Annotated in this window: 47 protein-coding genes and 2 tRNA genes (2 of these 49 only partly in view); 25 read left to right on the top strand and 24 right to left on the bottom strand. The window is 72.4% G+C overall.

Translation table 11 applies throughout. The annotated features are described in order from the left end of the window. The 5 genes from IE325_RS04805 to zapE all read right to left on the bottom strand — a co-directional run. Window positions 1-369: the 5' portion of a slipin family protein gene (locus IE325_RS04805; RefSeq protein WP_190068370.1), read on the bottom strand. 540 nt of this gene lie to the left of the window's left edge; 369 of the gene's 909 nt are visible here — the first part of the coding sequence; the start codon lies at window positions 367-369; its stop codon lies beyond the left edge, outside the window. A 99-nt stretch (window positions 370-468) separates the two neighbouring features. Then, entirely contained in the window at window positions 469-1,926 is a 1,458-nt protein-coding gene (locus IE325_RS04800) for a SulP family inorganic anion transporter (protein WP_190068369.1), read from the bottom strand. Window positions 1,927-1,931: 5 nt separating this feature from the next. Then, window positions 1,932-2,510: a carbonic anhydrase gene (locus IE325_RS04795; RefSeq protein WP_190068368.1), complete on the bottom strand. Its 579-nt coding sequence runs from the start codon at window positions 2,508-2,510 to the stop codon at window positions 1,932-1,934. 84 nt (window positions 2,511-2,594) lie between these two features. Continuing rightward, entirely contained in the window at window positions 2,595-2,990 is a 396-nt protein-coding gene (locus IE325_RS04790; RefSeq protein ID WP_190068367.1) for a hypothetical protein, read from the bottom strand. A gap of 191 nt (window positions 2,991-3,181) precedes the next feature. Further along, window positions 3,182-4,294: a cell division protein ZapE gene (gene zapE / locus IE325_RS04785; RefSeq protein ID WP_190068366.1), complete on the bottom strand. Its 1,113-nt coding sequence runs from the start codon at window positions 4,292-4,294 to the stop codon at window positions 3,182-3,184. Window positions 4,295-4,331: 37 nt separating this feature from the next. Here zapE and IE325_RS04780 point away from each other — a divergent pair, with 37 nt between their 5' ends. The 5 genes from IE325_RS04780 to IE325_RS04760 all read left to right on the top strand — a co-directional run bounded on the left by IE325_RS04780 (window position 4,332) and on the right by IE325_RS04760 (window position 8,565). Then, complete coding sequence (locus IE325_RS04780) at window positions 4,332-5,126, top strand: pyrimidine reductase family protein (RefSeq protein ID WP_190068365.1); 795 nt, start codon at window positions 4,332-4,334, stop codon at window positions 5,124-5,126. A gap of 145 nt (window positions 5,127-5,271) precedes the next feature. Then, on the top strand, window positions 5,272-5,745 hold the full coding sequence (locus IE325_RS04775; protein WP_190068364.1) for an indole-3-glycerol phosphate synthase: 474 nt from the start codon (window positions 5,272-5,274) through the stop codon (window positions 5,743-5,745). 81 nt (window positions 5,746-5,826) lie between these two features. Further along, a complete protein-coding gene (gene murC / locus IE325_RS04770) occupies window positions 5,827-7,215 on the top strand; it encodes a UDP-N-acetylmuramate--L-alanine ligase (protein WP_190068363.1) in 1,389 nt (462 codons plus the stop codon). 13 nt (window positions 7,216-7,228) lie between these two features. After that, entirely contained in the window at window positions 7,229-7,636 is a 408-nt protein-coding gene (msrB, locus tag IE325_RS04765; RefSeq protein WP_190068362.1) for a peptide-methionine (R)-S-oxide reductase MsrB, read from the top strand. 182 nt (window positions 7,637-7,818) lie between these two features. Next, the gene (locus IE325_RS04760) at window positions 7,819-8,565 is read left to right on the top strand and encodes a PP2C family protein-serine/threonine phosphatase (protein WP_190068361.1); all 747 of its coding nucleotides are present in this window, start codon (window positions 7,819-7,821) and stop codon (window positions 8,563-8,565) included. A gap of 27 nt (window positions 8,566-8,592) precedes the next feature. On the opposite strand, the gene IE325_RS04755 is transcribed toward IE325_RS04760, so the two are convergent. From IE325_RS04755 to IE325_RS04740, 4 genes are all read right to left on the bottom strand, one after another. Next, complete coding sequence (locus IE325_RS04755) at window positions 8,593-9,642, bottom strand: lysylphosphatidylglycerol synthase transmembrane domain-containing protein (RefSeq protein WP_190068360.1); 1,050 nt, start codon at window positions 9,640-9,642, stop codon at window positions 8,593-8,595. Window positions 9,643-9,824: 182 nt separating this feature from the next. Next, the gene (locus IE325_RS04750; RefSeq protein ID WP_190068359.1) at window positions 9,825-12,137 is read right to left on the bottom strand and encodes an amino acid adenylation domain-containing protein; all 2,313 of its coding nucleotides are present in this window, start codon (window positions 12,135-12,137) and stop codon (window positions 9,825-9,827) included. 3 nt (window positions 12,138-12,140) lie between these two features. After that, window positions 12,141-12,212, bottom strand: a tRNA-Pro gene (locus IE325_RS04745). A 3-nt stretch (window positions 12,213-12,215) separates the two neighbouring features. After that, window positions 12,216-12,287: transfer RNA gene (locus IE325_RS04740), tRNA-Cys, on the bottom strand. A gap of 142 nt (window positions 12,288-12,429) precedes the next feature. On the opposite strand from IE325_RS04740, the gene IE325_RS04735 reads away from it, so the two are divergent. Further along, the gene (locus tag IE325_RS04735) at window positions 12,430-13,914 is read left to right on the top strand and encodes a glycoside hydrolase family 3 N-terminal domain-containing protein (RefSeq protein ID WP_190068358.1); all 1,485 of its coding nucleotides are present in this window, start codon (window positions 12,430-12,432) and stop codon (window positions 13,912-13,914) included. Window positions 13,915-13,923: 9 nt separating this feature from the next. Here the strand turns inward: IE325_RS04735 and IE325_RS04730 are convergent, their stop codons facing one another. Continuing rightward, window positions 13,924-15,144, bottom strand: coding sequence for a glycoside hydrolase 5 family protein (locus tag IE325_RS04730; RefSeq protein WP_229911645.1), 1,221 nt, complete (start codon window positions 15,142-15,144; stop codon window positions 13,924-13,926). A 48-nt stretch (window positions 15,145-15,192) separates the two neighbouring features. On the opposite strand from IE325_RS04730, the gene IE325_RS04725 reads away from it, so the two are divergent. Both IE325_RS04725 and IE325_RS04720 read left to right on the top strand, forming a co-directional pair. Continuing rightward, the gene (locus tag IE325_RS04725; RefSeq protein WP_190068356.1) at window positions 15,193-16,185 is read left to right on the top strand and encodes an N-acetylglucosamine kinase; all 993 of its coding nucleotides are present in this window, start codon (window positions 15,193-15,195) and stop codon (window positions 16,183-16,185) included. Then, complete coding sequence (locus IE325_RS04720) at window positions 16,182-18,413, top strand: glycoside hydrolase family 3 N-terminal domain-containing protein (protein ID WP_190068355.1); 2,232 nt, start codon at window positions 16,182-16,184, stop codon at window positions 18,411-18,413. The genes IE325_RS04725 and IE325_RS04720 overlap by 4 nt, the downstream gene beginning before the upstream one ends. On the opposite strand, the gene IE325_RS04715 is transcribed toward IE325_RS04720, so the two are convergent. The 6 genes from IE325_RS04715 to IE325_RS04690 all read right to left on the bottom strand — a co-directional run bounded on the left by IE325_RS04715 (window position 18,377) and on the right by IE325_RS04690 (window position 27,473). Beyond that, window positions 18,377-19,255: a carbohydrate ABC transporter permease gene (locus tag IE325_RS04715; protein ID WP_190068354.1), complete on the bottom strand. Its 879-nt coding sequence runs from the start codon at window positions 19,253-19,255 to the stop codon at window positions 18,377-18,379. The two genes, IE325_RS04720 and IE325_RS04715, sit on opposite strands and share 37 nt — an antisense overlap. Beyond that, complete coding sequence (locus tag IE325_RS04710) at window positions 19,252-20,226, bottom strand: carbohydrate ABC transporter permease (RefSeq protein ID WP_373315085.1); 975 nt, start codon at window positions 20,224-20,226, stop codon at window positions 19,252-19,254. Before IE325_RS04710 ends, IE325_RS04715 begins: the two co-directional genes overlap by 4 nt. After that, the gene (locus IE325_RS04705; protein WP_190068353.1) at window positions 20,223-21,596 is read right to left on the bottom strand and encodes an extracellular solute-binding protein; all 1,374 of its coding nucleotides are present in this window, start codon (window positions 21,594-21,596) and stop codon (window positions 20,223-20,225) included. Before IE325_RS04705 ends, IE325_RS04710 begins: the two co-directional genes overlap by 4 nt. 20 nt (window positions 21,597-21,616) lie before the next feature. Beyond that, window positions 21,617-22,030 (bottom strand): hypothetical protein, encoded by a 414-nt coding sequence (locus IE325_RS46815; protein ID WP_308437618.1) that lies wholly within the window; start codon window positions 22,028-22,030, stop codon window positions 21,617-21,619. A 236-nt stretch (window positions 22,031-22,266) separates the two neighbouring features. Further along, window positions 22,267-26,484, bottom strand: coding sequence for a glycoside hydrolase family 38 N-terminal domain-containing protein (locus tag IE325_RS04695; RefSeq protein WP_190068351.1), 4,218 nt, complete (start codon window positions 26,482-26,484; stop codon window positions 22,267-22,269). A gap of 107 nt (window positions 26,485-26,591) precedes the next feature. After that, window positions 26,592-27,473, bottom strand: a complete 882-nt coding sequence (locus tag IE325_RS04690; protein WP_190068350.1) for a MurR/RpiR family transcriptional regulator — start codon at window positions 27,471-27,473, stop codon at window positions 26,592-26,594. 125 nt (window positions 27,474-27,598) lie between these two features. On the opposite strand from IE325_RS04690, the gene IE325_RS04685 reads away from it, so the two are divergent. Next, entirely contained in the window at window positions 27,599-28,363 is a 765-nt protein-coding gene (locus tag IE325_RS04685) for a sugar isomerase domain-containing protein (protein ID WP_190068349.1), read from the top strand. Here IE325_RS04685 and IE325_RS04680 read toward each other — a convergent pair whose 3' ends face one another. Beyond that, window positions 28,364-31,435 carry a beta-N-acetylglucosaminidase domain-containing protein gene (locus tag IE325_RS04680; RefSeq protein ID WP_229911643.1) on the bottom strand — a complete coding sequence of 1,024 codons (3,072 nt, stop codon included), beginning with the start codon at window positions 31,433-31,435 and terminating at the stop codon, window positions 28,364-28,366. A gap of 192 nt (window positions 31,436-31,627) precedes the next feature. Here IE325_RS04680 and IE325_RS04675 point away from each other — a divergent pair, with 192 nt between their 5' ends. Beyond that, complete coding sequence (locus IE325_RS04675) at window positions 31,628-32,209, top strand: Rv1733c family protein (protein WP_190068347.1); 582 nt, start codon at window positions 31,628-31,630, stop codon at window positions 32,207-32,209. A gap of 30 nt (window positions 32,210-32,239) precedes the next feature. On the opposite strand, the gene IE325_RS04670 is transcribed toward IE325_RS04675, so the two are convergent. From IE325_RS04670 to IE325_RS04660, 3 genes are all read right to left on the bottom strand, one after another. Next, window positions 32,240-32,983: a DUF4142 domain-containing protein gene (locus IE325_RS04670; protein ID WP_190068346.1), complete on the bottom strand. Its 744-nt coding sequence runs from the start codon at window positions 32,981-32,983 to the stop codon at window positions 32,240-32,242. A gap of 104 nt (window positions 32,984-33,087) precedes the next feature. Further along, a complete protein-coding gene (locus IE325_RS04665; RefSeq protein ID WP_190068345.1) occupies window positions 33,088-33,909 on the bottom strand; it encodes an alpha/beta fold hydrolase in 822 nt (273 codons plus the stop codon). Between the two features lie 26 nt (window positions 33,910-33,935). Continuing rightward, the gene (locus tag IE325_RS04660) at window positions 33,936-34,952 is read right to left on the bottom strand and encodes an alpha/beta hydrolase family protein (protein ID WP_190068344.1); all 1,017 of its coding nucleotides are present in this window, start codon (window positions 34,950-34,952) and stop codon (window positions 33,936-33,938) included. Between the two features lie 116 nt (window positions 34,953-35,068). Between IE325_RS04660 and IE325_RS04655 the strand changes: the two genes are divergently transcribed. Next, on the top strand, window positions 35,069-37,804 hold the full coding sequence (locus tag IE325_RS04655) for a SpoIIE family protein phosphatase (RefSeq protein ID WP_350895959.1): 2,736 nt from the start codon (window positions 35,069-35,071) through the stop codon (window positions 37,802-37,804). A 12-nt stretch (window positions 37,805-37,816) separates the two neighbouring features. On the opposite strand, the gene IE325_RS04650 is transcribed toward IE325_RS04655, so the two are convergent. Beyond that, window positions 37,817-39,871 (bottom strand): SpoIIE family protein phosphatase, encoded by a 2,055-nt coding sequence (locus tag IE325_RS04650; RefSeq protein WP_190068522.1) that lies wholly within the window; start codon window positions 39,869-39,871, stop codon window positions 37,817-37,819. A 681-nt stretch (window positions 39,872-40,552) separates the two neighbouring features. Here IE325_RS04650 and IE325_RS46625 point away from each other — a divergent pair. The 3 genes from IE325_RS46625 to IE325_RS04635 are packed head-to-tail and all read left to right on the top strand — an operon-like array spanning window position 40,553 to window position 42,050. After that, window positions 40,553-40,969 (top strand): DUF6313 family protein, encoded by a 417-nt coding sequence (locus IE325_RS46625; protein ID WP_190068342.1) that lies wholly within the window; start codon window positions 40,553-40,555, stop codon window positions 40,967-40,969. Next, window positions 40,966-41,310: a DUF6313 family protein gene (locus IE325_RS46620; protein ID WP_190068341.1), complete on the top strand. Its 345-nt coding sequence runs from the start codon at window positions 40,966-40,968 to the stop codon at window positions 41,308-41,310. Before IE325_RS46625 ends, IE325_RS46620 begins: the two co-directional genes overlap by 4 nt. Next, on the top strand, window positions 41,307-42,050 hold the full coding sequence (locus IE325_RS04635) for a pentapeptide repeat-containing protein (protein WP_190068340.1): 744 nt from the start codon (window positions 41,307-41,309) through the stop codon (window positions 42,048-42,050). The genes IE325_RS46620 and IE325_RS04635 overlap by 4 nt, the downstream gene beginning before the upstream one ends. A 36-nt stretch (window positions 42,051-42,086) precedes the next feature. Here the strand turns inward: IE325_RS04635 and IE325_RS04630 are convergent, their stop codons facing one another. Continuing rightward, window positions 42,087-43,577, bottom strand: coding sequence for an alpha/beta hydrolase (locus IE325_RS04630; RefSeq protein WP_190068339.1), 1,491 nt, complete (start codon window positions 43,575-43,577; stop codon window positions 42,087-42,089). A 158-nt stretch (window positions 43,578-43,735) separates the two neighbouring features. On the opposite strand from IE325_RS04630, the gene IE325_RS04625 reads away from it, so the two are divergent. From IE325_RS04625 to IE325_RS04580, 10 genes are read left to right on the top strand one after another with little or no spacing between them, the layout of a single operon-like run. Beyond that, entirely contained in the window at window positions 43,736-44,992 is a 1,257-nt protein-coding gene (locus tag IE325_RS04625; RefSeq protein WP_190068338.1) for an ATP-grasp domain-containing protein, read from the top strand. Then, complete coding sequence (locus tag IE325_RS04620; RefSeq protein ID WP_190068337.1) at window positions 44,989-45,819, top strand: Rossmann-like domain-containing protein; 831 nt, start codon at window positions 44,989-44,991, stop codon at window positions 45,817-45,819. The genes IE325_RS04625 and IE325_RS04620 overlap by 4 nt, the downstream gene beginning before the upstream one ends. Next, a complete protein-coding gene (locus IE325_RS04615; protein WP_190068336.1) occupies window positions 45,816-46,886 on the top strand; it encodes a PLP-dependent cysteine synthase family protein in 1,071 nt (356 codons plus the stop codon). Before IE325_RS04620 ends, IE325_RS04615 begins: the two co-directional genes overlap by 4 nt. Continuing rightward, window positions 46,883-47,920 carry a dipeptide epimerase gene (locus IE325_RS04610; protein ID WP_190068335.1) on the top strand — a complete coding sequence of 346 codons (1,038 nt, stop codon included), beginning with the start codon at window positions 46,883-46,885 and terminating at the stop codon, window positions 47,918-47,920. The genes IE325_RS04615 and IE325_RS04610 overlap by 4 nt, the downstream gene beginning before the upstream one ends. Beyond that, entirely contained in the window at window positions 47,904-49,106 is a 1,203-nt protein-coding gene (locus IE325_RS04605) for an MFS transporter (protein ID WP_190068334.1), read from the top strand. The genes IE325_RS04610 and IE325_RS04605 overlap by 17 nt, the downstream gene beginning before the upstream one ends. Further along, window positions 49,103-49,888: a class I SAM-dependent DNA methyltransferase gene (locus IE325_RS04600; RefSeq protein WP_190068333.1), complete on the top strand. Its 786-nt coding sequence runs from the start codon at window positions 49,103-49,105 to the stop codon at window positions 49,886-49,888. Before IE325_RS04605 ends, IE325_RS04600 begins: the two co-directional genes overlap by 4 nt. A gap of 25 nt (window positions 49,889-49,913) precedes the next feature. After that, a complete protein-coding gene (locus IE325_RS04595) occupies window positions 49,914-51,473 on the top strand; it encodes an ABC transporter substrate-binding protein (RefSeq protein ID WP_190068332.1) in 1,560 nt (519 codons plus the stop codon). After that, window positions 51,461-52,414 (top strand): ABC transporter permease, encoded by a 954-nt coding sequence (locus IE325_RS04590; RefSeq protein ID WP_190068331.1) that lies wholly within the window; start codon window positions 51,461-51,463, stop codon window positions 52,412-52,414. The genes IE325_RS04595 and IE325_RS04590 overlap by 13 nt, the downstream gene beginning before the upstream one ends. Beyond that, a complete protein-coding gene (locus tag IE325_RS04585; protein WP_229911642.1) occupies window positions 52,411-53,322 on the top strand; it encodes an ABC transporter permease in 912 nt (303 codons plus the stop codon). Before IE325_RS04590 ends, IE325_RS04585 begins: the two co-directional genes overlap by 4 nt. Before the next feature lie 34 nt (window positions 53,323-53,356). Further along, window positions 53,357-54,916, top strand: a complete 1,560-nt coding sequence (locus IE325_RS04580; RefSeq protein WP_190068330.1) for an ABC transporter ATP-binding protein — start codon at window positions 53,357-53,359, stop codon at window positions 54,914-54,916. Between the two features lie 86 nt (window positions 54,917-55,002). On the opposite strand, the gene IE325_RS04575 is transcribed toward IE325_RS04580, so the two are convergent. Continuing rightward, window positions 55,003-55,710, bottom strand: coding sequence for a DUF2470 domain-containing protein (locus IE325_RS04575; RefSeq protein ID WP_190068329.1), 708 nt, complete (start codon window positions 55,708-55,710; stop codon window positions 55,003-55,005). A 67-nt stretch (window positions 55,711-55,777) separates the two neighbouring features. After that, the gene (locus tag IE325_RS04570) at window positions 55,778-57,115 is read right to left on the bottom strand and encodes a hypothetical protein (RefSeq protein ID WP_229911641.1); all 1,338 of its coding nucleotides are present in this window, start codon (window positions 57,113-57,115) and stop codon (window positions 55,778-55,780) included. Between the two features lie 114 nt (window positions 57,116-57,229). On the opposite strand from IE325_RS04570, the gene IE325_RS04565 reads away from it, so the two are divergent. Continuing rightward, window positions 57,230-57,671: the beginning of a molybdopterin-dependent oxidoreductase gene (locus IE325_RS04565; protein WP_190068328.1), read on the top strand. It continues 785 nt past the right edge of the window; only the first 442 of its 1,227 coding nucleotides appear in the window; it begins with the start codon at window positions 57,230-57,232; the stop codon falls past the right edge of the window.

Genomic DNA, 57,671 nt, shown 5'->3' with positions numbered 1-57,671 from the left:
GATCGAGCGCAGGGACGTCTGCGCCATCTGCGAGACCGCGTACTTGTAGTCCTCGACCTTGATGAGCGCGCTCGCCGGCTCGACCACCTTGAAGTACACGACGGCGTCCACGCGCACGGTCACGTTGTCCCGGGTGATGCCCTCCTGGGCCGGCACCGGCATCGTGACGATCTGCATATTGACCTTGTGAAGCCGGTCCACGATCGGAACGATCATCGTGAATCCCGGCGCGCGTACGTCGCCCGCCAGCCGCCCGAGCCGCAGGACCACCCCGCGCTCGTACTGTTTGACGACCCGCGCCGCGGCGGCCACGTACACCGCGCCCGCGGCGCCCACTCCCACGAGTGCGCCGAGGAGCTCCTCGACCATGACGACCTCCTCACCGAGAGGTCTGTTCCGGATACTCCTGTAACGATATGCCCGGTGTCTGGTCCGGGGCCATGGACGGCCCCGGACCAGCGGGTCAGCTCAGGGTGAGGTGACCCGTACGGGTTCCGTGCCCGCCGCGCTGTGGCGCTCGGCCCAGTTCTCCAGGGCCGTACGGCAGGCGTGGTCGAGGTGGTGCAGTCCGGACAGGTCCAGCTCCACCGGGCGGTCCTGGGGCAGGGCCTCCAGGCTGTCGAGGATCTTCGGCAGCCTGAGGAAGGTCGCGTTGCCCGACAGATACGCCTGGATGGGGCCCGCGCCCTTGTCGATGATCTCCAGCTTCAGGTGCGAGGCCTCCCAGGCGGTCTTGGCGACCGACAGCGCCAGACCGATCAGCACGCCCTCGAACATGTTCACGGCGACGATCGACACGGCCGTGACGACGAGGATCAGGGCCTCGCCCCGGTGGCCCCGCCACAGGGAGACGATCCCGCGGAAGGGGATCAGCTTGAAGCCGGCGTGGACCAGGATGCCGGCCAGCGCGGGGATCGGGATCAGGGCCAGCGTGGCGGGCAGCAGCGCCGCGAACAGCAGCAGCCATACGCCGTGCAGGACCCGGGACGCCTTGGTCCTCCCGCCCGCCTGCACATTGGCCGAGCTGCGCACGATGACCGCGGTCATCGGCAGCGCGCCGAGCGCACCGCAGACCGTGTTGCCCGCGCCCTGCGCCATCAGCTCCTTGTCGTACTCGGTGCGCGGCCCGTCGTGCAGCCGGTCCACGGCCGCCGCGCTGAACAGCGACTCGGCGGACGCGATGAGCGTGAAGGCGACGATCGTGGCGAGCACACCGACGTTCGCGAGCTCCCCGAAGGCGTCCGCGCCGGGCGGCTGGATGGCGCCCAGCAGGCCCTTGACCTCGACGGTTGCCACCGGCAGGGAGAATACGGCGGCCACCGCCGTGGCCAGGCCGACCGCGGCGAGCGGACCGGGAACGGTACGCACCGGCCGCGGCATGCGCTTCCACAGCACCAGTACGGCGATGGTGCCGGCGCCCAGTCCGATGGAGGCCATCGCCCCGGTGTTCCCGGCGGCGTCGGCGAGCGCGCCGGGCAGCCCGGCGATCTTCTCCAGCCCCGAGGCGGGTGCCTCGGCGTCCGCGACCGCGTAGAGCTGTCCGGCGATGAGCACCAGGCCGATACCGGCCAGCATGCCCTCGACGACGGAGACCGAGATGGCCCGGAACCAGCGCCCCAGCTTCAGGGCGCCCATCAGGAGCTGGAGCAGGCCGGTGGCGAGCACCAGTACGCCGAGGACGGGCAGCCCGTACTCCTGGACGGCCTCGTAGACCAGCACCGTCAGACCGGCGGCGGGCCCGGAGACCTGGAGGCTGCTGCCGCGCATCAGCCCGGTGACGAGACCGCCGACTATGCCGGTGACGAGCCCGAGCTCGGCCGGCACTCCGGAGGCGACGGCCACGCCGACGCAGAGCGGCAGCGCGACCAGGAAGACGACCAGCGAGGCGGCGAAGTCCTGCCGTATGTGAGGGAATTTGGTCATCATGGCGCTCACAGTGCCTCGAACGCGTCGGTCTCGGCGCTGTGGGCGCGCACGGTGCCCTTGTGCACCTCGTAGTACCAGGCGTGCAGGCTCAGTTGACGCTCCTTCAGCTTCTTGGCGATGAACGGGTACGAGCGCAGCCGCAGCAGCTGCGTCAGCACATGGGCCTGGACGCCCTCGGCGACCTCCGGGTCCTGCACGGCACCCGTCGGGCGCGGCTCGGCCTGCGCGAGCCAGTCGCGCACGGCCGGTACGGCGTCGAGGTCCTCGCCGCGCACCAGCGCGCCGACGGCTCCGCAGTGGGAGTGGCCGCAGACCACGATGTCGCGGACGCCGAGCACCTCCACGGCGTACTCCAGGGTGGCGGCCTCGCTGGTGGGGTGTCCGGCGGTGTACGGCGGGACGATGTTGCCCGCGGTGCGCAGCTCGAAGAGCTCGCCGGGGCGGGCGCCCGTGATCAGGGCCGGTACGACCCGGGAGTCGGAGCAGGTGATGAACAGGACCTGAGGGGACTGCCCTTCGGCCAGCTTGGCGAACTCCTCAGGGCGCTGTCCGAACATGCGGGCGTTGTCGATGAGGGGCTGCATATGTGGTGACTCCTCCTGGCGCGCCGCAGCGGCGCGTCGGTGTGGTTCTTTCTATGACAGAGGTGGGGAGGACTGCGCTGCTTCTCAGCAGCGGAAGACCTGAAGCGCTGCCGGGCTGTGCGACGTCGACGATCTCGACGTGCGGTCGAGCGCGGTGCCGGGTATGGCGTGCGCGGACGCGGGATCCCGGGTGAGCGGCGGTCGGTCGGGCGCCGTGGGCCCGCAGTCGGCGAAGCGCGAACGGTCCCTGGTGCGCAGGGGCGTCGGGTCCCCATCACCCGACGGTGCGCACTCGCGGGACATGAGGGTCTCGTCGCGCAGCGCCTTTCCGGAGAGCTTGTTTCCGGGCTGGGCCTTGGCCTCTGCCTGACTGACCGTATGCGCGTGTGCGAAGGACACGGAAGGTGCGAAGAACTGGAGGGCGAGCAGGACGGCGGCGAGGAGCGAAACCACGGTCCGTACCGTCGTACCTCGGAACATGCGCCTCCCTCCAGACAGTCCACACCTCATACGCGAACCAACGCTTGGTCAATCGTTGGTCAAGAAACACATTAGCCCGGCAAAGTTGTTTGCTGGGTTAACTTAACGTTTCCACCTGAAGAGAGCCTGAAATGCGAGGGTGGCATGGCTGGAACTCCCCCCTGACCAGGGGGAGTTGGGCGGAGCGGGGGTCAGGAGGTGACGAGGCCCTTGGCGTCGCGCGCCAGCGCGGTGAGTCGCGAGATGGCCCGGAAGTACTTCTTGCGGTAGCCGCCCTTCAGCATCTCCTCGCTGAAGAGCTGATCGAACGGCAGCCCGGCGGCCAGGACCGGGACTTCACGGTCGTAGAGCCGGTCGGCGAGCACCACCAGCCGCAGGGCGGTGGACTGGTCCGGAATCGGCTGTACGTCGGTGAGACACACCGCCTTCAGGCCATCGGTCAACGCACCGTAACGACTGGGGTGGACGCGGGCGAGGTGCTCCAGCAGATGCGGGAAGTCGTCGAGCGAGGCGCCCTCGGTGGCGTACGCCGCCTTCGTCACCTGTTCGTCGGAGAACGGCGCCGGCGCCTCGGGCAGCCCGCGGTGGCGGTAGTCCTCGCCGTCGATGCGCAGGGCCCGGAAGTGGGCCGACAGGCCCTGGATCTCGCGCAGGAAGTCGGCCGCCGCGAAGCGGCCCTCGCCGAGCTTGCCGGGCAGCGTGTTCGAGGTGGCGGCGAGCGCCACGCCCGCGTCGACGAGCTTGCCGAGCAGCGTGGAGACGAGGACGGTGTCGCCCGGGTCGTCGAGCTCGAACTCGTCGATGCAGAGGAGACGGTGACCGGAGAGGGTCTGGACGGTCTGCTGGAAACCCAGGGCGCCGACGAGGTTGGTCAGCTCCACGAAGGTGCCGAACGCCTTGAGGGACGGCTCGGCCGGGGTGGCGTGCCAGAGGGAGGCCAGGAGGTGGGTCTTGCCGACGCCGTAGCCGCCGTCGAGGTAGACGCCGCGAGGGCCCGCGGGGCTCTTGGGCGCCTTGGACCTGCCGAATCCGAGGAAGCCTCGCCTGCCCGGCTTCCCCGCGCCGCTGGCGTGCGCACCGCCGAGCCCGCCCGCGAAGTCCTCCAGGACGCGGACCGCCTCGGTCTGGCTGGGCTGGTTCGGGTCCGGGATGTAGTTGCTGAAGCGGACCGAGTCGAAACGGGGCGGCGGCACCATCTCGGCGACCAGCTGGTCCGCCGGCACACGCGGCTCACGGGCGCACAGGGACAGCGGACTCGCTTCGGCTATCGCGCCGGGCTGGGACGCGGCTGTGGAGGACGACACGGGTCACCATGCTAAGCGCCGTGCCACACTCCTTGACATGCGACGCCTGTTCCCTGTGACCGACGAGACAGCGCCGCTCCCGGGGGCCTCGCCGGAGGCATCCCCTGAGTGGAGCCTCGCCGAGCTCGCCCTCGCCTACGCCTATCCCGAGCCGGGTCCCGGTGAACCGCAGCCCTGGTTGCGGGCCAACATGGTGTCCACCCTGGACGGGGCCGCCCAGCACGACGGGCGTTCGCAGCCCATCTCCACCGCGACCGACATGAGGATCTTCGGCACGCTGCGGGCGCTCGCGGATGTCGTGGTCGTCGGCGCCGAAACGGTACGCCAGGAGGGGTACCGCCCGGCACGCGCGCGTGCGGAGTTCGCCGAGGCGCGCGAGGCGGCCGGACAGACGCCCGCGCCCGCCATCGCGGTGATCAGCGCCAGCCTCGACCTGGACTTCGGCCTGCCGCTGTTCACCTCGCCCTCCGTGCCGACCCTCGTCCTGACGGGCGCCGCCGCGGCCCCCGACCGGATCGCCGTCGCGGAGAAGGCCGGCGCCCGGGTCGTGATCGCCGGTGACGGTGTCGGCGTGGACCCCGTCCGTGCCGTCCAGGCCCTCGCCGAACTGGGGTACACCCGGCTGCTGACCGAGGGCGGGCCCCGGCTGCTGGGCCAGCTGGTGGCTTCCGGCGTGCTCGACGAGCTCTGTCTGACGATCTCCCCGATGCTCACCGCCGGAGACGCCCAGCGCATCGCCGGCGGGCCCTCGGTGGCGGTCCCGAAACGGTTCGAGCTGGTGTCCCTGCTGGAGGAGGAGGGCTTTCTGTTCAGCCGGTACCGGCGGACGTGACGGTGGTTCGGACATGGGTTCCATGAGTGCCGTGATCCTGAAAACGGCGGAATCCACCGTTCCGTTTAGCTTCCGCCGGGCACACTAACTCTCGCAGTCCCCGTGCGAGCGCGGGGCAGGATGGTTTCCGCAGAAGGGGCGCCCGGTGTTCACAAGCGTTTTGATGATCGAGAAGGCCCTGACGTCCGCCGACGTGGAGTTCGTCACCACCTTGCACGGTGACGAGGAGGTCGGCTTCCATGTGCTGCTCCAGCCGCGCGGCGAGCAGGCCGACAGGTTGTTGCGCGCCATCGACGACATCGCGCTCGGCGAGCTGGACGAGGCGGTTCGGGAGGGCAAGACCCCGGAGGGCGAAGAGGCGCTGAGTACGGGGGAGCGGGCGCTGGAGGTGTCGCTGACGGCCCTGCGTACGGCCGGGGCGGAGGCCGAGGGGCGGTTGCTGGAGGACCATCCGCTGGACGCGCTGAGGGCGGTGGTGGACGAGGTCGGGGCGGACGAGGTGATCGTGCTGACCGATCCCCACTACGTGGAGGAGTTCTTCCACCGGGACTGGGCGTCCAGGGCGCGGCACAAGGTGGGGGTGCCGGTGCTGAAGCTGTTCTCCCACAGCGAGGCATAGCCCGCGCCCCTGGGGTGGGCACCCTTCCGTACGGAATAGGCTGAGGCCTCACCGTCGTATCGCGATCCTGGGAGAACACACATGGCACCCGGCATTCCCACCGCCATGGACCGACCGCACTTCATCGGCATCGGCGGGGCCGGGATGTCGGGGATCGCGAAGATTCTTGCGCAGCGCGGGGCCAAGGTGGCCGGCAGTGATGCCAAGGAGTCCGGGACCGCCGAGGCACTGCGGGCGCTCGGTGTGACCGTGCACATCGGGCATGCCGCGGAGCACCTCGCCGACGATGCCAGCTGCGTCGTGGTGTCGTCGGCGATCCGGCAGGACAACCCCGAGCTGGCCCGCGCCGCCGAGCTGGGCATCCCGGTGGTGCACCGCGCCGACGCCCTCGCCTCTCTGATGGGCGGGCTGCGCCCGATCGCCGTCGCCGGTACGCACGGCAAGACCACCACGACGTCGATGCTGGCCGTCTCGCTGACCGAGCTGGGCCTGAAGCCGTCGTACGCCATCGGCGGCGACCTCGACGCCCCCGGCTCCAACGCCCTGCACGGCGACGGCGAGATCTTCGTCGCCGAGGCGGATGAATCGGACCGCAGCTTCCACAAGTACGAGCCCGAGGTCGCGATCGTCCTGAACGTGGAGCTCGACCACCACGCCAACTACGCGTCGATGGACGAGATCTACGAGTCGTTCGTGACGTTCGCCGAGCGCATCGTCGAGGGCGGGACGCTGGTGATCTCGGCCGACCAGGACGGGGCGCGCGAGCTGGCGCGGCGGGTCGCCGGGAGCGTGCGGACGGTGACGTACGGCGAGGCGGAGGACGCCGACGTACGGGTGCTGTCGATCGTGGCCCAGGGCCTGAAGTCCCGGGTCACCGTCCTGCTGGACGGGCAGGAGCTCACCTTCGCCGTCTCCGTCCCCGGCCGCCACTACGCCCTCAACGCGGTGGCCGCCCTCGCCGCGGGCGCGGCCCTCGGTATCCCGGCCGCCGAGCTGGCCCCGGCGCTCGCGGCCTACACCGGCGTGAAGCGGCGGCTCCAGCTGAAGGGCGAGGCCGCGGGCGTCCAGGTCATCGACTCCTACGCCCACCACCCGACCGAGATGGTCGCCGACCTGGAGGCGATGCGTGCCGCCGCCGGGGACGCCCGGATCCTGGTCGCCTACCAGCCCCACCTGTTCTCCCGCACCCAGGAACTGGGCAAGGAGATGGGCGAGGCCCTCGCCCTGGCGGACTCCTCCCTGGTCCTGGACATCTACCCGGCCCGCGAGGACCCGATCCCGGGCGTCACCAGCGAGCTGATCATCGACGCGGCCCGGGCGGCCGGTGCCGAGGTGGCGGCGGTGCGTGACAAGAGCGAGGTGCCCGCGCTGGTCGCGGGAATGGCGAGGCCCGGTGATCTCGTTCTCACCATGGGCGCGGGCGATGTCACCGACCTCGGCCCGCTCATCCTGGACCGCCTGTCGAAGTGAGGGGCACACACCCATGTCGTACGACGTCGAAAAGCCGGACGAGCAGTGGCGCACGGAGCTGACCCCGGCCGAGTACGCCGTCCTGCGCGAGGCCGCCACGGAGCCCGCCTTCACCGGTGAGTACACCAACACCAAGGCGAAGGGCGTCTACTCCTGCCGCGCCTGCGGCGCGGAACTCTTCACCTCCACCACCAAGTTCGAGTCGCACTGCGGCTGGCCGTCCTTCTACGACCCGAAGGACACCGACGCGGTCGAGCTGATCGAGGACCGCTCGCACGGCATGCTCCGCACCGAGGTGCGCTGCGCCCGCTGCGGCTCCCACCTCGGGCATGTCTTCGAGGGCGAGGGCTATGCGACACCGACCGACCAGCGGTACTGCATCAACAGCATCTCGCTGCGGATGACCCCGGACGAGTCCTGACCGACGGCCCGTGGCCCTCACCCGCGAGGTGCCCGGGGCGACACCGCCCCGGGCATCCCGGCCGGTGGCACGCCCGGGTGCGCTGGCACGGGCGATGCGGGTGTTCCTAGACTCGTAGGACGGGGGTCGGGCCGGAGTCCCGGCCCGGCGTCTTGATCCGTGCGGGAAGGCGGTGGCGGCCTGTGCCGTACGTCGCTGTGAGTGCGATCAGCCATCCCGGCCTGCTGCGCGAGCGGAACGAGGACAGCCTTGTCGTCGGGCCGTGGACGCTGTGCGGCACGGTGACCGAGAATCCGCAGACCCTGGTCTTCCCGCTCGGCACCCCGCTCGTCGTGGCCGTCGCCGACGGGCTCGGTGGGCATCCCGGCGGTGAGGTGGCCAGTTCCCTGGTGGCCCGGCAGCTCGCCGCGCTGGGCCCGGCCCTGACCAGCGAGGTCGCCGTCCGTGACGCCGTGAACGCCTGCAACCGCGCCGTGTACCAGGCAGCCGGCGGCGACCGGGAGACCGAGCTCACCGCCATGGGGACCACCGTCGCCGGCGTCGTCGTGCGGTCGGACTCGGTCCTGGTCTTCAACGTCGGCGACAGCCAGGTCCTCGCGGCCGGCGGCGACGGGCTGCGCCAGGTGAGCGTCGACGACAATCCACCGCATCCGCCGGGCCGGACCGTCTCCCTGGTCACCCAGTGCCTGGGCGGCTCGCCCACCTACCGTGCCGTCCACCCCCACGTCACGTCCGAGACCCCGGCACCCGGCGAGCGCTATCTGATCTGCTCGGACGGTCTCACCGACCCGGTGCCCACGGACGTCCTCGAAGAGATCCTCGGCGAGCACGACGACGGACGGGCGGCCTTCGAGCTGTGGAAGGCCGCGATCGAGGCGGGCGGGCCGGACAACATCACCGTGGCGGTGGTGCGGCTCGGGCAGGAGTAGCGACGCCTTCCCCGCCGCCTTCCCCGGTCAGAGGATCTTGCGCTGGACCATGATCGAGAGCACCAGCGCGCCGGGCAGCAGCGGGACCCAGACCGTCAGCACGCGGTAGCCGATCACCGTCGCCGCGGCCAGGCCCATGGGGGCGCCGAAGGTGACCATCGTGAACACCAGGGCCGCGTCCACGGGACCGATGCCACCGGGTGCCGGTACGGCGCCGACGGCGGTGCTGGCGAGGAGGAGCGCCAGCGTCACCTGCGTCCAGGTCAGCGGCAGACCGAGCGCGAAGCCGACCGAGGCGATCACGCTCGACTGGAGCAGCGGGGTGGCCGCCGCGCCGCCCCACAGGGCGAGGACGCGGCTGGGGCGGGTGTGCAGGATCCGTGCGTCGGTCAGGGCGGTGCGTACGAAGCCGAGGAGGGGGCGGCGCAGTGGCCGTACGGTCGTCACGAGGACCGCGGCCGTCGCGAGGGCCGTGACCACACCCCCGGCCACCAGGAGCAACGTCTGCCCGTCCGGGACGAGTTCGCCCAGGTGCAGCAGCTCGGGGAAGGCCATGAGGAAGCCGAGCAGCACCGCCGTCTTTGCGATCGGCTTGACCAGCGAGTACAGGGCGAGTGAGGCGGTGCCCCGGGCCAGGGGCACGCCCTGGCCCTGGAGGAAGCGCAGGGTGACTGCGTGGGCGCCGATGCTCGCCGGCAGTACGTGGTTGGCGGCGCCGGCCGCGAACTGCGACGCCAGCAGCAGGCCCGGCGGCAGCCGTTCCGGTATGGAACCCTGGCGCACCACGGCCGCGACCACCCAGCCCATGCAGGTGAAGAACAGGGCGGACAGCAGCCACCAGGGATCGGCCGAGGCCAGCCGGGCGGCCCCGTCGCGCACGGTGTGCCAGTCGGCCGCCGCCCACGCCCCGATCAGCAGGAGCGGGAGCAGCGTCAGCGCGTGGCGGGTGAGGCGCGCGGGGGAGAAGAGGGAGCGGGCGGGAGTGGTGGGGGTGCCGGCGACGGTGGGGACGGCCGTCGCGGCGGGGCAGGCGGGCAGCGGTCCGGGGAGATCGCTGAGCGGGAGCGAGGAGGACACGGCGCGGTCGTCCTTCCGCGTCGCACCCGCACACGGGCGGGCCGACGGCTAGAGGGCGAGGGCAGGAGGGGACGACGGCAACGTGCCCGCCCGGCGTGACGCGCCGGTGTCCGGGAACCGACGGGGCGTCGGCGGATGAGCGACGCGAGCGGGTGATGGCTGACAGCGCCCGCCCCCCCAGCTCATCGCATCCAGTGCCGCCCCGTGCTCCACCCCAGGAAACGGCACGCCTCGTCGCCGTCCGCCGCCGTGCCGTCGGTCCGGAAGGTGCCGCCCTCCGCGATCAGGGCCAGGCCTGCGAGGGCCGGGGCCAGGCGGGTGGTGACATGCGACGGGTGGCGGGCCGTCTCCTCGTGCAGGGTGGTGAGGAAGCGGCGCTGTTCGTCGGGTGGGCACAGGGACAGGTGGAACAGCATCTGGCGCCACGCGTACGCCGCGTCCTTGATGGTGGGCAGTGGCCGCCGGTTGCCCTCCACGCGGGCCGTGAGACGGCACACGGTGACGAAGCAGCGGTGCGCCAGGTCGGCCCAGCCGGGCTGCGGGGCGATGCCCACACGGTGGACCAGCGTGGCCAGGTTGTGCGTGGTGAGGATCTGCGCCTGCTCGATCACCTTGCCGTTCGCCGCCACGGACCAGGAATCCGACGTCGCCCCGGCCCGCTCCGTGCACAGCCGCGCGAACCCGGGGGACGTACGCGGGCCGACCGAGCGGGTCAGTGCCGTGCCCGTCTCGGTGATCGCCAGGTTGCGGATCGCGCCGTAATCGATGCCGTAGTAGCGCTCGTACAGCGTGCCGCGCAGCAGCTCGCCCGCGATCCGTGCGGCCGTGAGGAACTTCGGGCCGAAGGTGCCCATGAAGATGTCGGCGGCCAGTTCCTCCACGAACGGCGCGCCCAGGTCGCACTGGCGGGCCAGCACACCGAGTTCGCGGACGAGCGGGTTGGGCAGCAGCGTGCCCGGGAAGGCCTGCACGGCCAACTCGCCCAGCTGCCGCAGCACGTCCAGTGCGCCGTCGCCGTCCGGCTTGCCCGTCACCGCGGCGCGCTGCCCGGACACCGCCCGCACCCAGGGCAGTTCCTCGACCCGCACCTGCCGTTCCAGGTTGAGCAGGAGCAGGGAGCGGCGGTTGCGGAACGCCCGGTAGTTCGCGGTCATCAGCGTCCGCAGCGCCTCGTCGCCGTACGCCTGCGCGGTGGTGGCGGCGACCAGCTGGGGGACCAGTTCGGCCAGGACCTCGGCGGACGGGACGACTCCGCGCTCCACGAGTGTGCCGATCGGTGCGCTCAGCGCGGCCTCGACCACCTGCCGGATCGCGGGCGGTACGGCGGCCCCGGTGGGCACCCCGGTCTCCCGGCTCTCCTCCTCGGTCACCGCGCCGACGAGCGGGGCGACCTCGGGGACGCCGGTCTCCTGGGGCAGCACGGCGAGCCGGCGCAGCACCACCTGGGCCAGGGCGTGATGGGACGGGAGTGCCGCCTGCCCGGCCTGGCGCCGGCGCAGGGCCTTGTGCGGTCCGGAGCCGGGCAGACCCCGGCGCCGCACCATCGACGCCACGGCGTGCCGCAGCAGGCCGAGCCGGCGTGCGTCCAACGGCCGCCCGGCGACGGTCTCCTCCAGCGCACCGCGCAGAATGCCCAGGTTCTCCTTGGGGCTCCGATGCTTGGTGCAGAGGGTGTGCTCGGCGGCCAGCGTCCGATACCGGTCCAGCAGGGCGGCACCGCGCTCCTGCCAGCCGGCGTCCGGGGCGACTTCGAGCACCCGTCCGTCCCGTCCGTCCCGCGCCGTCTCCAGCCAGTGGATCAGCAGTTCGTCGCCGAACGGCTGCCATACGGCGAGTGCCTCGCGCTGGGTCTCGACCGCCGCGTTGGGGCGCCGCCGCACCAGGGTGTCGACGGTGTCGGAGACCGTGTTGCGATGCACGGCGGCGGCCGGGTCCGGCATGGGGCCGTCGGCCGGCCGGGGCAGGAAGCGCAGCCGGTCCGCGAACGGCTCCAGCTCGGCCACGAGGTCCAGCGCCGCGCCCGTCGCCCCGTGCCGTACCAGCCAGGCCACGGTGAGCAGCGCGGCCTCCTCGGGTATGCCGATCTCGTAGTGGCCGCTGTCCAGCAGGGCCCACAGCCGGTCCAGTCCCGGCTCGGTCAGGCAGTGCGCGAAGAGCGCGGCCCGCTCGACCGGCACGCCGAGACTCCGCGCGGCCTCGATCTCGTACGGCTGGAGCGGGCCGCCCGCGCTCGCGGTGCCGGTGACGAAGCCGCCCCGGACCACCTCGGGGGTCACCCAGGCGGGGAGTCCGGCGACCGGGGTGCGCGAACCGATGGTGAGCCGGCCCGCGGCCATCCCCGCGAGGACCGCGCGCCAGCGCTGCCCGCGCCGCTCGGCCCGGTGCCGGGTGTCGGCGTCCTGGTGGATCAGCGCGGTCGTGAAGGCCTTGGCGAGCTGGGCCGCCGCGTAGGACGGGGCCGCCGTGAGGGGCTGCTGCTCAGCGTTGTCGTTCATATGCCGACGTGGCAGGTTCCGCCCCCGCGCCCTCCGGGTCCCGAGCCCGGTGCTCTGCTGCTGAGCTACACGTCGAGTCCGGCATGGCAGGTGCTGCCCCTGCGCCCTCCGGGGTTGCAGCCCGGTGCTCTGCTGCTGAGCTACACGCCGACGGAGGCCGACGTTAGACGCCGTCGAGAGAGTCGTACAACCGGATTTCCCGGGCATCGGCGTTCGGGAGGGTGGCGCGTCGTTGAATCAGCCATCCACCAGAAGGTTGACTTTCGGCTGGACGATCCAGAGCATTGCCGGGGTGAGCCCCTTCGAGCACACGTCCCCCCGGTCGGCCGCACTCCCCGGCGACCTGGACGAAGCCGCCCACCGCTGCCTGGTCGCCGGATTCGACGGTGTCACGAGCGTGCCGGACACGCTCAAGGAACTCGTCGACCGCGGTCTCGGCGGTGTCATCCTCTTCACCCGCAACATCCGTGACGCGGCACAGGTGCGCCGTCTCACGGACGAGCTGCGCGCGATACGCCCCGACCTCGTCGTCGCCATCGACAACGAGGGCGGCGGCATCGGCCACCTGGTCGCCGCCGGTGCCCCCGAGGTCCCCGGCTCCTACGCCCTCGGCGTCGTCGACGACCCGAACCTCACCGCCCGCTGCGCCGACGCGCTCGCCGCCCACCTCGCCGGCCTCGGCATCACCGCCTCCTACGCCCCCGTCGCCGACCTCCAGCACCGGCCGGACAACCCGATCGTGCGCACCCGCTCCTTCGGCGCCGACCCGGAACTCGCCGCCCGCCATCTGCGCGCCTGGATCACCGCGACCGAGGCCCGCGGCATAGCCTCCTGCGCCAAGCACTTCCCCGGCCACGGCGGCACCGTCACCGACAGTCACCACGGCATGGCCGTCGACCCACGGCCGTACGACGAAGTCCGCGTCGACCTGGAACCCTTCCGCGCGGCCGTCGACGCGGGGGTGCCGATGCTGATGAGCGCCCATGTGGTGTTCCCGGCGCTCGACCCCAACCGGCCCGCCACGCTCAGCCGCCGCATCCTGGGCGATCTGCTCCGCCATGACCTCGGTTTCGACGGTGTCCTCGTCAGCGACGCGCTGGAGATGAAGGCCATCGCCGAGACGTACGGCGAGGCGGCCGGCGCGCGGATCGCGCTCGCCGCCGGGGCCGACCAGGTCATCGTCGCCGTGGGGGATCTGGACGTCACCCTGGCCTGCCGGGACGCGGTGCTCGACGCGCTGCGCGGCGGTGTGCTCGGCGCGGAGCGGGTCGAGGAGGCCGCCGGACGGGTACGGCGGCTCGCCGAGCGTTATGCCACCCCGCCCGGCGAGGTGTCCGCCCCGGACGTCGGCGCCGGTCTCACGGCCGCGCGGCGCGCCGTACGTGCCCGGGGTGTGCCGCCCGCCGTGCGCGGGGCGCATGTCGTCGATCTGTTCCCGCCGCCGCACCCCGCGCTCAACTGGGGCGGCGAGGACCTGCTCACCGAGGTGCGCGCCGTCGACCCCACGGCCACCGGGACGGCCGTCACGGGTGAGTGCGCGGACCCGGACGCCCTAGTCGAGGGCATCGTGCGCCACTGCGGGGCCGCCCCGCTGGTCGTCGCCACCTGCGACGCCGGGCTGCACCCCTGGCAGGTGCGATTGCGCGACGCCCTGTCGCGGCGGCGGCCGGACGCGGTGCGGGTGGACACCGGGCTGCCGGAGGGCGGCGCGCTGTGCTCGTACGGGCGCGGGCGGGTCAATCTGAGGGCCTTGGCGGAGGCGCTGGCGGGCGTCTGACGGGGCGGCTCAGGACGGGCGTACGACCTCCTTGATGCCCCGCGCGGCCAAGTACTCCGCGTCGTCCGCCCGCTCCGCCAGGACCACCGCCGGCCGCACCCCTTCGGTCCGCAGCCGCATCCACGCCTCGAAGTACGCGCCGCCGGGACCCGACACCGACCGGGTGCTCGGCGTGCGGTCCAGGAGGAGGGCGGTGTCGCGGGGGCGAGGTGTGTGGGGCTCCTTGACGGTCTCGGCGAGGGCCGTCGCGATCGGCTTGGCGCGGCCCTCCGCGTCGAACAGGCCCAGCGTGTACTCCAGTTCCGGGAAGTCGGCCAGCGACCGGTCCACGTCGTGCGAGCACCACCAGGTCACGCCCCACAGCCCCGTGCACTCGGCCGCGTTGCGCACGGTCGCCCGCGCGAATTCGGGGGCGTCGGCGGCCGGGATGTGCGGCTGCGGAGCACCCGTCTCCTGGACCCAGACGGGGCGCGCGGGGTCGGTGGCGTACGCCTTGGCCAGTTCCGTGCCGTACTCGGCGAGGTGCCGGACCTGCGGGGAGCGCGGACCGTAGCGGCGGGCGCAGTCGCCGGAGAACACCCAGGGGTGGACGGTCGTCAGATCGCCCTTGCGGGCCGAGGCCTCGGGGGTGAAGGGGTGGTCGTCGCCGTACCAGGCCGCGTCGTAGGCGGAGTGCGTGACCAGGCCGCCGCCGGCGCCGAGTCCGTCGCGGGCCGCCGAGAGGAGGGTGTCGAGGTAGTGGTCCACCTCATCGGGCGTCACCGGGTTGTGCTCGACCAGGTTGTTGAGCTCGTTGCCGAGCTGGAGGCCGAGGAGATGCGGGCGTCCCGCGAGGGCACGGCCGAGGGTGCGCAGGAGGGTGGCCTGGGCCTCGACGGCCTCCGGGTCGGTGAACACATTGCGGTGGTGCCAGCTGCGGGTCCACTCCGGGTAGAAGTCGAAGCTGGAGAGATGGCCCTGTACGCCGTCCACCATGACGTCGAGTCCTGCCTCGCCCGCCAGGTCGACCAGCTGGATCAGGTCGTCCACGGCGGTGGGGCGGATCAGGGTGCGGTTGGGCTGGAGCAGCGGCCAGAGCGGGAAGACGCGGACGTGATCGAGGCCGAGGGCCGCTATCTGGTCGAGGTCCGCACGCGCGCGTGCCGGGTCGAAGTCGTGCCAGGAGTGGAACCACCCGTGACGGGGTGTGTAGTTGACGCCGAAGCGGAGCGTGCCGATGGGATCCTCCACCTGTCTTCCTCTTGTCCAACGTGAATGTATCAACCACCATGGTTAATGATGAATAGTGATTTGAACCAAACCTCGGGTCGGACCTCGTACGTCGTCGGGCTCGACGCCGGCGGTACCCGCACGCGCGCCGTCCTGGCCCCTGTGCGCGACGGCGAGCCCGAGGGTGAGGGCGTCGGCGGGCCGGGCAACGCCCTGACCGTCCCTGGCGCGCAGCTCACCGAGCATCTCGCCGAGGCACTCGCGGCCGCCGTGCCGGAGGCGCTGCGCGGCCAAGTGGTCGCCGTGGCGGGCGGGTTCGCGGGCGCGTCACGGACGGCTCCGGACGAGCCGGGGCGGGTCAAGGCGCATGCCGCCCTCACCCTCGCCCTGGGTCGGCTGGACATGAACCCCGCCACGGTCGAGATCCACAGCGACATCGAGGCCGCGTTCGCCTCGGCGCCCGGCCATCCCGCCGACGGGCTCGCGCTGGTGGCCGGGACCGGCGCGGTCGCGGCCCGTATCACCGCACGCGCGTGCACCACGACGGCAGGGGGCGACGGCTGGCTCCTCGGCGACGACGGCAGCGGCTTCTGGATCGGTCGGGAGGCGGTACGGGTGGCGCTGCGCATGGCCGACGGGCGGGGCGGGGCGACGGCGCTGGGGGCCTCGGTCGGGCGGGCGTTGGAGGTGCCGGAGGATGTCCTGCCCGCGGCCGAGGGGCCCTGGACCCGGGCCCGGCGCGAGGCCTACCGCATGCGTCTGCTCCCCGCCGTCATGGCCCGCCCGCCGGTCCGGCTGGCCGAACTGGCACCGCTCGTCGCGGAGGCCGCCGCCCACGAGGACGCCGTGGCCGAGGGCATCCTCGAAGCGGCGGCCGACCACCTGACCGGTCTCGTCCGCGCGCTCGGCGCCCGGTCCGGGGAGCGGGTCGTCGTGACCGGCGGTCTGCTCGGGCCGGACGGCCCCCTGACGGGCCCTCTCTCCCTTCGCCTCGACCTCGACTGGGTCCGAGACGGCTCCCTGGGCGCCGTGGCCCTCGCCCGGCTGGCGTACGGCGCATGAGCGACGCCCCCGCGCAGCGGTACCGAGACCCCGCCGCCCCCGTCGACGCCCGTGTCCACGACCTCCTCCCCCGGATGACCCTCCGCGAGAAGGCCGGCCAGCTCAACCAGCGCATGTACGGCTGGAACGCCTACCGCCGCACCCCCGACGGAGGCTTCGAACTCACCGACGCCCTGTACGCCGAGACCGACCGCGTCGAGGGACTCGGCGCCCTCTACGGACTCCAGCGCGCCGACGCCTGGTCCGGCGTCGACCACACCGGCGGGCCGGGCACCGAGGACGCCGCGGCGCTCGCCGACCTCGTCCAGCGGCATGTCGTCGAGCGCAGCCGGCTCGGCATCCCCGCACTGTTCGTCGAGGAGGTGCCGCACGGACTCATGGCCCTCGACGGCACGGTCCTCCCGGTCAATCTGGCCGTCGGCGCCACCTGGGACCCCGAGCTGTACGAGCGCGCCGCCGCCCATGCCGCCGCCGAACTGCGGGCCCGGGGCGGCCATGTCGCCCTGGTCCCGGCGCTCGACATCTCCCGCGACCCGCGCTGGGGACGCACCGAGGAGTGCTTCGGCGAGGACCCGTATCTCGCGGCCCGCTTCACGGAGGCCGTCGTCCGCGGCATGCAGGGCGAACCCGGCACGTACTTCGCCGCCGACAAGGCCCCCGTCGTCCTCAAGCACTTCGCCGGACAGGGCGCCACGGTAGGCGGCCGGAACTCCGCCGAGTCCGAACTGGGCCGGCGGGAACTGCACGAGATCCACCTCCCCGCCGCCCGCGCCGGGATCCGGGCCGGTGCCGCCGCCGTCATGGCCGCCTACAACGAGGTCGACGGCATGCCCTGCTGCGGCAACAGGGCCCTGCTCACCGGACTCCTCCGCGAGCAGTGGGGCTTCGACGGGCTGGTCATGGCGGACGGGCTCGCCGTGGACCGGCTGGCCCGCGTCACCGGCGACAAGGTGTCCGCGGGGGCGCTCGCGCTCGACGCCGGTGTCGATCTGAGCCTCTGGGACGAGGGCTTCACCCATCTGGAGGAGGCGGTCGAGCGGGGACTGGTGAGCGAGGAGACCCTCGACGCCGCCGTCGCCCGGGTACTGCGGCTCAAGTTCCGGCTGGGGCTGTTCGACGGGACACGCGGCACGAGCTCGCCGCCGCCCGGCGGCCGGGACCTCAGCACCGCCCTCGCCCGGTCCGCCGTCACGCTGCTCCGCAACGACGGTGTGCTTCCCGTCCCCGCCTCCGTCTCCCGAATCGCCGTGATCGGCCCCCAATCGGCCACCACCGCCCACCAGTTGGGCGACTACACGGCCCCGCAGCGCCCCGGCACCGGCACCTCCGTCCTCGACGCCCTGCGCACCCTCGCCCCGCCCGGCGTCGACATCCGGCACGCCAAGGGCTGCGCCCTCACCGGCGACGACCTCTCCGGCGTCCCCGAGGCCGTCGCCGCGGCCGCCGCGTCCGACCTCGCCGTGCTGGTGCTGGGCGGCAGCAGCGCCCGTACGCCGGAGACGGAGTTCGACGCCAACGGGGCCGCGCGGACCGCCGTTTCCCAGCTGACCTGCGGTGAGGGCGCCGACCTGGCCGGCCTCGGGCTGGGCCGCGCCCAGTACGCGCTGCTGGACGCCGTGGTCGCGACGGGCACGCCGACCGCGGTCGTCCTGATCCAGGGCCGCCCGCACCTCGTGCCCGACACCGCGGGCGCCCTGCTCACCGCCTGGTACCCCGGCCCCTGGGGCGGCGAGGCGATCGCCGAGGTGCTGCTCGGGCTGACCGAACCGGTCGGCCGCCTCCCGCTGTCCGTGCCGCGCTCGGCGACCCAGCTCCCCGTCCACTACAACCACAAGGACACCGAGTACGGCGGCTACGTCGACGAGAGCGCCGAGCCGCTGCACTCCTTCGGGCACGGACTGGCGTACACGACCTTCGCCTACGGCCCGCCACGGCTCTCCGGCCACACCGTCGAGGCCGACATCACCAACACCGGCCCACGGCACGGCCGTTCCGTCGCGCAGCTGTATCTGCGCCGGCTGCGGACCCCCGTATGGCCGCGCACACTGGAGCTGCACGGATTCCGGGCCGTCGACCTGGCGCCGGGCGAGACCCGCACGGTCACCTTCCCGGCCGGTGCCGTCCCGCCCGGCACGGTGGTCGAGTTCCGGGTCGCCGACTCGGCGCGGGCGGCGCTGACCGCCGTACCGACTCAGAGCTTCACGGCGCCCGAGGAGACCCCCCGGTAGAACCACCGCTGGGTGATCACGAACAGCACCAGCACCGGGATCACGGAGATCACCGAGCCCGCCATCACCAGCCGCTGGTCGTAGCCGAAGGACGACGTCTGCAGCCGGGCCAGACCCAGCGTCAGCGTGAAGTGCTCCTCCGAGCGAAGCACGATCAGCGGCCACAGGAAGTCGTCCCAGGCACTGATGAAGGTGTTGATGGTGACGACCAGGATCGCGCCGTACGCGGACGGCAGATACAGGTGGCGGAATCGCTTCCACTCGCCCGCGCCGTCCAGCATCGCCGCGTCCTCGATCTCGCGCGGGACGGCGAGGAACGCGGCCCGCATGATGAGGACGTTGATCGCGGCGACGAAGCCGGGCAGCCAGACGCCCACCAGGTTGTCGACCAGGCCCATGTCCCGCACGCTCAGGAACAGCGACACCATGATCGACTCGAACGGGAACATCATGGACGCCATCAGCAGCACCCAGACCAGCTTCCGGCCCTTCCAGCCCGGCTTGGAGAGCATGTAGCCCGCCATGGTGGAGAAGACGAGCTGGCTGGTGATGGAGATGACCGCGACGAACAGACTGTTCCTGATGTACGTCCACACCGGGACCTGCGCGAACACCTCGCGGTAGGCCCGCAGGGTGGGGTGACGGGGAATCAGGGAGGCGCCCGAGCCGAAGACGTCCTCGCCGGCGCCCTTCAGGGACGACAGCACCTGCCACAGCAGCGGGCCGACCGTGATGAACAGGACGAACACCAACAGCAGGTAGCGGACGACGAGTTCACGGGGGCGGCCGTAGTCCCGCCAGCGCGGCATCAGGCGCCTGCGTCTGTCCACAGCCGTGGTCATGCCTCGTCCTCCTTCGTCAGGCGCTGGGCGAGCAGCGTCAGGCCCAGGGTGAGTGCGAACAGGGCGACGCTGACCGCCGCGCCGTACCCGGCGTTGCCGGTGAGCGGGTCGAGGCCGACGTCGCGGATGTAGAAGGGGAGCGTGCGGTCGGCGCCGCCGGGGCCGCCGGTGGCGCCGCCGAGCATGTAGATCTCGGTGAAGACGCGCAGCGAACCGATGCCGGTGAGGGTGCCGACCAGCATCATCGAGGTGCGGACACCGGGCATCGTGACATGCCAGAAACGGCGGATCGCGCCCGCGCCGTCCACGGCCGCCGCCTCATGGAGTTCCCGGGGCACGTTCCCGAGCGCGGCCAGATAGAAGATCATGTACCAGCCGAGGCCCTTCCACAGCGTCAGGCCCATCGCCGACAGCAGGATCAGCCAGGAGTCGGACAGGAAGGGAATGGCCTCCCGGATGAGATGAGCCTTCTCCAGCCAGGTGTTGACCAGGCCCTGGTCGCTCAGCAGCCACTGCCAGCTCAGACCCACGACCACGGACGAGGCCAGGACCGGGGTGTAGAAGGCGGAGCGGAAGAAGCCGATGCCGGGGAGGTTCTTCTCCACCAGGACCGCGAGCAGCAGCGGCAGCAGCACCATCAGCGGGACCACGATCAGCGCGTACAGCAGGCTGTTGCGGGTGGCCAGCCAGAAGTCCTCGTCCCCCAGCATCCGGGTGTAGTTGTCCAGGCCCACCACGTCGTACGCCCCGCCGAGCGGCTTGGCGTCGGTGAAGGACACCAGGATCGTGTTGAGGAACGGGAACACCCCGAAGACCGTCGTGCCGACGATCGCCGGGAGCATCCACAGCCAGGGCAGCCACCAGCGGCGGTACAGCGCCGCGCCCCCCGCGTCCGCCGACGGTCCGGGTGTGACGGCGCGAAGGGCGCGGCGCAGTGCCGGGGCCGACTCGGGCGGCCGGGTCACCGTCAACTGCCCTGCTCGATCAGCTCGTTGGCCTTGGACTGGGCCTCGTCGAGGGCGTCCTGCGCGCTCTTCTTGCCCTGCATGGCCAGCTGGATCTGGGCGACGATCGCGTTCAGCTCACCCGGGGTCAGGGCGATCTCGTCGGCGGTCGCCGTCTTGCGGTCACTGGCGACGATCTTGCGGGCCTCGGCGAACGGATCGCTTCCCTTGACCGACTGGAAGAACGGATCGTCCAGTGAGGCGGTGGTGGAGGGGAAGATGACGACGTTCGGGTCCTTCGCCCACGCCAGCTGGTTCTCGGCGTTCGTCAGGAACCGCGCGAAGGCCAGCGCGGTCGCCGCCTGCTTGCTCGTGGTGGCGACGCCGATGTACTGCGGGGCGCCCACGGTGTGCCCGAGGGCGTCCAGCGTGAAGGGGGCCACGCCCGTCTTCTTGTAGACGGTCGGGTTGTTCTGCTGGATGAAGCGCAGGAAGTTGGGGTTGGTCGGGCCGTAGACCAGCTTGTCCTGTCCGAAGACGTTGGCCGGGTCCTGGGTGGAGGACAGGGAGTCCCTCGGCATCGCCCCCGCCTTGTAGAGCCTCGTCATGCCCTCGACCCACCGCGCGGTCTTCGGATCGTCGGCGAAGGTGAACTTCTTGCCGTCCGCGGACAGGATCTTGATGTCCATCTGCTGCCAGTCGGCGGGGATGCGGAGCTGGGGGTTGGCGAGGAACGCGAAATACTTGCCGTCGGAGGCCTTGGCTATCTTCTCCGCGTCGTCGAACAGCCCGAGGACGGTCGTCGCGGGCTTGGCCGGATCCAGGCCCGCCTTCGTCATCAGTTCGGTGTTGAAGGTCTGCACGATGCCGCCGGAGTACCAGGGCAGCACGCTGTGCACCTCGGTGCCGTCCGCCTGGGCGTAGGTGCTCGACTTCCACATCGCCTCGGTGAACGGCTTGCCCGCGTCCGGCGCCTTCTTGTCGAGGTTCAGCAGATAGCCGTTCTTGGTCAGCGCGATCGCGGTGTTGACGTTGATGTTGACCACGTCCGGCAGCGTGCAGCCCTGCGCGTCGGCGACCAGGCGCTGGGTGAAGGTGGCGTCGCCGGGGTCGTCGATCCACTTCACCTTCGCGTCCGGGTGCTGCTTCTCGAAGGCGGCGATGACACCGTTGAAGTAGTCGCCGAAGTCCTTCTTCAAGTTCGTCGTCTGGAACGTGATGTCGCCCTCCACGTCCCCGGAGAGCGCACCGGACCCGACGTTCGCCTTGTCCACCTTGCAGCCGCCCGCCGTAGCGTCACCGTCGTCGGAGCCGCCTCCGCCGAGGCCGCAGGCGGTCGCCGTGACCGTCAGAAGGACGAGGCAGGTCAGAGATCCGGTCAGTCGTCTCACGCGCATGAGTACCCTTCCGTTCCGTTTCAGTGCCGGTGTTCGTGGTCGTGGTGGGACGGGTCGCCGGGATGCTCATGTCCCGGGGCGTACTCCACGCCTGTGCGCATCCCGTCCAGCCAGTCGAAGAAGGCGACTCGGCTCGCCGCCTGGGCCAGTTCGTGTTCGATGGCGTCGCGTGCCTCGGCGTACGTCAGGAAGTCCGCCGGCTCCGACGCCGGGCCGTAGGGGTCGACGCCGCGTCTGAGGGCGTCCGGGGTGAGGTAGCGGTCGCGGTTGCGGTCGTAGTAGTCGCGTACGGCTTCCTCGGGGATGAACTGCTCGTTCTCCAGGGCGGTGAGCAAGGCGCGGGCGGCGGGGGAGTGGGCGAGGGCCGCGGCGATGATGCTGCCCAGGTCGGCGACGTCTGCCTCCGGCACGGTGAGGGTGGTGGGGGGCTGCATCTCCGGTGCGGCGGGGAGTCCGCGTTCTGTGCAGGTTCTGCGGGCGAACTCGTCTATGAGGACGATTTGGGTTGCCCAACGGCGTCGTTGTCGGTCGGCTGCGGGTTCGTTGTGGCTTGTCGCGCAGTTCCCCGCGCCCCTAAAAGCAAGCGGCGTCGTCCGACCGTTGGCCAGGAAGGCGGCCACTCGCTCCTTGGGGACCTCCTCGCCGTCTACACGCGCCGCGTATTCCCCCGTCACGGCGCCACCTCCAGCTCCACCGCCGCCGTATACGCCACACACCCACGCCAGCCCACCTTCGCCATCAGCCAGTACGACCCCGGCGCCACCGCCCCGCCGTCCACGTCGATCGCGCACTCCAGCCGCTCCCCGCCGGCCACGGTGAAGCCCTGGCAGCCCGGCGTCACGCCCGGCCAGGTCCCCCACGACGACACGGCCCACAGCGAGCCGCTGATCGGGCCCCGGGTCCGGTTGGTCAGGGCCACCGGCACCCGGGCCCGCTCACCGCGCCGGACACTGACCCGCTCAACTCCCAGCTCCGTCACGAGAGTCGGCCCGCGATGCCCGTCTCCCACATCCAGCGCCACGGCGTCCTCGTACGTCTGCCCGCCGTACGTCAGCCGGGCGGCGAGCCAGTGCCGTCCCGGCTCGGCGTCCGGCGCCGGAGTCACCGTGACCTCGGCGACCGTGAAGCCGCCGGGGCCCAGCGCGTAGGGCAGTTCGGCCGGTTCGACGGTCCAGTCGGGCGGGGCCTGTAGACGTACCGTGCCCGACACCGGCGCGTCGGTCAGCTCGGAGCTGACTCGGACCGTGGCCGTGACCGGGGTGTCGGTGACGGTGAGGGTGGTCGGGGCGAGGTAGACGGCGACCGGCATGTTGCCGCGTGGGGCGGGGCCGGAGTTGTGGAGCCAGTAGCGGGTGGGGATGGGCTGGGCGGGTTCGTGGGCGGCGATGCCGGGGTCGGGGGAGGTGTGTTCCGCTTCGGTGTCGGCCAGGACGGTGGCGACCTCGAAGCCGGTCAACTCCAGCTGAAGCGACCCCCGTTCGTCGGGCGTCAGCGCCTCCCCCCGCCTCTCCAGCACGTCCGCCCGCGCACCCTCCGTCCACTCTCGCGGCCCGCTCACCCGCGCCGTCACCGGCCGCCCGTTCACCTCATGGACCCGTATGGCGACCCCACGCCCGGGATCGGCCGCCGCCACACTCCCCCGCGCGAGCGGTGACCCGGCCGCCTTGACCGCGTCGAGCAGTACTTCCCCGGCGGGTTCGAGGCCCAGCAGCAGGGCCTTCCTGGGCAGTACGGCGTTCTCGGCCGCCGTCCGCCTCAGCCGTGCCGTCAGCGGGTGGTTGAAGGCGTGCCCGGCCTGTGGCAGGCGCAGGTCACGCCAGTCGCCGGCGCCGGCGACCACCGCGTACTCGAAGGTGTGCGACCAGCGCTGGAGCTGGAAGGCGGATCCGTCGGGTGCCGTGCGGCGGGGCGGGTCGACCCAGATGCCGGAGGGCCAGCCGGTGCAGGAGCGCATCAGCGACATGTGGAGGTCGCCGGACGCGGTGACGACACAGCCCGGCGTGCCTCGGTTCAGGACCGCGAAGCCGCGCCCGTCCCACGCGTCCCCGGGCGGCAGCGCCTCCCCGCCGCCCGCCGCCGTGGCCCGTACGACCGCGTCGTCCAGGTCGGCGATCAGCGCGTCGACCGCTTTCGCGTCGCCCTCGGCGTCGGCGCCCGCGACCACCAGCAGCGGGAGTCGCTCCAGGTCGCGCAGGTCGGCGCCGGGCACCCATTCCTCGCGGAGCGCGGCGCGGGGTGCGACCCAGACGGCCGCCGTGCCCCGCTCGGCGAGCTGGCGGCGCAGTTCGCGGCCGGCCGCCGGGTCCTGGCCGAGGGCCTCGGCGACCAGCGTGTTGCGTTCGGGGGCGCCGACCGCGATCCGGATGTCGGGCAGATTGGAGTCGACCTCCAGGTCGCCGTAGCGCGGGCCCCCGGCGATCGTCGAGGTCGCCGTGACGCCGACGCGCACCAGGGCCGCCGCGAGCGCGGTGCCCAGTTCACCGGCGTCGTCCCAGGAGGCGTACACCAACTCGGCGACACCGATGGACCGTTCGCCCAGCGGGCGGCCTTCGCCGTCCTCGACCGCGACCCGCGCGGTGGAGCCCAGCCCGAACCAGGTGTTGGCCGGGTTGTCCAGCGTCCACGGGAACCGCTCGCTGTCCACCTCGACGAATCCGAAGCCGCGCCCGATCACCGCGTCGGCGACCTCGTGCACCGGCAGCCCGCCGCGCACGTCGGAGGGCCAGCGGACCCGGATGAGACGGTCGGCGCCGTCATGGCCGTCGAGGGTGGTGGTGAGGTCGAGGCGGTCGACGCCCTTCCACAGCGTGAGGCGTTGGGTGTAGTGGAAGAGGCCGAGGTCGGCTCGGACGGTGATCCGGGCGCCTGCGGGGGAGTGCTCGACATCGATGTCGGCTGTGACGTCCCGGCTGCGGGCGGCGGTCGTGCCGTTCGGTGTGAGATGCCAGGGGCCCTCGCCGAAGCGCGGGTGCCTCGGGTACTCCTCCTGGACGAGCAGTTCGTTGCCGATGTCGCCGGGGCGCAGCAGCTCCCGGCCGCCCTCGGCGAGCCCGCGCAGGCTGCTGACGCCGCCGCCGCGTGCCGGGTCGACCGTCACCTCGTAGAACTCGTTGCGGATGGTCAGGCCCTCGCCGGGTGCCCACCCGGGGGCCGAACCCTCGACGAGGGGGAGGGCCTTGAGGCCCATGCCGGGCAACTCCGGTACGACAACATGGAGTTGGCCGTCCTCGCGTACGGCGGGGAGTCCGGCGGGCACCAGCCCCGGGTCGTCGACGGTCAGGACGTCACCGCGTTCCCAGGTCGCGGAGTTGAAGACCACCAGGTCGGGGCCGTCGCCCGGCGTCACATGGTCGGCGAGGGCCTGGGTGGCGTCGGCGTGGACGGTCCCGGCGAGGTCGTGGAGTTCCCGCCAGCCGGTGAGGAGATCGATGTAGACCTGGTCCGACTCCGAGCCGGTGATGGCGTCATGATGGGCGCCGTAGATCAGCTGCCGCCACGCCTTGTCGAGCGCCGCGTCCGGATAGGGGTGGCCGGTGACCAGCGAGGCGAGCGTCGCCCAGGCCTCCGCGTCGGCGAGCAGTGTCTCGCCGTGGCGCTGGGCCTGCTTGGTGTCGATGTAGGAGACGTCCTTGCCGGTGTAGATCGGGTTCATGTCCCGGGTCTGGGGGGATGCCTTGCGGCCCTCCGCGTCCAGCTCCGCGCGCACCGCGGCGAAGAAGTCCTTCGGCACACCGCTGATGAAACGCGGCCAGACGTAACGGGCGTTCCAGTCCCGGTGGATGTCCATCACCCAGCGGCACGGCGGCGCGTAGTCACCGCCGACGGGGAGCAGGACGTTGCGGGTGAGCGCCACCTGCTTCAGGCCCTTGAACAGCTTGAGCGCGGCGGCCTCCGCCTCGGGCAGGGTCGGTGCGTTGTCGATGGCCCAGCCGGCGCCGTAGTGGTTGACCATGTAGGCCGTCAGCAGGCCGCGTCCGGACGGGGCGATCCAGCTGAACTCCGCCGGGAACTGCATCCGTCGCGGATCCCGCGGTTCCTCGCCGAACACGGAGAGGGTGGGGCCCCACTGGTGGAAGGGGCCGCGCGCCCATGAGCTGGAGCCGACCCCCGCGTCCGCCATCAGCCCGGGGAACTGGGGGTCGTGCCCGAACGCGTCCAGCTGCCAGGCCGTCTCCGGCGACGCCCCGATGATGCCGCGCTGGAAGCCGTCGCCGTACAGGGCGTTGCGTACGGTCGCCTCGGCGCCGGTGAGGTTGGTGTTCGGTTCGTTGTAGGTGCCGCCCATGATCTCGACGCGGCCGGTGCGGATCAGCTGGCGCAGGAAGGCGCGTTCCTCCGGGAAGGAGTCCCAGTAGGGCTTGAGGTAGTCGACCTCCGCGAGCACGAAGGTGTACGCCGGGTCGCGCCGGGCCAGATCGCAGTGGGCCCGCACCAGGCTCATCCCGGACTGGCCGCGGGAGTCGAAGGTGCGGGCCGGCAGTCCGGTCGTGGCGGGGTCGTCGGCGACGTCCCAGGTCTCGGTGTAGGCGCCCTGGGTGTTCCACCAGACCGGGTCGTAGTGGAAATGGCTGACCATGAACATGGTCCAGCCGGGTTCGGCGGCGGTGAACTCGGCCGTGTGGTGGGCGAGTCGGTCGCCGTCGGCGGCCGTGACCGTGATCGGGCGGCGGTCGCCGGGGGCGAGGCCGTCCGTGGTCACGGCTATCTCGGCGCGTGCCGTGCCGTCCTGGGCGGTGGTGGTCTCGCCGGTGCCCCGGATGCCCGGACCCTCGACGGTGAGGAGGACGCCGCGGCCGGGGAGATGCCCGATCTCGACGGCCACCACCTGGTGCGGATCGGCCTCGGTACCGGCGAAAAGTTCGGTCGACTCGACAGAGAGGAAGCGCATGGGGCTCCTACGAGTGCTCGGGGGAGCCCCATCCTGGCACCGGCGGATGGTTCAAACAACCATGCGGACCAATTCTCGGTGGTTCATCCATGCAGAGCCGGATGGGTTCAGCGAGCCCGCCGGGACTTCACCGAGTGCTGCGGGATGATGTGGTCGGTCAGGGCCAGCGAGGCGCTCGCGCGCTGGTAGGACAGCTGGGCGACCCGGACGTAGAGGCAGTCGATCAGCACCAGGACCGAGTGCCGGCCGCCGATGCCGGTGAGGAAGTTGGTCTCCGAGGCGGTCGAGACGAGCCGGATGTCGGCGGCCCTGGCCAGCGGTGAACGCGGGTCGGAGGTGATCGCCACCGTCGTGGCGCCGCGCTCCTTGGCCAGCTCCAGCGGCTCGACCGTCTCCCGGGTGGCCCCGGAGTGCGAGATGCCGATGGCCACGTCAGCCGGGGTGAGCAGGGCGGCGGAGGTGGCGGCCGCGTGCACCTCGGTCCAGCCGCGCACCGCACAGCCGATCCGGAACAGCCGGGTCTCGGTCTCCTGCGCCACGGCCCCGCTGCCGCCGACGCCGTACACATCGATACGGCGGGCCCGCGCCGCCGCCTGCGCCGCCCGCTCGATGGCGTCGAGGTCGATGCGGTCGATGGTCTGCTGCACCGCACGCAGATCGGTGTTGCCCACCACCTGCACGACCCGCTCCAGCGAGTCGTCGGGCGAGATCTCCGGGCCGATCTCGGCGGTACCCCAGTCGGAGACCTGGCCGCGACCGCGCTCCTGGGCCAGCTCGATCAGCAGATGCTGATAGGAGTCCAGGCCGATGGCGCGGCAGAAGCGGGTCACCGTCGCCTGGGAGGTGCCGGTGCGGCGGCCCAGCTCGGCGGCCGAGCAGTGGGTGACGGCGGCCGGATCCTCCAGGATCAGCTCGCCGACCTTCCGTAGCGAGCCCGCCAGCCGGGGCAGCTCGGTGCGGATCAGTGTGGTGACGTCCGTCGGGGGCATGGAAAGAAGGTATCAGCCACCGTATGTCGCACCTTGTGAATACCAGGACCATATGAATGGTTGATTCATCGATGAAGTCGCGTAGGGTGGTTCAAGCCATCGATGGTGACAGTGGGGAGTGACGCGTGTCCGACGAGTCCGTGAGCGCCCGGCGCTTCGCGCGCGAAAGCATGGCCGTCCTCGACCGGTTGACCGAGTCCGCCCGCGACGACGTGGCCCGCGCCGCCGCGCTCATCGCCGACTGCGTCCGCGCGGACGGTGTGATCCAGGCCTTCGGCACCGGCCACTCCCAGGCCATCGTCCTCGAACTCGCGGGCCGGGCCGGCGGACTCGTGCCGACCAACCGGCTCAGCATCGCCGACCTCGTCCTGTACGGCGGCGAGGCCCCGAGCGCCCTCGACGACCCGCTCCTTGAGCGCCGGGCCGGGGTCGCCGCCCGGATCTACGACCTGGCCGCACCCCGCCCCCAGGACCTCTTCGTCGTGATCTCCAACTCCGGCGTCAACAACGTCATCGTGGAGATGGCCCTGAAGGCCAAGGAGCACGGCCACCGCCTCCTCGCCCTCACCTCACTCGCCCACACCCGCGCGGTCCCCGCCGGGCACCCGAGCGGCAAGAAGCTCGCCGACCTCGCGGACGTCGTCCTCGACAACGCCGCCCCGCGCGGCGACGCGCTGCTGGAGCTGCCGGGCGGGGGTGCGGTGTGTGCGCTGTCGACTCTGACCGGGGTCCTGCTCGTCCAGATGGCCGTGGCGGAGGCGTCCGCCCAGCTCATCGCCGCCGGGGAGCGTCCGCCGGTGTATGTCTCGGCCAATGTGCCCGGCGGCTTCGAGGGCAACCTGGAGCTGGAGAAGCGGTACGCCGGACGCATCCGGCGCACCGCGAGCTGATCACTTCACCGGTAGCGGCGTCAGCGCGACGGCCAGCGGATAGGCGCCGGTCCTGAGCGGTGTGCCGGTCACGCCGGACGCCGTGTCGATCGGCACGAGGGCGTTGCCGTCCGCCGCCGTGACGTACGCCGTGCCGCCGTTCCAGTCCAGACCGATGTCGAAGGCGGACCGCCCGACCGTGACCTTGGCGCCGGGCGCCCCCGTCACCGTGTCGACCGGCGTGACGTAATCCCCCGTACTCGGGCTGACCCACAGCGTCCGGCCGTCCGGTGACAGGCCGAGCCCGTAGGCCTGGCCGGTTACCAGGAGCGTCGGTTCGGTGTCGTGGGTCGCCGTGTCGATCGGAGTCACCGTCGAGCCGCCGGAGTTGGACACGTACACCGTCCTGCCGTCCGGCGCGGCGACGACGTTGAAGGGGCGCGGGCCGACGGGGATCGCCGGGCCGGCGCTCGCGGTGGCCAGGTCGACGGGGCTGACCGTGTTGTCGTGGATGTTGGCCACGTAGAGGGTCCTGCCGTCCGGGGTGATCGCCAAGTTCTCCGGGCCTGAACCGACCGCGACGGGCGTCCCCGCCTTCAAGGTGCCGGTGTCCACAGGCTGCACAGTGCCGTCCGTGTAGTTCGCGACCCACAGCGTGTCCCCGTCCGGGGTGAGCGCGAGACCGGCCGGAACCCGGCCCACCGCGACCGTGGCGGTGACCGTGCCGCGCGCCACGTCGATCACGCTGACCGTGTTCGAGCCCTGGTTGGCGGCATACGCGGTGCGCCCGTCCGCGCTGACGACGACCTCGCCGGGGTTGGCGCCGACCGTGATGTCCGTGCTCGTGCCGGAGTCGAGGTCGAGTGAACTCACCGACGCGCCGCTGAAGTTGGCCGTCAGCGCGCGGGGCGAACCGGTGCCGTCCGTGACCCGGACCGGGACGGCGCGGCTGAGGACGCCGTCCCCCGACACCACTAGCGAGTGCACGCCGGGTGTGTCGCCGGTCAGGGTGACGGTGGCCGAGGCGCTGCCCCCGGCGGGGACGGTCACGCTGCCCTCGGCCGGGGAGGCCGTGATCCCTTCGGGTACATCCAGCCTCCAGCTGACCGTGCGGTCGGCGGTGGCCCGCTCGTCGGAGAGGGCGAGGGTCACGGTGCGGGACGAACCGGGCTTCAGATCAAGGGAGTTGGGAGTGAAGGAGGCGTCGACGCCGGGGTCGGGGGCGTGTTCCAGCATCGCCGAGTAGAGGAACTGGTCCATCACCCCCGGGGACACCTGCTCGGGGATGGCGTCCAGCGCCTTGCGCTCACCCCTGAGCCGGTTCCAGTACGCCGAGACGGCCTCCGCGTCCCCGCGCTTCCCGGCGAGCAGCAGGTCCACCGCCGTCCCGCCCGCGCTGCCGTAGCGGCCGAGCTTGTCCAGCCAGGCCGATGTCTCCTTCAGGAAACCGGGGTTGTCGAGACGGGCGCGCAACTCGGCCGGGGTGGCGGCCATCTCGGAGAAGTGGGCCTTGAGCGCGGCGGCGGCCCGGTCGAGGCCGCTGTCGTCGTCGTAGGCCTTGCGGAAGGCGGTGATCAGGGCGGAGAGCGTCGGTGACTCGGTCGGATCCAGCTGGGAGGAGTAGCTGTTCTCGGCGAAGATCCGCAGCCAGTGCGTGGTGTCCCCGGACCCTGCGAGGTCGCGCACCGAGGCGAGGAACGCGGTCCGGGGGTCGTAGGACTCCGGGTTCCACAGATACGCCGCCGAGGTGAACAGCGCGATCCGGCTCGCCTCGGCCTGGACCATCGGGTTGGCGGTCACCCCGGTCGCGGCGCTCGCCACGCCCGGCTCGCGGCCGGTGTAGGGGCCGAGCAGGAGACGGCTGGTGACGTAGTCGTTCACCGGGTAGTTGTCCCAGACCAGGATCGGATGGCCGTACACCGCACGCGCCCGCTCGACCTGCTCGGCGGTGATCGTCGGCGCGATCACCCCGACACCGGTCCACTCCACCACCACGGACGGATCGAGCTTCTCCCGCAGCGCCTTCTTGTACGGGGAGTCGGCGAGGTCGGAGTACTCCGTCGGCACCATCTCCAGCGGCTGGAGACCGGTGCGCCCGGCGGTGAACTCCCGCCACACCGTGTTGAGCAGCCGCGCCTGCGCGGTGCCCGCCGCGCCCCCGCCCGTCCCGAACTCCCGCTCGTCGGCGGGGCAGTTCCACTTGGTGTAACTGATGTCGTCGAGCGGAATCGCGAAGGAGCGCACCCCGATGTCGTACAGCGAGGCGAACTTGGCGGTGAGCGCCTTGATGTCGGCGTCCGAGGAGTAGCAGACGGACAGTCCGGGGGAGAGGGCGTAGGTGAAGCGGACGTGGTTGGCGCGGGCCCGGTCGACCAGTTCCCCGAGCCTGGCCAGGTCGGCCGGCGGGTACGGGTCGCGCCAGCGGGCGCGGAGGTAGTCGTCGTCCTTCGGGGAGTAGACGTAGACGTTCTGCTTCGTACGGCCGTAGAAGTCGAGCTGCGCCAGGCGCTCGGCGTGCGACCAGGGGGTGCCGTAGAAACCCTCGATGACTCCGCGCAGCCCGGCCGTGGGCCAGTCGCGGACGGTCAGCGCGGGCAGGCGGTCACCGGTGACGAGCTGGCGCAGGGTCTGGGCGGCGTAGAAGGTGCCGGTGGGGTCGGTGCCGGAGAGGGCGACGAGGGCGCGGCCGTGGGACCGGCCGGAGGCGAGGGCGTAGCCGCCGGAGGGCAGACCTGCCGGGGACCTGGCGCCCAGCCGCTTCAGCGCCGGGCCGGTGGCGGTGTTCTCGGCGGGGCCGCCGACGTAGACCGTGAGACGGGAGGCGGGCGGACGCTCGCCCGCCGGCACGGTCACGATGTGCTCGGCACCGGCCTCGCGCAGCACCGACTCGACCAGACGCCGGGCGGAGGGGTCTGTGTGCGGGCCGACGACCTCGACGACCCGGTCCGGGACGGTGAGCCGGCCCTGGCCCGGGTGCAGGCTCTTCGGCTTCGGCCAGACGTGCGGAACCGGGGTGCGGGGCTCGGGTGCGGCCGCCGCCGCGGCCGGTGCGGTGAGCCCGAGCGTCAGCAGCAGGGCCGTGGTGACGGCCAAGACCGGGCGCCGTGGACGTCTTGCGCGAGCGGATGGCAGCACGAGTCCTCCCGGGGACGGGCAGGGGTGAATGTATCCACCAGAAGATGCTAGAGATGCTGAATGCTTCATTCAATGGGGCGTCGACCGCACGCGATGGCCGTATCGGGCGCACACTGGATATGTGCTGTCGGTGCTCAAGGGGGTGTCGGCATGGCTGCGTCCGAGTGCACGAAGGTGCGGCTGTGGCGGTGGCGGCGCAACCCGCTCAGGCGGCGAAGTGACGTCATCGAGGCCTGGGTCGTGCTGTGCGGCTGGCTGCTCGCGCTGATCGGCGGGGTGTTCGGTGGCCTGGCGGCCGCGCAGGCCGTCGTGCGCTCCGCGGAGCAGCAGCGGGCCGAGAGCCACCGGGTCACGGCCGTACTCGTGAAGGACGCGGAGGACCCGGGGCCCGCCCGGGTGACCACCGACCATCTGGTGTGGGCCACCGTCCGCTGGACCGACCAGAACGGCTCGGTGCGCACCGACGAGGCCCGGGTGCCGCCGAACATGAAGGCGGGCGGCAAGGTCCAGGTGTGGACGGACCGTAGCGGCGTCCTGCCCAAGCAGCCGCTGACCGAGAGCGAGATCCTGCTGCACTCCGTCGCCGGAGGCATCCTGGCCGGAGCCGGCAGCGCGGGCATCGTGCTGGGCTCCGCCTGGGTGGTACGGCTGGGGCTGGAGCGCCGGCGCCTGGATCAGTGGGCCGCGGAGTGGGAGCGGCTGGACACGCCGTGGGGGTGGAAGACCGGGTGATACGGCGGTCCAGCGGCAGCTTGCGTTGCGTCAGCCGGCCGACGGGCTCGGTGCCGGGGATGCCGTGTTGAGGTCCTCCAGGCCCTTCGGGATCTGCAGGGTGAGGACCGGAGTGCCCGGCTGCGGCGGGGGCGGGGTGGTCTGGTCCTTGGGGAGCTTCGGCGGCGTGGTCTGCTGGAAGTTGTTCGCGTCGAAGTTCACCAGACCGGTCTTCTCCAGGACCGTGATGTGGTCCAGCACCGTGTCGTTCGCCTGGTCGGCCAGCTGACGGACCAGCGTGTTCTGCGTGCTGGCCCGGATCTTCGCGATCACCGGGAAGATCTGACCGTGTGTCACACGCATGATCGCGACACCGGTGGCGTCGAACTCCTTGCCCGTCTTGGAGTTCACGGTCGCCACGAACTGCTGCTGCTGCGGACTCGCCTGGTTGGGCAGGGTGATACCGAGCTCGGGCGCGATCTTGCGGCAGGCCGCGTCCAGCCGGCCATGTCCCACGACCAGGTGCTCGCCGGCCTCCTTCATGGCCGCGGTCGTGCCCTTCTGCATCGCCAGCAGGCCCAGCGGGTGCTCCCACAGACCCGCCGCGCGCACCTTGACGACGAAGTCGCGGTCGGCCTCGGTGAGCGGCCCGTACCGGGTGTTGGCGATGACGCGGTCCTGGTTGGCAGAGGTGGTCTCCACGCCCAGCATGGCGGGGTAGGCGAGAGCGGAGAGGGTGAGGACGAGGGCACCTCCCACGAAAACGGTGCCTACCATGCGGCGCGAGATGGGCATCGTGACTCCTGACGTGAACGGCCGGTACCCCCACAGGTACGGATGCCACCCGCGAAACAATCATCGCCGCGGGAAAAAACTTGCCGCCCGCTGTGCGTCGTCCCTCACACCTCAGGCGCCGCCGCGGTGAGGGCGGTGACCTGCCGCACATACTCCTCCGGGTGTGTGACGTGCGGGACATGACCGGCACCTTCGAAGGTGTACGTCGCCGCCTGCGGGAGCGCGTCGGAGAGCCGGCCGACGATCGGGGCGAACCACGACGGGCTCTCGCTGCCCTTCGTGAGCAGCGCCGGCCCCGTGTATCCGGCCAGCCGCCCCAGGTCGAGTTCGGCCCACCCCGGGTCGCCCTGCTCGTCCGCGAACGTGGGCGCGTTGACATGGAACGTCTCCCGCACCCGGTCCGGCATCCGCTCCCACTCCCCGGGCCCGAACGCGACCTCGTCCACGAACTGCCGTGCCCCCGCCGCCGTTTCACCCGCCCGCACCCGCTCCACGACACGGGCCATGCGCCGCCCGGCCTCGGTCGTAGACGGCCGCGACCCGGGGTCGTCGGCCACGATGCCCATCAGCGGCGGCTCGTGCGCGACGATGCCGCGGAACAGCTCCGGACGCCGGCCCGCCAGGCCCAGCGCGGTCGACGCGCCGAAGGAGTTGCCCGCCACGAACGCGGGGGCGAGGCCCAGCACCTCCATCAGCGCCGCCAGATCGTCCTCGTCCTCGCGCCGCGACCCCTGCCCCGGCGGGCGCTCGCTCCGACTGTGCCCACGACGGTCGTAGACCAGCACCCGGTGCTCCCGGGTGAGGGCCGGAAGGACCGGCACCCAGTTGTAGTGGTCGCCCCACGACCCATGGACCAGGACCAGCGGAACGCCGTCGCCCGCCACCTCGTAGTAGAGCCCGACGCCGTTCACCGCGGCCTGTGGCATGCCCGTCCTCCCGTTGATCCGGTCGTTCAGCGCAGATGGCGGGCGAAGAACGCCATGGTGGTGTCCATCGAGTCCGGCCACCGCGGCCCGAAGGTGTGCCCCTCACCGCGGTACGTCCGCAGCTCCACGTCCTTGCCCGCCGCCTCGAACGCGGCGACGGTCGTCCTCGTCCAGGCAATGGGGCAGGTGTCGTCGGCGGTGCCGTGGTGGATCAGCAGGGGCTCGGTGACCCGGTCGACATGGGTGAGCGGCGAGACCTGGCGCCAGAACTCCGGGTTCTCCTCGGGCGTGCCGTGCGCCGCCTCGATCTCGTCGACGACCGGGTCGCCCTCGGGCCGCTGGAAGTGGTCGATGTTCTCCTCCGGCCGGGCGCTGACCGGCGCGAAGACGACCGCGGCGTCCACCAGCCCCGGCGCCACCACCAGCGTGTTGTACACCACCCCACCGCCCATCGAGCGTCCAAGGAGCCCGATCCGCCCGTCGTCCACGTCCGGCCGGGCGGCGGAACGCAGCGCGTGCACGGCGTTGATGACGTCCTCGGTGTAGCCGAGCCGCAGATTGACGTCGTTGTCCGGGTCGTCGTCGGAGGTCGCGTGGTTGCGGTAGTCGGTGTGCAGGACGACATAGCCGTTGCGGGCGAGACGGTCCTGCTCGCGGGGCATGCCCTGCCCGGTGGTGTACACGTCCGGATCGATATATCCGTGCGCGAGGACCAGCGCGGGGAACGGCCCCTCACCCCGGGGGACGTTCATGATCCCCGAGATGGTCAGCCCGTTGGAGCGATAGGTGACGGCGTACTGCGTGTAGGCGTCGGTCCGCAGCCGTACGGCACCGAGCCGGAGGCCGGAGCCGTGGTGCTCGCGTGCCATCAGGGCGGGGAGGGAGACCGGGTCGGCGGCGCGGGAGGGCGAGGGCGGGGACGGGGCGGACGGGGTGGGTGTGGGCGCCGTGACGTCGTCGTCGGTGCCGGCGCTGGTGCAGGCCACGGTGACCACCAGCGTCAGCCCGGCGGCGAGACGGGCGAGGCCTCGCGGTGACCGCATGGTGTCGAGTATTCCGCGAATCGGCGCGATCGGCTCTGTGCTTCGGGACTGGTGCCCGCAGCACCGTCATTGTGATGTGCATCACAGGAGGGCTAGGGTGAGAGCGCCTGAGGGAAGTGGTCCGCTTGTCCGTCGCCTGGGACGACATCGGCGGTCTCGTCGATGCCCACGAACGATTCCTCGCCGGCTCACTGGTCGAGTCCGACGTGCGTGGCCCGGTGCTCGACTCCTGGAAGCGCTGCCGCTCCGTCGGCCTCGAACCGCACCGGCTGCTGGTCCCCTACACCGAGGACGTGGCCCTCGACGACCGCTTCCTGCGCGCCGCCCACCCCGTCCTGCGGAATCTGACCAGATCACTCGACGCCGTGAGCATGACGATCGCGCTCTGCGACGGACAGGGCCGCATGGTCGAGCGCATCGGCGGTGACCCACAGCTCCGAGAGCGCCTCGACGAGGTGCAGTTCGCCCCCGGCTTCGACGCCTCCGAGCCCGTCGTCGGCACCAACGGCGTCGGCACCGCCCTCGCCCAACGCGGCCCCGTGTACATCGCGGGCCGGGAGCACTTCGCCGACTGCCTCCAGCCCTTCGCCTGCGCGGGCGCACCGGTCCGGGACCCGCTCAGCGGACGCATCGAGGCCATCCTCGACCTCACCTGTCTGCGCGACCAGGGCGACCCCGTCATGGTGCGGATGGTCCGCGAGGCCGCCCGCGACATCGAGGCCGCGCTCCTGGAACAGGCCACCCGGCGCGAACGCGCCCTCCTCGCCGCGTACCGGCGGGCCGACGGCCCCGCGCGGAGCTGGCCGAAACAGCCCGACGACCTACGGCCCGACCGCATCGGCGGCGACCTCGGCCGGATCGACATGGCCCTACTGCGCGAGAAGGCCGAGGAACTCATCGCCGCACCCCACCGCACCCTCGACGAGATCACCCTGCCCAGCGGCCGGACGGCCACCCTGCTGCGCCGCCAGGTCAGGGGCGCCGCGGGGGAGACCGGGGTCGCCGTCGAGGCACGGGTGATCGGAGGGCCACGGCTGCGCCACGTCGAGCTCGCGGGCGCGGGGAAGCCGGCGGTAGCAGGCCGTCCGGTCGCTTCGGTGGTCCAGGGCTCGGCCGCACCCCCCACCGACGGCTGGCTGCTCCTCGTCGGCGAGCCCGGTGTCGGCCGGCTCGCCGTCCTCGCCCGGCGCCGCCTGGAGCTGCTGCACGACGCGAGCGTACGGATCGGCACCACCCTGGACGTCACCCGCACCGCCGAGGAACTCGCCGAGGTGACCGTCCCCCGGTTCGCCGACTTCGTCGCCGTCGACCTGCCCGACTCCGTGCTGCGCGGCGAGGAACCGGAGGCGCTCGGCGGCCGTACCACGCTGCGCCGGGTCGCCATCCGGGCCGTACGCAGACAACCCCACAATCTGTACGACGTCGGCGACCCCGTCGAGTACGTCCCCTCCACACCGCAGGCACGCTCCCTGGAGACCAGGCAGTCCGTCATGGAACCCGTCCTGACGGAGGCGGCCGGGTGGATCGCACAGGACCCGGCGCGGCTGGAACGGGTGCTCGCGGCGGGCATCCACTCCCTGATCACCGTGCCGCTGCGGGCCCGGGGCACGACCCTCGGCGTGGTCAGCTTCTACCGCTCCTTGCAACCCGCCGCCTTCGAGGACGACGACCTCTCCCTCGCCCAGGAAGTCGTCGGCCGCGCCGCCATCTGCATCGACAACGCCCGCCGCTTCACCCGCGAGCACAATACGGCGCTCGCCCTCCAGCGCAGCCTGCTGCCCAGAGGCCGCCCCGAGCAGAGCGCCGTCGAGGTCGCCTACCGCTATCTGCCCGCCCAGGCCGGCGTCGGCGGCGACTGGTTCGACGTCATCCCGCTGTCCGGCGCCCGCGTCGCACTCGTCGTCGGCGATGTCGTCGGGCACGGCCTGCACGCCGCCGCCACGATGGGACGGCTGCGCACCGCCGTCCACAACTTCTGCTCCCTTGACCTGTCGCCCGACGACCTCCTCACCCACCTCGACGACCTGGTCGGCCGCCTCGACCGGGGCGAGGGCTGGGCGGCGGAGAGCAGCCCCGACTCCGGCATCGTCGGAGCCACCTGCCTCTACGCCGTCTACGATCCGGTGTCCCGGCGCTGCACCCTCACCCGCGCCGGGCACCCCCTCCCCGCGGTCGTCGCCCCCGACGGCACCGTCGACTTCGTCGACCTGCCCTCCTGCCCGCCCCTCGGGCTCGGCGGCATGCCCTTCGAGACGGTCGAGCTGGAGCTGGCCGAGGGCAGCCAACTGGTGCTCTACACCGACGGCCTGGTCGAGGACCGGCACCGCGACATCGACGCCGGCCTTGAGCAGCTGCGCGCGGTCCTCGCCGGTGCCGACCGCCCGCCCGAGGAGACCTGCGAGGCCGTCCTCGACGCCCTCCTCCCGGCCCGCCCCAGCGACGACGTGGCGCTGCTCGTCGCCCGCACCCACACCCTGGACGCAGACCGCGTCGCCCAGTGGGAGCTGCCCAGCGACCCGGCGATGGTCTCCCGCGCCCGCGTCGCGGTCACCGACCGGCTCGCCGCCTGGGGCCTCGAAGACCTGGCCTTCACCACCGAGTTGATCGCCAGCGAACTGGTCACCAACGCCATCCGCCACGCCACCGGCCCGGTCCAGCTACGTCTGCTCCGCGACCGCGCCCTGATCTGCGAGGTCTCCGACGGCAGCGGCACCTCACCCCGACTGCGCCGCGCCCGGAGCACCGACGAGGGCGGCCGGGGCCTGTTCCTGGTCGCCCAGCTCACCGAACGCTGGGGCACGCGCTACACACCCCACGGCAAGATCATCTGGACGGAACAGCCGCTGCCGTGAGGGGGGGTTGGATCAGGGTCGGTTCAGCTCGAACCAGACGACCTTGCCGGTGCTGAGCCGGGTGGCTCCCCAGCGTCGGGCGAGGCGGTTGACGAGGTACAGCCCGCGCCCGCCTTCGTCGGTGGCGCGGGCCTGGCGCAGGCGGGGGAGCTGGGGCACGTCGTCGCCGACCTCGCAGCGCAGTACGTCGGTCCGCAGCAGCCGCAATGTCACCGGCCGCGACGTGTACCGCACCGCGTTGGTGACGACCTCGCTGACCAGCAGCTCGACGGAGTCGGTGAGTTCCTCCAGGCCCCAGCGGGCCAGGGTGCGCCGGGCGAGGCGCCGGGCGCACCTCGGTGCCGCGTCCTCGGGCTCCAGGAACCAGTACGCGACGTCGCTGGGTGCGATGCCGTCGAAGCGGGCGGCGAGCAGGGCGATGTCGTCGTCGCGGTCACCGGGGCCGAGCATGTCGAGGACCTCGTCGCAGAGGGCTTCCAGCGGCGGCGGGTGGTCGGGGCCGGTGAGCTGGGCGGTGGCGGCGAGCTTCTCGCGGAGCTGCTCTATGCCGGTCCAGACGTCGCGCAGGCGGGACTCGACCAGGCCGTCGGTGTAGAGGACGAGGGTGGCCCCCGTCGGCGCGTCCAGCTCCACGGCCTCGAAGTCGATACCGCCGACGCCGATCGGTGCGCCCGGGGGGACGTGGAGGACTTCGGCCCGGCCGCCGAGGTGGAGCAGGACGGGTGGCGGGTGGCCGGCGTTGGCGATGGTGATGCGGTGGGAGACCGGGTCGTAGACGGCGTACAAACACGTCGCCATGCGGTCGGAGCCCAGACGTCGGGCCTGTTCGTCGAGGTGGTGCAGGACTTCCTGCGGGGGCAGGTCGAGGCTGGCGAGGGTCTGGGCGGTGGTGCGTAGCTGGCCCATGATCGCGGCGGAGGTCATGGAGTGGCCCATGACGTCGCCGACGACGAGTGCGACGCGGCTGCCGGGGAGGGGGATGGCGTCGTACCAGTCGCCGCCGACGCGGGCCGTCTCGGCGGCGGGGAGGTAGCGGGAGGCCAGGTGCACGCCGGGGATGCGGGGGAGGGTCTCCGGAAGCATGGCGCGCTGGAGTTCGTCGGCGATGTAGGCCTCGCGGCCGTACAGCACCGCCTTGTCGATGCCGAGTGCGCTGTGGGTGGCGAGTTGGGCGGCGACGAGGAGGTCGTCGGGTTCGAAGGCGAGGCGCTCCGGGCGGCGCAGGAAGACGGCGGCGCCGATGACGCGGCGGCGGCCCCGGAGTGGGGCGAGGATGGCTCGTTGCCCGTCGGGGATGATCGACTGGCCGTCGTCGCCGAGGAGTTCGGGCAGGGCGGCGCGGGCTGCGGGGGCGTCGGCGAAGACGGGGCGTACGCCGCGCAGGACCTCGGCGAGGGCGCCGCCGGGCCGTACCTCGCACAGTGCGGTGAGGTCCGGCTGTGGCGGCGTGACCTCCGTGTCGTACTCCTCCGGGAGGCGGTCGCTGCGGCGCAGGCGCAGTACGACGGGCCCTGTGGGGCGTTCGTCGCCGACCGGCAGCGGGTCGCGCAGATAGACGTGGATCGTGTCGGAGAAGGTCGGCACGCCGGCCCGGCACAGCCCCATCACGATCCCGTCCAGGTCGATGGCGCGGGCGATACGGCGGGTACCGGCGCCGACGAAGCGCAGCCGGTCGCCGTGGCGTCGCATCTCGGTGGGCCGGGCGGCCGTCGGGGCAGGGGTGGGCACCGGCCTGCCCGGTGGCGCCGGCTGTGGAGCCGCGGCCACGCCGAGCGCCGCGTGGGCCGAGAGCTGGCCGACGAACTGCACGTCGTCCGACTCGAACGCCGGTCGGTCCGGGCGGCGGAGGAACACGGCCACGCCGTTCACGCCCTGGGCGGCGACCAGGGGCGCGAGCACCACGCGATCCCCCTTCGGGAGGCGGGGCGCCCGCCCCAGCAACTCGTCCAGCGCGCTGTCGAGTTCAGGGTTGCCGAAACCCCTTCTCAGGGCGTCACCCCGGTCCAGCACTTCGGCGAGGGCGCCGGCGGGTGCCACCTCGGCCGCCGTCCGCGCCGCGCCGCCCATCGCGGCGCCCAGTCCCCGTGGCGCTCCGTCGTGCCATTCCGTGTCGCCGGTCGACCGAGGATTCGTCAGGGCGGCGCGCAGCTGCGTGTAGTCGGCGTATCCGAGGGCACGGACGGTCTTTTCGACTTCCCCGGCACCGGTGCCGGTGCGCTCGGCGAAGTCGGTGAGCGAGAGGGCCATGGCGCCGGCCGGATCGTCGATGAGGGCCTCGGCGACCCGCCGCATGTACGGAGACATCGAAGGGGCCGCACTCCGCACCAGGTCCGCGAGGGCGGGGGCGGTCACCCGCGCCGGCCAGGCCGTACGGGCCCGCCGGAAGCCGCACCCCACGAGCCGCAGTCGGAGCGGGGCGGACGTACGCCCCCGACCGCCGGCATAGACGACGACTGCGTCGGCCGCCTCGGGAACCGTCGTCAGGCAGAGCTCCCGGGCGACCTGATCCACGCTCTCGGCGCGGGCGATGCGACGGGCGGCTGGGGCGAGAAGTCTGGAATCCGGCGGCATCGCCTCTCCGTGCCGGTGGCCATGGGTGTCAGCGTCATCCTCCGGCGGCCGGGGCGATCTGTCCAGACGATCACCGTCCTTCCAATGGCCATGTACAGAAAGCGACTTGGTGCGGAGAACCCCTGGAGATCCGGTGATCCGGCGATCCGCGCCACGGCATCGGCTACCGTCGGGACCGTGACCTCAGGGACGCCCGGAATCCAACCCCCGCCGCCTCCCGGCCTGCGCCGCCGGGTCTCGCGCTGGTGGAGGTCACGGGACGCGCTGTCCCGGCTGCACCGGTGGCTCCTGCTGCGTGCCCTGCCCCTGCTGGTGGTCTTCCTCGGGCTCTATGTGCTCAACGGTGCACTGATCGGCTGGACCGGCGCGTACAACGTCCTCGTCGGCATCGACTCACCGGGAGACGTCAGCCCCCGGCTGCCCGCATGGCTGCTGTCGATCGCCGGCTGGGCCGCGATCCCCGCCCTGGTGGGAGGCGCGGTCGGCTACGGCGTCACCGCCCAGATCCAGGCACACCGCACCCGGGAGCTCACCGAGATCCTCGAAGAGCTCAGGCGACGCTCCACCGCCTCCGCGGGCCCGGACGGGGGATGAGCGTGCGTTCCCTGTCCGAGATCCATGAATGCGGCGGTACGGCCGCGGAGTTCGTCCAGCATTTCGCCGCCAAGTGGCATGACGGAGACTGGGAGACGGCCGAGGACCACTGGCAACTGATCGTCAACCGACTGCTGCGGGGCAGGGAGATGGAAGGACTCAAGCGACGCGACGCACTGCGCACCGCCGAGCAGGCGGCGCAGAACTTCGGTCTGCCGCTGCTGCTCTCCGCGTCCGACACCCGCTGCCCGATGTGCGCGATCGTGCCGCCCCCGCGCTCATCCCTGAGCCCGCCTCCGAGTCCACCCGCTCCACGACGGCCCGGGACGGAGCCATCATGACGAAGAGGACGACGGAGCAGATCCTGCGCGAACTTCTCTACCTGGCCGCACCGGACAGCTCGGAAGAGGCCCGCTCCGACACCGCGGAGTCCGTCGCCCGGCGCGGCGACGAAGCCATGCCCGAGGGCGAGACGGCCCGGCTGGCGGAGGCATTGCGAGCGCCCCGTGAGCCGGGGGAACGGATCTCCCTCCCCGGCGCCGACCTCGCGCGCGCCAACCTCTACCAGGTCGACCTGAACGACGCCGACCTCACCGGGGCCGATCTCACCGAGGCCGAGCTCGGGTTCTCCTGTCTGCGGGGCGCCCGGCTGAACTCCGCGACGCTGACCGGCGCCGACCTCACCGGCGCGGACCTGACCGACGCCGACCTGCGTGAAGCGGGCCTGCGGCGGGCCGACCTGACCGGGGCGTGGCTGCGCCGGGCCCGGCTGGCCCATGCCGATCTGCATGACTGCGATCTCACGGACGCCGATCTGGAGACGGTCGCCGAGGACCTGAGCGTCGAGGTGCTCGACGGGGTCAAGTGGTCGACCGGCACCCGCTGGCCGCGCTCCCAACCCGGCCTCGGCCAGGAACTCCTGGCCGGATCGGTCAGGCTGGCCCCCGGCAGCTACCGCGTGGGCGGCGACGACGGCCGGGACCGCACCACCGGCACCGACCCCGAACCGGGAGCACCGCCTCCCGCCACGCCCAACAGGCCGGACCCCGCCCTCGGTACGCCTGGCCGCCGCGGTGTGTAAGTTTCGCCGCGGTGTGCAAGTGTCACTGAGCGCGCCTCAGGACACCGCCGGCAACCCCGGCCCCCCACACCGCACATCGGCCTCCGGAATCGTCCCGTCGACCAGATAGGCCCCCACCGCCCCGTCCACGCAGGCGTTGCCCCGGCTGGCGAACACCCCGTGCGAGTAGTCGTCGTCCAGCGTCACCAGACGTGACCCGGGGAGCAGATCCCGCATCGCGTACGCCCCCTGGATCGGCGTGACCGGATCATGCGCCGAGGCCACCAGCAGGACCGGCGGCGCGGCCGGACCGCCCAGTGGCGTACGGCGGTCGGGCCGGTGATGCCAGTACGCGCAGGCCGTCGCCTCCAGGCCGGTCAGCACCGGCTGCGGGCCCAGGCGCCGTAGGCCGCGCAGGTCCGCCACGATCTCGCCCGGCGTCGGCCCCGGACCGTCCGCGCACTTCACGATCCGGTTGGCGGCCTCGTAGTTGCGGGACTCCGGGCCGTCGAATGCGGCGGTCGGGCGCAGACCGTCCACGCGCCCGTCCGTCAGCTGTGTGCGCAGTCCGTCGGCCAGGCCCGACCAGCGTTCGGTGCGGCCGAGGGCGCGATAGACGGCCCGGTCGAACTCCGCCGCGCCGAAGCCGTCGACCGGGCGGGCGGCGAGCTGCCGGCGCACCCGCAGATACGAGCCCCGTACGGCATCCGCGTCACCGCCCAGACCGAAACGGTCCGGGTGCGCGGCGGTCCAGGCGAAGAACGTGTCCCGGGCGCGCAGCATCGCCCGGCTCTGGACGACATCGAAGTCGTACCAGTCCCAGGGCCCGACCACACTGTCCAGCACCATGCGGCCCACCCGGTGAGGGAAGCGCGCCGCGTAGGCCGCGCCCAGGTAACTGCCGTACGACACACCGAGGAAGCTGGTGCGGGGCTCGCCCAGCGCGGCGCGGATCGCGTCCATGTCGTGCGCCGTCTGCTCGGTGGACAGGTACGGCAGGGTCCGTGTGCCCGCGCCTCGCGCGCAGTCGTCGGCCATGTGCCGCTGCGCGGCCAGATACGCCCGCTCGGCGCGCGGGCCCACCGGCACCGGGTCCCTGCCCGGAGCGGTGAACAGGCCGCCCATCGCGCCGCAGTCCACCGGTGCGCTGCGGCCGACGCCGCGTGGGTCGAAGCCGATGACGTCGTACGCGCGCCGCACGCTCGCGGGGAGTTTGGCGCGCTTGGTCACCGCGTAGGGCAGCCCGGAGCCGCCCGGTCCGCCCGGGTTGACCAGGAGGATGCCGCGTCGCTCGGCGGGGGTGCCGGAGGCGGGGACGCGGGAGACGGCCATGTCGATGCGCGGGCCCGAGGGGTCGTGGTGGTCGAGGGGGACGGTGAGGTGGCCGCACTCCACGCGGTCCGGTGCGGGCGGGGTCGGTACGGAGTCCGGGCAGGGGCCGAAGGCGAGGGCGGTCGCGGCTCGGGCAGGGAGCGGGGCGGCCGTGGTGGTGACGAGCGCGCACAGCACGGCTGCCGCGGCGGCGGCGATGCGTGGGGGCATGTGCATGGACGAGGTTCCTCCGAGTCTCGGATGCGAGGTAAGAACGGGGTGGCAAATGAAAATGATTATCGATAACGTGTGCGCGTCAAGTCCGACACCCCTCCGGCCGAGGGGGTGACCCGGGCTGCCCTGACGTATGAACTCGCCGCACGAAAAGGGGATTTGTGGCTCATCTGCTGGTGGTCGAGAGCTGGGTCGGATCGATGAGCAGGCTGCTGCCACGCGCGATCCTGGAGGGCGGGCACGAGTTCACCTTCCTCACCCGTGACCTGCATCACTATCTGCGCTCGGCGCCCGAGGGGACGGCGCATCCGCTGCTCGGCGCGCGCAATGTGATCACCGCCGACACCAATGACGCCGATGCCCTGCTGCCCGAGGTGGCGAGGCTGCACTCGGTGCTGGGCTTCGACGGGGTGATCACCTCCTGCGACTACTACCTGCCGACGGTCGCCCGGATCGCCGGGCATCTCGGCCTGCCGGGCCCCGGACCCGAGGCGATGGAGAACGCCTGCCGCAAGGACGCCACCCGCCGTGTCCTCGCCGACGCGGGCCTTCCCGGGCCGCGCTTCGCCGTCCACGAGGAGTGGGCCGACCTCGCGCGGGCCGCCGCCGAGATCGGCTACCCGCTCGTCGCCAAGCCGGTAGACCTGTGCGCCGGCATGTATGTGCGGCGGATCGGGGATGAGGCCGAACTGTCCGCGCTCTTCCGGGAGTTGGCCGACTTCCCGGTCAACGCCCGGGGGCAGCGGCGCATCCCCGGCCTCCTCCTCGAAGAGTTCCTCGACGGCCCGGAGGTGAGCGTCGAGACCGTGTCCTACGCGGGTGCCGTGCATATGGTCGGCGTCACCGACAAGAGCGTCGGCGGAGCGCCCGCCTTCATCGAGACCGGCCATATGTTCCCGGCCGCCCTGCCGCTCGCGGACCTGGACGCCGCCGAGCAGACCGCGCTCGGCGCGCTCAAGGCCCTCGGTCTGACGGACGGGGTCGTGGCGCACACCGAGATCAAGCTGACCTCCGCCGGGCCACGCGTCGTCGAGGTCAACCCCCGGCCCGCCGGCAACCGCATCACCGAGCTGGTCCGCCATGTCACCGGCATCGACCTCGCCGCCGCCTTCGTGGACGTCGCCCTCGGCCGCCGCCCCGACCTCACCCGTACGGACACCGGCCTGCGCAGCGCCGCCATCGGCTTCCTCGTCCCGGACCGCACGGGAACGCTGGAGGCGCCCGGCGGACATCAACCGGCCGATGAGCCCGGCGTGTTGGAGGTACAGCTCGCCGAGCCCGGCAAGTCGGTGAAGGCCGCCGGCAGCAACAACGAGTACCTCGGCCATGTCATGGCAGGTGACCCGGACGGCCTCGGAGCCCGTGACCGCGTCGAGGACATCTTGACCGGGCTCCGCGCGGGGCTGGTGATCCGATGACCGCCCTCGACGAAGCCCCTTGTCGCACCTACGACGACCTCCTCTCGCGAGCCCGCGCCGGCGCCCTCGGCCCCGACCCGCGCACCCTCCGCATCGCCGTCGCCTTCACCACCCGCCAGGCCGTACGGCACGACGGACGCGGCACCGGCTACCGCAACGAAGTGCTGAGCCTCCGGCTCGCCGAAGCCGTCGGCTCCTGTGCCGTGGAACCCGGTGAGCTGCCCGAGAGCGCGCTGGACGACTGTGTCGGTGCCGATGTGGCACGGCTCCTCGGCCATCCGCTGCCCGCCGTGCGGGTGGCCGCCCTCGACGCCTACCTGATGCATGTCGCCCCGCACACCCCGGAGCGCGGGGCGCTGCCCGTCGCCCTGCCCGCGGGGTCCTCGCTGGAGAAGTCCCGGGCGCGGGCGCGAGCCGTGGTGGAGTTGCTGGACCTCCCAGCCGGAGCCACCGTGCTGGTCGTCGGTGTCGTCAACTCCCTGCTGGAGGCGCTGCGTTCGCGTGGGCTCGGCTATGTGCCGTGCGACCTCAAGGGCGGGACGACCGAGTGGGGCGAGCCGGTCGTGGCCGACGCGCTGGCCGCCGCCGGGGACTGCGACGCGCTGCTGGTGTCCGGGATGACCCTGGGCAACGGCACCTTCGAACCGCTGCGCGAGCACGCCCTGCGGCACGGCAAGCCGCTGGTGATGTTCGCCCAGACCGGCAGCGCCGTACTGCCCCGTCTCCTGGGGCACGGGGTGAGCGCGGTGTGCGCGGAGCCGTACCCCTTCTTCTGGCTCGACGGCGGGTCCGGAGTCGTCCACCAGTACCGCGGGGGCCGACGATGACCGCCACCGTCGTACGACCCACCGCGCAGCCGGAGTTGCTCGCGCTGCTCGGCCGTACCCCGGTCGTCCGGGTCACCGCCGAGCTGCCGTACGCCCACCCCGGGTTCTGGGCCAAGCTCGAAGGGCTCGCGGCCGGCGGCATGAAGGCACGGGCCGCCGTGTCGATGCTGCTCGGCGCCCGTGAGCGAGGCGAGCTGCGCCCCGGCGCCCCGGTCGTGGAGTCCACCTCCGGCACGCTCGGCCTCGGGCTCGCCTTCGCCGGACAGGCCCTCGGCCACCCCGTGGTCCTGGTCGGCGACAGTGAACTGGAGCCGTCCATGCGGCAGTTGCTGCGTGCCCACGGCGTCCGTCTGGAGATCGTGGACCGCCCGGCGCCCCAGGGCGGCTGGCAGGCGGCCCGGCTCGGCCGGCTGCGCGACCTGCTCGCCGAACTCCCCGGCGCGTACTGGCCCGACCAGTACAACAACCCCGACAACACGGCCGGCTACGCCTCCCTCGCCGCCGAACTCTCCGCCCAGCTCGACCACCTGGACATCCTGGTGTGCAGCGTCGGCACCGGCGGCCACAGCGCCGGCGTGATCGGCCCGCTGCGCCGCCACTGGCCCGGCCTGCGCCTGATCGGCGTCGACGCGACCGGCTCGACCATCTTCGGCCAGCCCGCCAGGCCCCGTCTCATGCGCGGCCTCGGCAGCAGCATCCACCCGCGCAACGTCGCCTACGACGCCTTCGACGAGGTCCACTGGATCGGCCCCGCCGAAGCCGTCGACAGCTGCCGGCGCCTCGCCCGGGGCTGCTTCGTCAGCGGCGGCTGGAGCACCGGCGCCGTCGCCCGGGTCGCCGCCTGGGCGGCCCGCGTCCACCCGGGCGCGGCCGTCGCCACCGTCTTCCCCGACGGGCCGCACCGCTACCTCGGCACCGTCTACGACGACGACTTCCTCACCGCCCACGGCCTCGACCTCACCGATGCCGCCACCCGTCCCGTGGAGATACCGCACCCCCGCGCCGCCGAGGCGCGCGGGTGGGCGCGCTGCACACGGGTCGCCGATCCACTGAAAGGGAAGCGATGAAGGCCCGCCTGCGCACCGTACGGCTCGAACTCGCCGAGCCGCTGCGCATCTCCCGCTCCGTGATGACCGCCCGTGACGCCGTGTGGCTGGGCGTCGAGCATGACGGCGTCACCGGCTACGGCGAGGCCGTGAGCAGCGTGTACTACGGGCTGGACGCCGACACGCTCGTACGCCTGACCCGGTCGGTGGATGTGGAGCGGTTCCCCGATCCCGAGAGCGCCCTCGAGGCGCTCCCCTCGGACGCAGCACCAGCTTCCGTCACGGCCGCCGTCGAGTCCGCTCTCCTCGACCTCGTGGGCAAGCGCGCCGGCGTCCCCGTCCACCGCCTCCTCGGCGCCCCGGCGCCTCCCGCGGCCGCCACCGCCCGCACCATCGGCATCACCCCGCTCGCGCACGCCGCCGCCGAGGCCCGCCGGCTCGCGGCGGCCGGCTTCCAGGTCGTCAAGGTGAAGGCCGGCACCCCCGACCCCGAGGACGACGTCGAACGCATACGGGTCATCCGCGACGCGGCCCCGCACGTACGGCTGCTGCTCGACCCGAACGGCGCCTGGAGCGTGGCGGAGGCGGAGCGGTTGCTGCCCCGTTTCGCCGCGCTCGGCGTCGAGGCCGTGGAGCAACCCCTCGCGCCCGGCGACCCGGACGCGCTGGCGGCCCTCGCCGAGAGGTCACCGCTGCCCGTCATCGCCGACGAGGACGCGGTGAGCCTGGCGGACGTAAGGCGCCTCGCCGGACGCGTCCACGGCGTCAACGTCAAGCTCGCCAAGTGCGGCGGCGTCCGCGCGGCCCTGGACATCGCCGAGTCGATCGAGGGCAGCGGGACCGAGCTGATGCTCGGCTGCCTCACCGCCAGCAGCCTCGGCATCGCGCCCGCCGTCCACCTCGCCGACCGCGCCCGCTGGGTCGACCTGGACGGGCATCTGCTGCTCGCCCACGACCCGTGGCGGGGGATCGGCGGCGCCGACGGCGTCGTACGGCCAAGTGCCCTGCCCGGCCTGGGAGTCGAGGAGGTGGCGGCCCATGCGGACGTTGCGTGAGATGCGCGGCTTCCCGGTCGCCGTCCAGCTGCTCCTCGTCAACCAGCTCGGCGTCAACACCGGCTTCTACCTGCTCATCCCGTACCTCGCCACCCACCTCGGCGAGAACCTCGGTATGTCGGCGGCGGTCGTCGGGATCGTCCTCGGGGTGCGGAATCTGAGCCAGCAGGGCCTGTTCATCATCGGCGGCTCGGCGGCGGACCGGCTCGGGGCGCGGGGCGTGATCATCGCGGGGTGTGCCCTGCGGACGGTCGGCTTCGGGCTGTTCGCGCTGGGCGACGGGCTGGCGGTGCTGCTCGCCGCGTCCGTGCTGAGCGGGCTCGCGGGGGCGCTGTTCAACCCGGCGGTGCGGGCGTATCTGGCGCAGGAGGCGGGGGAGCGGAAGGCGGAGGCGTTCGCGCTGTTCAACGTGTTCGCCACGACCGGCGCGCTCATCGGCCCGCTGCTCGGCAGCGCGCTGCTCCTGGTCGACTTCCGTACGTCCGCGCTGACCGCCGCCGGCATCTTCGCGGTGCTCACGGTCACACAGGCCCTCGTCCTGCCCGCGCGCAAGGTCGAGCCGACCGGCAGCGGCATCCTCGGGGACTGGCGGGAGGTGCTCGGCAACCGGGCCTTCCTGGCCTTCGCGCTCGCCATGGTCGGCATGTTCACCCTGGAGAACCAGCTGTATCTGCTGCTGCCGGACGGCGCGAGGGAGGCCACCGGCTGGGACGGGGCGGCGGGCCTCGTCTTCCTCATCGGTACGGTCGCCAACCTGGCCCTTCAGTTGAGAATCACGCGGTCGCTGAAGTCCCGTGGCCCCAGGGCGAGTTGGATCGCGATCGGCCTAGCCGTGATGGGACTGGCCTTCCTGCCACCCCTGCTCGGCGGCCCGCTGGTCCTGCTCAGCGCGCTCCTCCTCTACCTCGGCATCATGATCGCCTCCCCCTTCGTGATGGAGCTGATCCCCGGCTTCGGCCGGCCCGAGCTGACCGGCACGTACTTCGGGATCTTCTACGTCGTCTCCGGCATCGCCGCCGCCCTCGGCAACGCGGTCGTCGGCTGGGCCATGGACAGCGGGGAGAGCCTGCCCTGGATCTGCTGTGCCGTCGTCGGACTGTCGTCGGCGGGCGGGGTGGCGTGGCTGCACCGGCGCGGGGCGCTGCCGGCTGTCGCGGACCCGGTGCGCGAGAAGGCCAGCGCATGACCGACGGCAACCTCCTCACCGACCAGCCCGCCCTTTACGAGGCCCGCTTCCCCGACCCCGACCGCCTCGCCGGACGCTGGACGGAGGACTGTCTGCGCCGCCACGACGCCGGACCGCGCGTCCTCGACATGGGCTGCGGCACCGGCCGCGACGCCGCGCACCTGCACTCCGCCGGCCGCACGGTGACCGGCGCCGACCTCTCCGAGGCGATGCTGGCCCACGCCCGGTCCCACCACCCGGGACCCGCTTATGTCCGTGCCGACCTGCACGGGTTCGACCTGGGCGTGTTCGACGCCGTCGTCTGCCTGGACAGCTCCCTGCTGTACTGCCACACCAACGACCAGCTCGACGGCTTCCTCACCTCCTGCCGCCGGGCCCTCGCACCGGGCGGGCTGCTGATCGCGGAGATGCGCAACGGGGCGTACTTCCTGGGCCGTACCGACCTGCTCGACCGCCCGAGGGCCGACGCCTTCACCTGGCAGGGCACCGCATACCGGTCCACGACCACCCTGACCGTCGACCGCACGGCCCAACTCCTGCGCCGCACCCGCGTATGGACGACAGGCGACGGCTCGCGTCCCGTCGAGCAACGCTCCGCCTGGCGGCTGCTGCTGCCGCAGGAGCTACGGCACTTCCTCGGCGTGCACGGCTTCGAGGTCGTCGAGCTCCATGACGGGCCCGGCCCGCGTACTCAACCTCCTTGGCAGGACGGCCAGTTGCCCGGCACGACGGCCGACGCGGACCGCCTGCACGTCGTAGCGCGCCTGCGCACCACCATCTGACATCTGACACGAAGAAGGACCAGTCATGAACGACGAACGCTTTCCCGGCCTGCGCCGCCGCGGTTTCCTCGCCGCCGCCTCGGGGGCCGCTGCCCTCACTCTCGTCGGCTGCGGAGGCGGCACCGCCGACACTGCCTCCGGCGGCACCCCGAAGCGCGGCGGTCGGCTTCGCGCTGCGTTCGCCGGGGGCGGCGCCAGCGAGACCCTCGACCCGCACCTGGCCAACCTCTTCGCGGACGTCGCCCGCGCCAAGGCACTCTTCGACAAGCTCGCCGACTACGGCGCCGACCTCTCCGCCGAACCCCGCCTCGCCGAGAAGTGGGAGGCCAACAAGGCCTTGGACCGCTGGCAGGTGACGCTGCGCAAGGCCGCCTTCCACGACGGCAGCCCGGTCACCGCCAAGGACGTCCTGTACAGCTACCGCCGGATCGCCGACCCGAAGCAGGCGTTCCGAGCGAAGGCGTCCCTGGAGCCCATCGACCTCGACGCCAGCCGGGCCACGGGCGAGCGGTCGATCGAGTTCGTGCTGAAGCGGCCGACCGCCGAATTCCCCAACATCCTGGCCGCGTTCGGCGCGTACATCGTCCCCGAGAACGCCACGAAGTTCGACGACCGGCCGATCGGCTCGGGCCCCTTCCGCTTCGTGTCGTTCTCGCCCGGCCGCTCCGCCGTGTTCCGCCGCCACGACGCCTACTGGGACGGCGCCCCGCTCCTCGACGAGATCGAGTTCGTCGTCGCCAACGAGGAGTCCGCACGCGTCAACGCCCTCCTCGGCGGCCAGGTCGAGTACGCACACGAGCTCAACCCGACCACCGCGCGCGCCCACGAGGGCAAGGGACAGATCGAGATCGTGCGGCTGCGCAACAGCGCCATGCAGGCGTTCTGCATGAAGACCGACCGGGCGCCCTTCGACGACAAGCGGGTCCGCGAGGCGTTCTTCCTGATCGCCGACCGGCAGGAACTCGTCGACGGCGCACTGTCCGGCGCGGGCGAGGTCGGCAACGACCTGTTCGGCAAGGGCTACGAGTACTACGCCGCCGATCTCCCGCAGCGCACCCAGGATCTCGACAAGGCCCGCGCCCTGCTCAAGCAGGCCGGCGCCGAGAAGCTGAAGGTCACCCTGGACACCTCGGCCGTGGCCGCCGGGTTCACCGAGGCCGCCGGCATCTTCCGTGACCAGGCGGCGAAGGCGGGCGTCACGATCGACGTGAAGATGGGCAGCAAGGACTCCTACTGGAGCGACATCCTCGACACCGGCGCCCTGTGCTGCTACCGCTCCGGTGCCATGCCCATCGAGGCCCACCTCTCCCAGCGCCTGCTCACCGACTCCACCACCAACGCCACCAAGTGGCACCACAAGGACTTCGACGCCCTCTATCAGCAGGCCCAGTCGACCCGGGACAAGACGGAACGGGCCGCGGTGTACCAGCGCATGCAGCGCCGTCTGTACGCCGAGGGCGGCTTTCTGGTGTGGGGTTTCGCGGACTGGATCATCGGAACGTCCAGGACGGTGCGGGGAGTCGAGTCGAAGGCCCCGGCCAACACCCTGGACTGGGCGCGCTTCGACAAGGTGTGGCTGGCGTGAGGACTTTTGTCGCCCGGCGCCTGCTCCTGGGCGCCGGGCAGACAATCGCCGTCGTCCTGCTGATCTTCGCCCTCACCGAAGCACTCCCCGGCGACGCCGCCGTCGCCCTGGCCGGCGACCAGCCGGACCCGGCCCGTATCGCCGCGATCCGTGAGGCGATGCACCTGGACAGACCGGCATACGAACGGCTGACCGACTGGGCGACAGGCCTGCTCCACGGCGACCTCGGCACCTCCCTCACCTCCGGCCGCCCCGTCACCCAGTACATCGCCGACGCCTTCGGACCGACCCTGATCCTGGCCGTGCTCACCCTCACGCTGCTCACCCCGCTCGGCTTCGGCCTCGGCGTACTCGCCGCCCGCCACGAGGGCGGCCCGGTCGACCGACTGATCAGCTCGGTCACGCTGGCCGTGTACGCGGTACCAGAGTTCGCCCTCGGCGTGCTCCTGGTGACGGTCCTCGCCCTGAAACTGGCGTGGCTGCCCCCCACGGCCGTCGGCTACGGCACCGACCTCCTCGCCCACCCGGCCGCACTCGTCCTCCCCGTCCTGGTCCTGCTGGCCCGCCCGGTCTGCTCCCTGTCCCGCCTGGTCCGGGCCGGCATGGTCGACGCCCTCGCCGCGCCCTACACCGCCCACGCCCGCCGCTACGGCGTCCCCGGCGCCCGTGTCCGCTACACCCACGCCCTGCCGAACGCGCTCGCCCCGGCCGTCCAGCAACTCGCCCGTACCGTCGACTGGTTGCTGTGCGGAGTGATCGTGGTGGAGGCACTCTTCGTGATCCCGGGGCTGGGGACGGTGCTCCTCAATGCCGTGGCCGAGCGGGACGTACCGGTGGTGCAGGGACTGGCCGTGGTGTTCGGGGTGCTGACGGTCGTGGTCAACCTGGGTGCCGACCTGGTGGCCCACCGGCTGAATCCCCGTGCGGGGGTGGCCGCATGACACGTCGCCGTTTCGCGCTCGGCCTCGCCGTCGTCGCCGTCCCCCTCGCACTCGCCCTCCTCGGGCCGCTGTTCGCGGGCGACCCGGGCCCCCGGGCCATCTCCTTCACCACGAGCGACGGCCACTGGCTCGGCACCGACTTCGTGGGCCGCGACGTGTGGCGGCAGATCCTGCTGGGCGGCCGTACCGTCGTGGTCACCGCCCTGGCCGCGACCGGGCTCGCCTATCTCGTCGCCGTCCCGGTCGGGCTGATGAGCGCGCTGACCCGGCTGCGTCCGCTGGAGGATCTGCTGATGCGGCCGCTGGACGTGCTGCTCGCCGTGCCGTCGCTGCTGCTGATCCTGCTCGTGGCCTCGGTGCTGACGCCGGGCGCCATCGGGCTCGCGCTGCTCGTGGCGCTGGTGAACGTGCCCGACGCCGCCCGGATCGTGCGCGCGGCGGCGGGGGAGGCGGCCGCGCGTCCCGCCGTCGAGGCGCTGCGCATGCAGGGTGAGACCTGGTGGCGGATCGCCGTCGGCTACGTCGGCCGGTCGACGCTGCGCATCCTTGCCGCCGACGCCGGGATCCGGCTGACCGGTGTGCTGTACCTGGTGTCGACGGCCGCGTTCCTCGGCGTCGGGGTCGCGCCGGACGCCGCCGACTGGGCGGTCATGGTCGACCGCAACCGCACCGGCCTGCTGGTGCAGCCCTGGGCCGTGGTGGTGCCCGCACTGCTGATCGTGGCGCTGACGATGGGCACCAACCTGCTCTTCGACGCCGCGTTTCGATCCGCGGGGAGTGCCGGGATGGGCCGTCGGGCGGCCGCGGGTCGTGGCTTGTCGCGCCCCGCGGCGGAGCCGCATATCGATACAGCCCCGCGCCCCCAAGGGGGCGCTGCCGCCCCGGCGAAAAGAGGCCGCCGTCCATGAGCCCCGTCACCCGGGACAAGAAAGGCCTGCGTCCGTGAGTCATGACAACGTGGCCGACCCCGTCGCCGAGATTCACGAGCTGCGCGTCGAGATCGACGGCCGTGCGATCGTGGACGGAGTGAACCTGCGAGTGCTGCCCGGCAAGGTGACCGCCCTGGTCGGCGCCTCCGGCAGCGGGAAGACCACCACCGGCCTCGCGCTGCTGGGGGAGTATCCGCCGGGCGCCCGCGTCACTGGCGAGGTACGCCGACGCCCGGCCGACGGCCCGGTGGGCTACGTCCCCCAGCACCCCGCCGCCGTCCTCAACCCCGCCCGCCGTGTCCGCGCCCTCCTCGACGACATCGCCCGCCCCCAGGTCCGCCACCTGCCGCGCGCGCAACGCCGCGAGGCGGCCCGTGCTCTGTTCCTGCGCGCCCTCACGGACGCCCAACTCCCGGACGCCGAAGTCCTGTTGCGCCGCCATCCGCACCAGCTCTCCGGCGGCCAGCAGCAGCGCGTCGTCCTCGCCCAGGCCCTGCTGCTCGGCGCCCGGGTCATCGTCGCCGACGAACCCACCACCGGTCAGGACGCGTTGACCAAGGCCCGTATCGTCGAACAGCTGGCCGCCCTCGCGGCACGCGGCATCGCGGTCGTCCTGCTCAGCCACGACCTCGACGTGGTGCGCGCCCTCGCCGACGAGGTGCTCGTCATGCGCGCCGGCCGGGTCGTGGAGTCGGGCCCGGTGGAACGGCTGTGGGCGGCGCCCCGGCACAAATGGACCCGGCGCCTGCTGGAGGAGCGGTACGTGGTCCCGAGGGAGGAGCCGATCACTGAGGAGGCCCGACCAGTCCTGGCCGTACGGGACTTGACCGCCGTGCACGATCGCCGGACCGTAGTCCTCACCGCCCCGCGCCTCGTCCTCAACTCCGGCGAATGCCTGGCCGTGGTCGGCCGTTCCGGCAGCGGGAAGACCACCCTCGCCCGCTGCCTGGCGGGCCTGCACAGCGGCCACGACGGCGAGATCCAGCTCGATGGCAGGCCACTGCCCCGCAGTCTGCGCCACCGCGACCGCGCCCAACTCGCCGCCGTGCAGTACGTCTTCCAGGACGCCCGCGCCGCCTTCGACGAGCACCGGCCCGTACTGCACCAGGTGGCCCGTACGGCGGTGCGGCTGCGCGGCGTCGACGAGGAGGCGGCGACGGACGAGGCGGCGGCCACCCTGAAGCGCCTCGGCGTGTCCATGGACCTGGCCCGTCGCCGCCCCGGCGAACTCTCCGGCGGCGAACTCCAGGGCGCCGCCCTGGCCCGCGCCCTGCTCGCCCGCCCCCGGGTGCTGATCTGCGACGAGGTCACCTCCGGCCTGGACACGGTGACCCGGCGCGGCATCCTCGACCTCCTCGCGGGGCTGGTGGGTGAGGGCGACGGCCTGTCCCTCGTCCTGATCACCCACGACCTGGACACGGCACGTCTGGCCCATCGCATCGCCGTACTGGACGCGGGGAAGGTGGTCGAACAGGGCTCGGCGGAACGCATCCTGACGGCCCCTCAACATCCCTTCACCGTCGACCTCATGCGGACGACACGGCGGCTCCAGGCCGGAGGGATCCATGGCTGAGCCGACCTCCGGGCGCCTTCGCTGAGGAGACGGGAAGGCCTCGGCGAGTGGCCCGGAGGTCGGCGGCTATGGGGGCGCGCCCTCGGCTACGACCTGGTCGGCAGACGTCGGCGGCGGGGGCGGGCGGTGGCCCGGGCGAGCAGGACGTGGATCTGACGGATCGCCTCTCCCGGGTGCGTGGCCGGGGTGTCGAAGGGCAGCCGGGTGTCGTGGTGGGCGTGCGGTGCCTCCGAGCGGAGCACCAGTCCGTGCCGGTCGAGCCGCAACGGCCGTACGACGGCGGCGCCCAGCTGCTCCCCTGCGGGCAGCAGCCGGGCGAGCGGGGCCACGGTGTCGGCGTGGGCCGCGTCGAGCCGGGCCAGCATCTCCGCCTCATGGGTGGCCAGGAGGTCGGGGGAGGCGAGGGTGAGTTCGTCCAGGCCGATGACGGTCGCCAGGCCGCCCTCCGTGAGCACGGCCCGGGCCGGGTGGAACACCAGGGTCTTCGGGCCGAGGGCCGTGAGCCAGCCGCCGAGTGTCAGCCGGGCGCGCACCCGTTCGCGTACGGCGACGGGGGCGATGTCGGTGAACTCGACCAGGGTGGCCAGATCGCCCTGCGGCGCGACGGCCAGCTCTGCGGCCAGATGACCGTCCGGCGGATTGTGCAGGAGGAGCCGTGCGGCGGCATCGACGGTGTGCAGGCCGATCAGCTCGATGCGATGCCCCTGGCTGGTGACGGTCAGCGAGTCGGCCGCCGCCAGCACCGAGCGGGCACGCTCGGCGGGCGTCGGCTCAGGGCAGGAGGCAGCAGACATGGGAACCTTTCGAATACATCTCGCTTCGACTTAGGCAAGCCTAACCTTATCTCCCATGTCTCTGTGTTCACCAGCCGGTCAGCACCAGGTGATTGACGAGCAGCGCGAGCACCGCCTGAGCCGCGAGCCATGCCCGCGGCCTCGTCAGGAACGCACAGGCGGTCAGCAGCCACAGCGCGAACGGCAGCCAGATCCGCTCCGTCTCCGCCTTGCTCATCCCGGAGAGATCGGCGACGAGCATCGCCACCAGCGCGGCGAGCACGAGGATCCCGAGCCGGAACGCGGGCGTACGGTCCCGGCGGAGCAGCACGGCCCCCGTCCGCCGTAGCCCCGCCGCCGTCGCCAGTCCCACCACCAGCACCTGACAGGCGAGGTTCGCCCACACCCAGTAGGCCTGCGGGCGAGTGCCGCCGGCGCCCTGGTTGTAGCGGGTGACGAGGAGGTCATAGGCCTCCCACCAGTAGAAGCCGAACGCCGTGAACACGATCGGCACGACCACGAACCCGGCCAGCGCGAAGGGGAGGGGCCGGACGCGCTCGGAGCCCAGCACCAGCACGGCCGCGGCGATCACGACGTACAGCGTCAGGCCGTACGACAGATAGACGGTGAGGCCGAACAGCAGGCCGGAGGCGAGGCCGGTCCAGCGTGGCCGATGCCCCGTCACCGCGAGTGCGAGCAACGCCACCGCCCAGGTCGCGACCGCCGCGAAGTAGCCGTCGGCGGAGGTGCCCATCCACACGGCGGCCGGCGCCAGCACCAGGAACGGCGCGGCCCGTCGGGCGAGCTTCTCGTCGGCGAGGGTGCGGACGGTGACGAGGATCGCGAGGGCGGCGGTCGCGCCGACCGTGATGCACCAGACGCCGGCCCACGCACCGCCGCCCAGTCCGACGCGGTCCAGGTAGACGAAGGTGAGGGTGGCCGCCGGGGGATGCCCGGCGATGTGCGCGGGCCATTGCTCGGGGGAGGCGCCGACCACGATGTGCTCGGTGAAGTGCCGCAGGGTCTGGGGGATGTCGTGGAAGCGGTCGATGACCTGGAGGTATTCGTACCGTGTCGTCAGCCGGCGGGCGATGCCGCGCTCCCAGCCGTCGATCAGCGCGAGCGACCAGGTCCATGCCATGCCGACCAGCCAGACGCAGGCCAGCAGCCGCCGCCAGGGCAGGCGGGCGGCCAGCGCGGGGCCGTACACCACGACCGTGACCGCGACCGTGATGGCGGCCGGGGTGCCCGGGCCGATGTGCGGGCCCCAAGAGGCCAGCAGGGGCGGCCAGTTGACGAAGAGGGTGCCGTCGCGGTCCTCGATGAGGGTGCCGAGGACGGCGGCGGCGACGAAGAGCAGTACGGCGGCCGTGGCGGCGTAGAGGTCCCGGCGGGCCTCGGACTCTGGCTGGAGATCGTGGATCACGCCCCCGACGCTAGGACGCCCGAGGTCCGCCGGACGCGTGACGGGCGCTGACGTCAGAGATTCGTCATGGTTCGCGACGGCCTTTTCGGCCCCTCCCCGGCCTACGGTCGGCCCATGGCACGGTCTCCCTTCTCCCCCTCCTTCTGGCGCAGCCCGCTGCGCGGCCCCTGGCTGACCTCAGTACTGGGCGTCGTCCTGCTCGGCGGGATCACGGTGCTGTTCGTGACCGGGCTGGTGTCCTACGCCGCCTACAACCCGAACCTCGCGCCGGTGAACGACAAGACCCCGGACAAGGGCATCCTCGGCTTCTATCTCTTCTCCTGGCCGACCGACCCGCACTGGCTGTACCGCCTCAACCAGGGCATCCACGTCACCCTCGGCATCACCCTGATCCCGGTGCTCCTGGCCAAGCTGTGGTCGGTCGTACCGAGGCTCTTCACACTGCCCCCGGCACGCTCGCTCGCACACGCCCTGGAGCGGATCTCGCTCCTGCTCCTGGTCGGCGGCGCGCTGTTCGAGTTCGTGACGGGCGTGCTCAACATCCAGCTCGACTACA

Origin of the sequence: Streptomyces lanatus (assembly GCF_014655715.1) — a bacterium.
Lineage (GTDB): Bacteria > Actinomycetota > Actinomycetes > Streptomycetales > Streptomycetaceae > Streptomyces > Streptomyces lanatus.
Note: the sequence above shows the minus strand (reverse complement) of the source record. Positions and strands in the feature narration are given on the sequence as shown.

What these genes read in the sequence shown, in the direction of transcription:
- IE325_RS04800 (WP_190068369.1), bottom strand. Translation starts at nt 1,926, where the DNA reads ATGATGACCAAATTCCCTCACATACGGCAGGACTTCGCCGCCTCGCTG.
- IE325_RS04795 (WP_190068368.1), bottom strand. Translation starts at nt 2,510, where the DNA reads ATGCAGCCCCTCATCGACAACGCCCGCATGTTCGGACAGCGCCCTGAG.
- IE325_RS04790 (WP_190068367.1), bottom strand. Translation starts at nt 2,990, where the DNA reads ATGTTCCGAGGTACGACGGTACGGACCGTGGTTTCGCTCCTCGCCGCC.
- IE325_RS04780 (WP_190068365.1), top strand. Translation starts at nt 4,332, where the DNA reads ATGCGACGCCTGTTCCCTGTGACCGACGAGACAGCGCCGCTCCCGGGG.
- murC (WP_190068363.1), top strand. Translation starts at nt 5,827, where the DNA reads ATGGCACCCGGCATTCCCACCGCCATGGACCGACCGCACTTCATCGGC.
- msrB (WP_190068362.1), top strand. Translation starts at nt 7,229, where the DNA reads ATGTCGTACGACGTCGAAAAGCCGGACGAGCAGTGGCGCACGGAGCTG.
- IE325_RS04750 (WP_190068359.1), bottom strand. Translation starts at nt 12,137, where the DNA reads ATGAACGACAACGCTGAGCAGCAGCCCCTCACGGCGGCCCCGTCCTAC.
- IE325_RS04725 (WP_190068356.1), top strand. Translation starts at nt 15,193, where the DNA reads ATGAATAGTGATTTGAACCAAACCTCGGGTCGGACCTCGTACGTCGTC.
- IE325_RS04720 (WP_190068355.1), top strand. Translation starts at nt 16,182, where the DNA reads ATGAGCGACGCCCCCGCGCAGCGGTACCGAGACCCCGCCGCCCCCGTC.
- IE325_RS04715 (WP_190068354.1), bottom strand. Translation starts at nt 19,255, where the DNA reads ATGACCACGGCTGTGGACAGACGCAGGCGCCTGATGCCGCGCTGGCGG.
- IE325_RS04705 (WP_190068353.1), bottom strand. Translation starts at nt 21,596, where the DNA reads ATGCGCGTGAGACGACTGACCGGATCTCTGACCTGCCTCGTCCTTCTG.
- IE325_RS46815 (WP_308437618.1), bottom strand. Translation starts at nt 22,030, where the DNA reads ATGCAGCCCCCCACCACCCTCACCGTGCCGGAGGCAGACGTCGCCGAC.
- IE325_RS04695 (WP_190068351.1), bottom strand. Translation starts at nt 26,484, where the DNA reads ATGCGCTTCCTCTCTGTCGAGTCGACCGAACTTTTCGCCGGTACCGAG.
- IE325_RS04690 (WP_190068350.1), bottom strand. Translation starts at nt 27,473, where the DNA reads ATGCCCCCGACGGACGTCACCACACTGATCCGCACCGAGCTGCCCCGG.
- IE325_RS04675 (WP_190068347.1), top strand. Translation starts at nt 31,628, where the DNA reads ATGGCTGCGTCCGAGTGCACGAAGGTGCGGCTGTGGCGGTGGCGGCGC.
- IE325_RS04670 (WP_190068346.1), bottom strand. Translation starts at nt 32,983, where the DNA reads ATGCCCATCTCGCGCCGCATGGTAGGCACCGTTTTCGTGGGAGGTGCC.
- IE325_RS04665 (WP_190068345.1), bottom strand. Translation starts at nt 33,909, where the DNA reads ATGCCACAGGCCGCGGTGAACGGCGTCGGGCTCTACTACGAGGTGGCG.
- IE325_RS04660 (WP_190068344.1), bottom strand. Translation starts at nt 34,952, where the DNA reads ATGCGGTCACCGCGAGGCCTCGCCCGTCTCGCCGCCGGGCTGACGCTG.
- IE325_RS04650 (WP_190068522.1), bottom strand. Translation starts at nt 39,871, where the DNA reads ATGGGCGGCGCGGCGCGGACGGCGGCCGAGGTGGCACCCGCCGGCGCC.
- IE325_RS46620 (WP_190068341.1), top strand. Translation starts at nt 40,966, where the DNA reads ATGAGCGTGCGTTCCCTGTCCGAGATCCATGAATGCGGCGGTACGGCC.
- IE325_RS04635 (WP_190068340.1), top strand. Translation starts at nt 41,307, where the DNA reads ATGACGAAGAGGACGACGGAGCAGATCCTGCGCGAACTTCTCTACCTG.
- IE325_RS04630 (WP_190068339.1), bottom strand. Translation starts at nt 43,577, where the DNA reads ATGCACATGCCCCCACGCATCGCCGCCGCCGCGGCAGCCGTGCTGTGC.
- IE325_RS04620 (WP_190068337.1), top strand. Translation starts at nt 44,989, where the DNA reads ATGACCGCCCTCGACGAAGCCCCTTGTCGCACCTACGACGACCTCCTC.
- IE325_RS04615 (WP_190068336.1), top strand. Translation starts at nt 45,816, where the DNA reads ATGACCGCCACCGTCGTACGACCCACCGCGCAGCCGGAGTTGCTCGCG.
- IE325_RS04610 (WP_190068335.1), top strand. Translation starts at nt 46,883, where the DNA reads ATGAAGGCCCGCCTGCGCACCGTACGGCTCGAACTCGCCGAGCCGCTG.
- IE325_RS04605 (WP_190068334.1), top strand. Translation starts at nt 47,904, where the DNA reads ATGCGGACGTTGCGTGAGATGCGCGGCTTCCCGGTCGCCGTCCAGCTG.
- IE325_RS04600 (WP_190068333.1), top strand. Translation starts at nt 49,103, where the DNA reads ATGACCGACGGCAACCTCCTCACCGACCAGCCCGCCCTTTACGAGGCC.
- IE325_RS04595 (WP_190068332.1), top strand. Translation starts at nt 49,914, where the DNA reads ATGAACGACGAACGCTTTCCCGGCCTGCGCCGCCGCGGTTTCCTCGCC.
- IE325_RS04585 (WP_229911642.1), top strand. Translation starts at nt 52,411, where the DNA reads ATGACACGTCGCCGTTTCGCGCTCGGCCTCGCCGTCGTCGCCGTCCCC.
- IE325_RS04575 (WP_190068329.1), bottom strand. Translation starts at nt 55,710, where the DNA reads ATGTCTGCTGCCTCCTGCCCTGAGCCGACGCCCGCCGAGCGTGCCCGC.